The sequence below is a fragment of the Streptomyces sp. NPDC091371 genome, assembly GCF_040684275.1.
Lineage (GTDB): Bacteria > Actinomycetota > Actinomycetes > Streptomycetales > Streptomycetaceae > Streptomyces.
In genome coordinates this window covers 1-55,674 of the sequence record NZ_JBFBFP010000043.1, presented here as the reverse complement: position 1 = coordinate 55,674, position 55,674 = coordinate 1, and the positions used below count along the sequence as shown (strand labels likewise).

Here is a 55,674-nt window from a genome sequence, read left to right as displayed (position 1 = left end):
CCGGGCCGGGCTGCCGCTGGTGGTGGGCGACCTGCGGGCCCGCGGCCGGGTCGCGGAGATCGTCGAGGCGTACCGCGAGGAGTTCCGCCCCTCCGCGCGGGGCACGGAGCCCTACGTGGTGGTCTCCGGGACCGTCGCGGTCGCGGCCACCACCGAGGCGGCACGGCGCATCCTGATCCCGGAGGCCTGGTCCCTCGCTCACGCGCGCACCCGCGGCAGTTTCCCCCCGCTGCGGCCGGCCGAGGAGGTGGAGGCGATGGAGATGACCGCCAAGGAGCGGGAGCTGTACGAGGGCGCGCTGGCCGGGCACGTCCACGGCACCGAGGAGCAGGTCGCGGCGCAGCTGGCCGAGGTCGCGGAGCTGACCGGCGCGGACGAGCTGCTGGTCACCACGTCCACGTACGACCGGACGGCCCTGCTGGACTCCTTCTCGCGACTGGCCCGCGTGGCCGGGCTCTAGACTGGGACGAATGCACCAGTCGGACCAGTCCCCCGAGCCCTCTGCCCACCACGACCCCTTCGTACGGGTCCGAGGGGCCCGGGAACACAACCTGCGCGGGGTCGACGTGGACGTTCCCCGCGACGCGCTGACCGTGTTCACCGGGGTGTCCGGCTCCGGGAAGAGCTCGCTCGCCTTCGGCACGCTCTACGCCGAGGCCCAGCGCCGGTACTTCGAGTCGGTGGCGCCGTACGCCCGCCGGCTCATCCACCAGATCGGCGCGCCCAAGGTGGACTCGGTGACCGGGCTGCCGCCGGCCGTCTCGCTGGAACAGCGCCGCTCCTCCCCCGGCGCGCGCTCCTCGGTCGGTACGGTGACCCTGCTCTCCAACTCCCTGCGCATGCTGTACTCCCGGGCCGGAACCTACCCGCCGGGTGCGGAGCGGCTGGACTCCGACGCCTTCTCCCCCAACACCGCCGCCGGCGCCTGCCCTTCGTGCCACGGGATCGGCCGGATCCACCGCACCAGCGAGGAACTCCTCGCGCCCGACCCGGGGCTGTCGATCCGTCAGGGTGCCATCGCCGCCTGGCCCGGCGCCTGGCAGGGCAAGAACCTGCGGGACGTCCTGGAGGCGCTGGGACACGACGTGGACCGGCCCTGGCGGGAGCTGCCGGCGCGGGACCGCGAGTGGATCCTGTTCACCGAGGAGCAGCCGGTGGTCACGGTGCACCCGGTGCGGGAGGCCGAGCGGATCCAACGGCCCTACCAGGGCACGTACATGAGCGCCCACCGCTACGTCATGCGGACCTTCGCGGACAGCAAGAGCGCCACCCTGCGGGCCCGCGCCGAGAAGTTCCTCGCCGATTCCCCGTGCCCGGCCTGCGAGGGGCGGCGGCTGCGACCGGAGGCCCTGGCCGTGAGATTCGCACGGTACGGGATCGCGGAACTGGCGGCGATGCCGCTGTCCGAGCTGGACGCCGTACTGGCCTCAGCGCACGCTCCTGGGGAGGCGGCCCGGGTGCTCGCCGAGGACCTGCGCTCGCGGATCGGGCCGGTCGTCGAGCTGGGGCTCGGCTATCTGAGCCTGGACCGCACCGCGCCCACCCTGTCCGCGGGCGAGCTCCAGCGGCTGCGGCTGGCGACGCAGCTGCGGTCGGGGCTGTTCGGGGTGGTGTACGTACTGGACGAGCCGTCGGCGGGGCTGCACCCGGCCGACACCGAGGCGCTGCTCGGCGTACTGGACCGGCTGAAGGCGGCCGGGAACACGGTGTTCGTGGTGGAGCACCATCTGGACGTGGTCCGGCACGCGGACTGGCTGGTGGACGTGGGTCCGCTCGCCGGGGAGCACGGCGGGCAGGTGCTGTACAGCGGGCCGCCGCGGGCGCTGGCCGGGGTCGCGGAGTCGGCGACGGCACGGCACCTGTTCCCGGAGCGGGGGTCCGCGCCCGCGCGCACGGTGCGGGCGGCGAGCGGGGCGGTGCGGCTCAGCGGGGTCGACGCGCACAACCTGCGGAACGTGGACGCCGAGTTCCCGCTCGGGGTGTTCACGGCGGTGACCGGGGTGTCGGGGTCGGGGAAGTCCACGCTGGTGGGCCGGGCGCTGGCCCGGGAGGTCGGGGAGCGGCTGGCGGAGCCGGAGTTTCCGGTACGGCGACTGGTGGAGGTGGACCAGAAGCCCATCGGCCGGACCCCCCGCTCCAATCTGGCCACGTACACGGGCCTGTTCGATGTGGTGCGGCGGCTGTTCACGGCGACCCCGGAGGCGAAGGCGCGGGGCTGGAAGGCGGGCCGGTTCTCCTTCAACGTGGCGGGCGGCCGGTGCGAGACCTGTCAGGGCGAGGGCTTCGTCTCGGTGGAGCTGCTGTTCCTGCCGAGTACGTACGCCCCGTGCCCGCAGTGCGCGGGCGCCCGGTACAACGCCGAGACGCTGGAAGTCCGTTACGCGGGGCTCAACATCGCCGAGGTGCTCGGCCTGACGGTGGAGTCGGCGGCCGGGTTCTTCGCGGAGGTCCCGGCGGCGGCGCGGAGCCTGCGGGCGCTGGAGGACATCGGGCTCGGCTACCTGCGGCTGGGCCAGCCCGCGACGGAGCTGTCGGGCGGTGAGGCCCAGCGGATCAAGCTGGCCACGGAGCTCCAGAGGCTGCGCCGCGACCACACCCTGTACCTGCTGGACGAGCCGACGACGGGACTGCATCCGGCCGATGTACGGGTGCTGCTGCGGCAGTTGCACGGGCTGGTGGATGCCGGGCACTCGGTGGTGGTCGTGGAGCACGACATGGAGGTGGTGGCGGGCGCGGACTGGGTCATCGACCTGGGCCCGGGCGGCGGCACGGACGGCGGCCGGATCGTTGCCGCGGGCACCCCGTCGGAGGTGGCACGGGCGTCGGCCGGCCGCACGGCTCCGTACCTGGCCCGGGCTCTGGGTGCGTCGTCCACCGGCGGTTAGGCTGCCCGCATGTTCTGGAAGCGTCTTGGGGACTCCGCGGCGACGGAGGAACCGGTCTCGGCCGTCGAGCGTCCCGCACCGGTGGAGCGGCGTCCACCCGAGCCGTGGGATCCCGCCCTGCCGTGTGCTCGGCTGCCGGTGCACAACCGCGGGCAGAAACCGTTGGAGCTGTTCATCGAGCCGTACTGCTTCAGCGAGTGGCTGGAGCCGGACCAGCAGGTCACGGTCATCACCCTGGGGTCCACCGACGACCCGGACCGGCCGTGGTCGGGCACGCTCGCGCCGGACGAGCCGTTCCATGTCGACTACCACCCGGACCTGTTGGTGGTCTGGCCGAACGGCGGGACGTTCCTGATCGTGGACGCCGACGGGAACGAGATGGCCCGGTTCTGAGGGCTCAGGCGTCGCCCGGCAGCAGCTGCTGCGAGAGTTCGCGGAAGCTCCACTGCCCCTGTCGGCGGGTGAACATCCAGACGAGGTCGTAGCGGTCGGGCCAGGTCGCGGGGAGTCCGAGGACCCGGTCGGCGCCGAGCGCGCGCACCAGGCGGGGGACGCCGGTGTGCTCCCAGCAGACCAGTACGGGCATCGGGGCGGCCAGCGCGGCGTGTACGAGGGCCGGTTCGGCGCCGAGGGCGAACTCGGCGCGTACGGGGGTGCGCAGGGCGGTGGCCAGCGCGGTCACGGTCTGCCTGCACCGGGCCGGGGCGCCCGTCTTGCCGCCGGCCGCGAACACGGCGGCGGGGCGGGGCAGCGCGGAGCCGCGGGCGGGCGGGAAGAGGCGCGGGAGTGCCTCGGCCCGGCGCCAGCCGCGTCCGGCGAGCGAGCCGGGGTCGTCCTCGCCGTCCTCGTCCGAGCCGGTGTCACCGGCGTACGGCTTCTCCGCATGCCGGATCACCATGACCAGGGCGTCCTTCGGCCCGGCCTGCGGTCCGGGGGCCGGGCCCGCCGCGGGTTCCTCGGCGGAGCAGCCGGCCGCCGCCAGCGGGGCGAGGGCGGCGGCCAGTACGGCTCGGCGGCGCGGTCCGGACCCGGCGGGGGGATGGGGCATGGGTGCACTGTCCCCCACGGCCGGGACCGCGCCGGGGCGCGGCGCGGCGTACGGCCCGTACGAGCGCCCGGTCGGCGGATCGGGTCAGCCGGTCGGCCCAGGCCGGGGGAACCCGGGTCGGCGGCGACCCGGCCGGGGCCGGCCGGCGCCCGTACGGGGGTGTGTGGGAGCGGGGCGGGTCAGCCCTTGCGGACCGCGCGCAGCCATTCCTTGTTCATCGCGGCGATCGACGGCAGCGGGATGCCCTTCGGGCAGGCCGTGGCGCATTCGCCGGTGAGGGTGCAGCCGCCGAAGCCCTCGTCGTCCATGCGGGCCACCATGTCCAGGACCCGGGTCTCGCGTTCCGGCGAGCCTTGCGGGAGGACGTTGAGGTGGTTGACCTTGGCGGAGGTGAACAGCATCGCGGAGCCGTTGGGGCAGGCCGCCACGCACGCCCCGCAGCCGATGCACTCGGCGTGCTCGAAGGCGTAGTCGGCATCGGCCTTGGGGACGGCCGTGGCGTGTGCCTCGGGGGCGGCGCCCGTGGGGGCGGTGATGTAGCCGCCGGCCTGGATGATGCGGTCGAAGGCACCCCGGTCGACGACGAGGTCCTTCACCACCGGGAAGGCCGCGGCCCGCCAGGGCTCGACGTCGATGGTGTCGCCGTCGGCGAAGGACCTCATGTGCAGCTGGCAGGTGGTCGTGCGCTCCGGGCCGTGCGCGTCGCCGTTGATGACGAGGCTGCAGGCGCCGCAGATGCCCTCGCGGCAGTCGTGGTCGAAGGCGACCGGGTCCTCGCCGCGGAGGATGAGGTCCTCGTTGAGGGTGTCGAGCATTTCGAGGAAGGACATGTCCTTCGATATGCCGTCAACCTCGTAGGAGGCCATGGCGCCGGGGGCGTCGGCGTTCTGCTGGCGCCAGACGCGCAGGGTGAGCTTCATGCGTAGCTCCGCTGGGTGGGGTGGACGTACTCGAAGACGAGGTCTTCCTTGTGCAGGACGGGAGCGGCGCCGGTGGCCGTGAACTCCCAGGCGGCGGCGTAGGAGAACTCCTCGTCGCGGCGCTCGGCCTCGCCGTCCGGGGTCTGGGACTCCTCGCGGAAGTGGCCGCCGCAGGATTCGGCGCGGTGCAGGGCGTCGAGGCACATCAGCTCGGCGAGTTCGAGGTAGTCGACGATCCGGTTGGCCTTCTCCAGCGACTGGTTGAACTCCTCGCCGCTGCCCGGGACCTTGATGCGGCGCCAGAACTCCTCGCGGATCTGCGGGATCCGGTCGAGGGCCTTGCGCAGGCCCTCGTCGGTGCGGGCCATCCCGCAGTACTCCCACATGAGCTCGCCGATTTCGCGGTGGAAGGAATCGGGGGTGCGGTCGCCGTCGACGGCGAGGAGTCGCGCGAGGCGCTCACGGGTTTCCCGTACGACGGCCACGGCCTCGGGGTGGGTGTCGTCGGCGGCGTCCTGGTGGGGGTTGCGCGCCAGGTAGTCGTTGATCGTGGAGGGGAGCACGAAGTAGCCGTCGGCGAGGCCCTGCATCAGGGCGGAGGCGCCGAGGCGGTTGGCTCCGTGGTCGGAGAAGTTGGCCTCGCCGATGGCGAAGAGGCCGGGGACGGTGCTCTGGAGGTCGTAGTCGACCCACAGTCCGCCCATCGTGTAGTGCACGGCGGGGTAGATCCGCATGGGGACCTCGTACGGGTTCTCCGCGGTGATCCGCTCGTACATGTCGAAGAGGTTGCCGTACTTCTCGGCGACCTTGTCGCGGCCCATGCGGCGGATGGCGTCGGCGAAGTCGAGGTAGACGCCCTGGCCGCCGGGGCCGACGCCGCGGCCCTCGTCGCAGACGTTCTTGGCCGCGCGGGAGGCTATGTCGCGGGGCACGAGGTTGCCGAAGGAGGGATAGATCCGCTCCAGGTAGTAGTCGCGTTCCGCTTCGGGGATCTCGGCGGCGGGGCGGGTGTCGCCCTTGGCCTTGGGGACCCAGATGCGGCCGTCGTTGCGCAGGGACTCGCTCATCAGGGTGAGCTTGGACTGGTGGTCGCCGGTGCGCGGGATGCAGGTGGGGTGGATTTGAGTGAAGCAGGGGTTGGCGAAGTAGGCGCCGCGCCGGTGCGCCCGCCAGACGGCGGTCGCGTTGGAGTTCATGGCGTTGGTGGAGAGGTAGAAGACGTTGCCGTAGCCGCCGGTGGCGAGGACGACGGCGTCCGCGAAGTGGGTGGAGATCTCGCCGGTGATCAGGTCGCGGGCGACGATGCCGCGGGCCCGGCCGTCGATGGTGATCAGGTCGAGCATCTCGGTGCGGGCGTGCATCTCGACGTTGCCGGCGGCGATCTGCCGGGACAGCGCCTGGTAGGCGCCGAGCAGGAGCTGCTGGCCCGTCTGGCCGCGGGCGTAGAAGGTGCGGGAGACCTGGACGCCGCCGAAGGAGCGGGTGTCCAGGAGGCCGCCGTACTCGCGGGCGAAGGGCACGCCCTGGGCCACGCACTGGTCGATGATCTCGACGGAGATCTGGGCGAGGCGGTGGACGTTGGACTCGCGGGCGCGGAAGTCGCCGCCCTTGACGGTGTCGTAGAAGAGGCGGTGTACGGAGTCACCGTCGTTGCGGTAGTTCTTGGCGGCGTTGATGCCGCCCTGGGCGGCGATGGAGTGGGCGCGGCGCGGCGAGTCGGAGAAGCAGAACTGGACGACGTGGTAGCCCTGCTCGGCGAGAGTCGCGCCGGCGGCACCGCCCGCCAGGCCGGTGCCGACGACGATTACGGTGTGCTTGCGGCGGTTGGCCGGGTTGACCAGCTTGGCCTCGAAGCGGCGGCGGTCCCATCGTTCGGCGACGGGGCCCGCGGGGGCCTTGGTGTCGCGGACGGGTTCGCCGGTGGTGTGGTTGGCGTAGGCGCTCATGGTCAGTTCACCACTCCGGTCATGACGGCCACGGGTACGGAGACGAAGCCCGCGAAGAGGACGAGTGCGAGGGTGTTCGCGAGGAGCTTCAGCGTCCGGTCGCGGCGGGCGTTGCCGACGCCGAGGGTCTGGGCGGCGCTCCAGAAGCCGTGCCGGATGTGCAGGCCGAGGGCGGCCATCGCCACGAGGTAGATGGTGTTGCCGTACCAGGTGGAGAAGGTGGCGAGGACGTTCTCGTAGGGGTGGCCGGCCCAGGCGCGCTCGTTGACGGTGAGCGTGGTGAGGTCGAGCAGGTGCCAGACGATGAAGAGGGCGAGGATGATGCCGCCCCAGCGCATGGTGCGGGTGGCGTAGCTCGCGCGGCGGCGCTTGTGCGCGTACTTGACCGGGCGCGCCTTGATGTCGCGACGGCTGAGCTGGTACGCGGACACGGCGTGGGCGACGACGGCGGCGAGCAGCACCACGCGGACGATCCACAGGGCCCACTCGTGGTGCAGGAAGGGCTCGCCGAGGGTGCGCAGCCAGTGCGCGTAGCCGTTGAACTCGGCCGCCCCGAAGAAGATCTTGAGGTTGCCGAGCATGTGCACGACGAGGTAACCGAGCATGATCAGCCCGGAGACCGCCATGACGGTCTTCTTTCCGATGGTGGAGCCCCAGACGGTCGGCGCCATGGGGCCGCCTGTCCTGGTCCGCGTTGCCAGAGCCATGTCATCGAAGGTAGGGACCTAAGACCCGAAAGGTCCAAGACATGATGTCGGTCATCTTGATAGACATTGACTATGCAATTCCAGCAGCTCCTGTATTTCGTCGCCGTCGCCGAGACCCGCCACTTCACCCGGGCCGCCGAGCGGGTGCACGTGGCCCAGCCCTCGCTGTCGCAGCAGATCAAGGCGCTCGAACGGGAACTGGGGGCCGAACTCTTCAGCCGGGCGCGGGGCAACATCTCGCTCACCGACGCGGGTGAGGCGCTGCTGCCGCTGGCCCGGCGGATCCTGGCCGACGCGGACACCGCCCGGCAGGAGGTGCAGGAGCTGGCGCAGCTGCGGCGCGGGCGGATCAGGCTGGGGGCCACGCCGAGCCTGTGCACGGGCCTGCTCCCGAACGTGCTGCGCGCCTTCCATGCCGCCCATCCGGGGATCGAGCTGCTGATCGAGGAGAGCGGTTCGCTGGACCTCGTACGGGAACTCGCGCGCGGGGCCCTGGACCTGGCGCTGATCGCGCTCCCGCTGCCGCCTTCGGCCCCGGCGCTGACCACGGTGGAGCTGCTGACGGAGGACCTCGTGGTGGTCTCCTCGGCGGAGCTCCCGGCGCCCGGTGCGGGCCGTGAGCTGGCCATCGCGGACCTGCGCGACCAGCCGATGGTGATGTTCCGGCACGGCTACGACCTGCGGGAGCTGACCGTGACGGCCTGCCGCGCCGAGGGCTTCGAGCCCGTGTTCACCGTGGAGGGCGGCGAGATGGACGCCGTACTGGGCTTCGTGCGGGCGGGGCTCGGCATCGCGGTGGTACCGGCGATGGTGGTGGATCACGCCGGACCGGGGCTGCGCGCGACCCCGCTGGCCGGCTCCCCGCTGCGCCGGACCATCGCCCTGGCCCACCGCACCGACGTCGCTCCCCCGCGCGCGGCCCGCGAGCTCAGGCGCATGCTGCTGGACTGACCCGCGGCGCGGCGCGGGAAACGGTCAGGCCGTGCGTATCGGCAGGGCCTGGTCCAGCCCGCCCGCCAGCATCGCGAAGGCCCGGTCGGCATCGGCGGCGGCCGCCGGGTGGGCCTCGTCGGCGCTGCTCCCGGAGTCGATGCGGCGCCAGTTCTCCCGGCCCAGCTCGTGACGGACGGTCACCAGGTGCAGGGCCGCCAGCCGTGCGGTGAGGGGCGGGACGGATTCGGCCTCCAGCACGGCGGCGAGCATCTCGACCTCGCGCGCGCCGTAGTGGGCTATCCGGGCCTGCAGGCTCGCGGTCGAGTAGAGCAGCCGCTGGAAGGCGACGACATCGGGGTGGTCGCAGAGCCCGGTGATCGGGTCCCGCCGGTCGAGCGCCTCGATGAAGTGCGCCCGGACGGCGCCGACGGGCCCCTGACCGGCCGGCCGGTCGCGCACGACGCGCGCCGCCTCGTCCTGGTGGTCGGCGAACCGGTCCAGGACGAGGTCCTCCTTGCTCGGGAAGTACCGGAACAGCGTGGGCTTGGAGACCTCCGCGGCGGCGGCGACATCCGCCACCGAGACCTCGTCGAAGCCGTGCTCCAGGAAGAGTTCGAGCGCCGTGGCCGCCAGCTGGCGACGCGTGCGGAGCTTCTTGCTCTCCCGCAGTCCAGACGTGTTGTCCATGCGCCCAGCGTAGCATGAAATCTTGACCGGGTTATTTTTGAGATCGAGTAATTTTTGTAACCGGGTTGCTTTTTCTCTCGGAAGGCGCTCTCCTGGAGTCATCGACGACGAGAGGACCTCCGATGACCGACGTACTGATCGTGGGCTCCGGCCCCACCGGGCTCACCCTTGCCTGCGACCTGGCCCTGCGCGGCATTGCCGTCCGCGTGCTCGACGGACGGTCCGGCCCCCACCGCGAGTCCCGCGGCAAGGGCCTCGCACCGGAGAGCGTGGCGGCGCTCGCGCGGCTCGGCGCCGCAGAGCGGGTGACCGCCGTCGGCACGCGGGGCCTGATCCTGCGGAAGTACTTCGACGGCGACCACATCAGCGACACCCCGGCCGGCGACGGCATCCTCATCGGGCAGTGGCAGGTGGAAGAGGCCCTCCGCGAGCGGCTCGCCGGCCTCGGCGTCCGGGTCGAGTACGAAGCCCGGGTCACCGGGATCACCCAGGACGGCTCGGGGGTCACCGCCCGGCTCGGGGACGGCCGTTCGGTCCGCGCCGGGTACGCGGCCGGATGCGACGGCGGCCACAGTTCGGTCCGCAGCCTCCTCGGGATCACCTTCGAGGGGCACACGGAGGAGACGGAGACGATGGTCATCGGTGACGTGCGGGCGCCCGGACTGAGCCGGGCGTACTGGCACCAGTGGTTCACCTCGGACGGCGGCGGGATACTGCTCTGCCCGATACCGGGGACCGAGACCTTCCAGCTCCAGGCCTCACCGGAGCGCGCCGAGAGCGGCGAGCCGCTGCCGCCCTCCCTGGAGGGCTTCCAGCGGCTGTTCGACCGGCACGCCAGGGTCCCGGGGATCCGGCTGGCGGATCCCACCTGGCTCTCGGCCTGGCGGGTCAACGTCCGCATGGCCGGCAGGCTGCGGGAGGGCCGCGTCTTCCTCGCCGGGGACGCCGCGCACGTACACCCGATAGCCGGAGGCCTGGGCATGAACACCGGGATACAGGACGCGGCCGCCCTCGGCCGCACCCTGGCCGACGCCCTCACCGGACCCGCCGGGCCCGGCGTGCTCGACGGCTACGAGGCCGAACGGCTGCCGGCCGCCGCCCGCGTGCTCGCCGACACCACGGCACGGCACGAGCGGGTGCGGGCCGCGGTGCGCGAGCCCGGCCGCGGCACCGAGGCCGGGATGGCCTGACCTGGCGGCCCGGCCCGCGTCAGGAGGGCGACGGCACGGCGTCCGAGAGGGAGAGGGTGTGGATGCGGTCGGGGGCGCCGGGGCGGGCGTAGTACCAGCCCTGGGCGGTGTCGCAGCCGAGGGCGCGCAGCTGGGCGGCCTGGGCTCCGGTCTCCACGCCCTCGACGGTCACGGCGAGTTCGAGGCTGTGGGCGAGGGCGACGATCCCCTCCACGATCTTGACGTCGACCGGGTTGGCGGGGCTCTGCTGCATCCCCTTGGTGAACGACCGGTCCAGTTTCAGGACGCTGACGGGGAGGCGGCGCAGGTTGGCCAGGTTCGAATAGCCGGTGCCGAAGTCGTCGAGCGCGATGTCCACGCCCAGGGCGGCGAGCCGGCGCAGCGGTTCCAGGAGTTCGTCGTCGGCTCCTATCAGGGCCGATTCGGTCACCTCCAGGCACAGGGCACCCGGGGCGAGGCCGGACTTCTCCAAGACCGCCACGGTGTCGGCGACCAGCCCGGGGTGGTGCAGCTGAGTGGGGGAAAGGTTGACGTTGATCCGCAGGGACGCGCCGCCGTGCTGGCGCTGCCAGTTGCGGGCCTGGCGGACGGACTCCTCCAGGACCCAGCGGCCGAGCGGCACGATCAGCCCGGTCCGTTCGGCGAGCGGGATGAAGCGGTCCGGGCCCAGCACCCCGTGCTGCGGGTGCGACCAGCGCACCAGCGCCTCGGCTCCGTGCACGGTGCCGTCGTGCATGTGCACCAGCGGCTGGTACTCGATGAAGAACTCCCCGCGCTCCAGCGCCGCGGGCAGTGCGTTGGTCAGGCCGTGCCGGGTGATGGCGCGGGCGTCGGCCTCCGCGTCGGCGAACTCGAAGCGGTTGCCGCCGGCCGCCTTGGCCCGGTACATCGTGATGTCGGCGCTGCGCAGCACCTCCGCCGGGGTGCGTTCCTTCACGCTGCCCTCGACGACGCCGATGCTGCCGCGCACGGTCAGCTCGCGGCCCTCCAGCTGGATCGGCGTGGACAGGGCGGACAGGATCCGGACCGCGAGGTCGGTCACCTTCTGCTCGGTGTCGCCGCCGGTGGTCAGGGCGACGAACTCGTCGCCGCCGAGCCGTGCGACGACCTCGCCGGGGCCGGTCGCGCAGCTCTGCAGCCGGTCGGAGACCTCCACCAGCAGCCGGTCCCCCGCCGAGTGCCCGAGGCTGTCGTTGACCGCTTTGAAGCCGTCCAGGTCCAGGTAGCACAGGCCGAAGCGGTCTCCGCCGGAGCCGCTGAGCGCCTTCTCCAGCCGTTCGAAGAACAGGGTCCGGTTGGGCAGGCCGGTCAGGGCGTCGTGGGTGGCCTCGTAGCGCAGGCGCAGGTTCAACAGCCGGCGTTCGGTGGTGTCCTCCATCAGCGCCAGCTGGTACTGCGGCTCGCCGGCGGCGTCGCGCAGCAGCGACACCGTCAGGTTGGTCCACAGCACGGTGCCGTCGTGCCGGTAGTACGGCTTCTCGACGCGGAAGTTCTCGCGCTCGCCGCGCACCAGCTCGCCGTACATCCGCCAGACGTGCGGGGTGTCGTCGGGGTGGCCCCACTCGCTGACCTTGCGGCCCCGTACGTGCCCCTCCAGGCCGCCGAACATCTGCAGCAGCGCGTCGTTGACCTCGAGGATGTTCCCGTCGAGGTCGGCGATGCCGATACCGACGGCCGCGCCCTCGAAGACCGCCCGGAAGCGCTCCTCGCTGGCGTGCAGGGCCTGCTGCGCGTCGGTGCGCGCGGTCAGGGCGGAGCGGGCGATGGCCTCCTGCTCCTTGAGGGTGCGCTCGCGCAGGGCGCGGGCGTACCCCGCCGCGATGGCGTGCTGGAGCCGGGCGCAGCGGGCCCGGTACTCCTCGGTGGAGCCGCCGGGTCCGCCGGCCCCGCCGCAGTAGAGCACCAGGTAGGACTCGATGACGCCGAGGGTGCCGGCCAGGGCCTCCGGGTCGGTGCAGTGCACGGCGACGAGTTCGGCCCCCACCCGCTGGGCCGGGGAGGCGTCGAAGGGGCGGGCGTGCAGGGCCTCGGTGAGGGTGCGGGTGAGCGGCACGAGGTGCCGTTCGAACTCGGAGCGGGTCAGCGAGGTCGCGGTGACCGGGAAGATCGCCCGGCCCCAGATGGTCGCGAAGCGGGCGATCCGGTCCTCCAGGCCGCCTTTCGGAGCCGGTCCGGCGGCGGCCGAGCCGGGAGCGGCCGCGCCGGCGGCGGCCGGCGGAGGCTCGGCCGTCTCGGACGCGGGCGCCCCGGGCTCGGGGACCGGCACGCCCGACGCGTGTCCGTGTGCCGGCTGTCCGTGCGACGTCTGCGTGCCCGACGTCTGTACGGGGAGTCTCACGCCTTGCGCCCCACGCCGCCGTAGCCGGAGAAGGCGTACGGGTCCTCGGGCACCTCGCCCTCCGCGTCGCCCTCGGGACGGTCCGGCCGCCAGTCGGGCATGGAGACCAGGCCGGGCTCCACCATCTCGAACCCGTCGAAGAAGCCGCCGATCTGCTGCCCGCTACGCATGACGAGCGGGTTGCGGATGTCGCGGTAGACGCCGACGGCGCCGCCCGCCACCTGCTCCGCGACCGGTACGCCCTCGAAGGAGGCGTGCGTGAGGATCAGCAGGCTGCCGGGGGCGAGCGCCTCGCGCAGTTCGGCCACGGCGCCGTACGGGTCGTCCGAGTCCTCCAGGAAGTGCAGGACGGCGACGAGGAGCAGCGCCACGGGCCGGTCGAAGTCGAGCAGCCGGGCGACTTCGGGGGCGTTCAGGATGTCCTTCGGCTTGCGCAGATCCGCGGCGACGACACCGGTCTGCCCGTCCCCGTCGAGGACGGCCCGGCTGTGCGCGACGGCCACCGGGTCGTGGTCCACGTAGACCACGCGCGCCTCCGGGCTGGCGGCCCGGGCGATCTCGTGGACGTTGCCGAAGGTCGGGATGCCGGAGCCGATGTCGAGGAACTGGGTGACGCCCTCGGCGACCGCGTGGCGGACGGCGCGGCGCATGAATGCCCGGTTGGCCTGCATGATCTTGGGCAGGCCCGGCATGAATTCCATGGCGCGGCGGGCGGTCTCGCGGTCGACCTCGAAATTGTGGGAGCCGCCCAGGTAGTAATCGTAGATGCGGGACACGCTCGGCACCGATATGTCGATGCCTGGCGGGGCCCAGGCGGGGCGCTCCATCGGGGTCTCCAAGCCTTGTTCCGCAGCGGCCCCACCGGGGACCGGACTCTGTCCGAGCCGAATGTACTGATCATTAGCCAACAGGGCGAGCAAAAGCGGAAATTGGCGGTCCGTTGTTCGTCACACACCGAAGTCACGTGCCGGAGCGCGGCGTCACCAATGATCGTTACCGACAAATCCCTTATGGGAATTGACCGGAGCGCGGCCTGACCCGGTCGGTGATTGGCTCAAACCTCTTGGGTCGATGCTCCACCCGTTCAGGCGAACCAGCACCCGGGCCCGGCGTACCGGGCCGCGCTCGGGCCCATGATCCCCGGGTGAACAAAGCCTTAGCCAGGCGCCTGCTGACGGTCCCGGTACTGCTGTGGGCGGCGCTCTCCTGCGCCTCCTTCGCACCCGCCGTGGCCGATAGCTGCGCCTACGCGACGACCGGCAACGGCTCCGCCGCGGGCGTCACCACGGCGGTCGCGGTGGCCGGTGGCGGCGGCCGCGGAGGCGGCCCGGGTGGCGGACATCACGGCAACGGTCACGGCAAGGGGCACGAAAAGGGACGCGGCAAGGGACACGGCGGGGGCCACCACGGACACCCCTGCCCGCCGCCTCCCCCGCCCTGCCCGCCGAAGCCGACTCCTCCCCCGAAGCCGACTCCGACGCCGCCGAAACCCCCGCCCCCGAAACCGGTGCCGCCGCCCCCGCCCGAACCGGCCCCGCCGCCCGAGCCCGCACCCCCACCGCCGCCTCCGCCGCCTCGGCCCGCGGCCCCGAAGCCCGTACCCAAGAAGCCCGTCCGGACCAAGCCGGCCCCGCCGCCGCAGGCGGCCCCGGCGCCCTCGCCCGTCGTGGCGAAGGCGGTGGCCCGCCCGGCGTACCACGCTCCCGCCCGCAAAACGGAAGAGCACCACATCTCGCCGGTGACCTTCACCCTGATGACCGCGGCTCCCGCGGTGCTCGCGATCGTCGCGCTGCGCCCCCGGTAGCCCGTAGCCAAAGACCACTCGGGAGTCATCTTGTCGGAATGGCTCGTCCTGTCCATCGCGATGGCATCGGCCTGTGCCGTGGTGCTGTCCATCACCTTCTTCAACCACCGCAGGATCGGCGACGACGACGATCCGAACGAGACCCCGGACGTCATCGAGTACATGACGATGATGATCGGGGTGATCTACGCGATCGTCCTGGGCCTGGCGATCGCCGGCGTCTGGGAGGGCCGTGGGGCGGCCCAGGAGTACGTCCGCCAGGAGGCCCAGGCCCTGCACGAGATCAGCGTCCGCTCCGAGGTCTATCCGGCCGAGGTGCGCCAGAAGATCCGCTCCGACGTGGACGCGTACGTGACCTACGTGGTGGACACGGAGTGGAAGGCGATGGCCGACCGCGGCGAGATCACCGACCGCGGCGCGGAGTTGCTGGAACGTATCCGCCGGGACGTCACCGACTACGAGCCGCGCACCGACCACGAGGGGCAGGCGTACCAGCCCCTGGTCGACCAGGTCGCGGTGGCCGACGACGCCCGCAGCGCCCGGGGGGAGAGCGCCGGGGCAACCATGCCGGGGGTGGTGTGGTTCGGGCTGATCGCCGGGGCGCTGGTGACGGTGGGGCTGATCTTCACCCTGCAGATCCGGCGGTCGTTCCGCGAGCTGCTGCTGGCGGGCCTGTTCAGCGCCCTCATCGCCTTCCTGCTCTTCCTGATCTGGGACTTCGACGCGCCGTTCGGGCGGGGCATCGCGGCCACCGCGGAGCCCTTCCTCACCCAGTTCGGCCACCTGGAACTGGGCGGCTGAAGGCCCCTGCGGCGCCCTTCCGCCCACCCTCAAACCGGGGACGGGCCCACCGTCCCCGGTTCGGCGTAAGGGCATGCCCCATTCGCCCGTTCCTGATCGCGGGCCACCGTGCCCGGACCTAGCGTGGCGGACATCGAGGCGCACGACCCCCCACGTGCGGAAACCGTTCCGCGGCTGCTCCTCGGGGATCCGGAGAATCAACCATGGGTGCGATACGTACCTCCGCCACAGCCCTGCTGAGCGCCGGCGCCGCGGGCGCCGTACTCGCGCTCGGCGCCCTCGGCGCGCCCGCCGCCGGCGCGGCCGAGAGCCGCCAGACCACGTTCGGCTTCGCCATCACCCCGTCGACGGTCTCCCCCGGCGGCCAGGTGGTGCTCTCGGTCACCGGCTGCAACGCCGCCTACGCCACCGCCTCGTCCGGGGTCTTCGATACCGTGAGCATCGCCCGCGGCCAGACCGTACGGGTCACCGTGGACCGGGACGCCCGGCCCGGCGCCCTGTACTCCGTCTCCTTCACCTGCAACGGGGAGACGGGCTCGGCCGACCTCACGATCGCGGGCGGTTCGACCAGACCGACCACGAGTTCGACGAGGACCGCGACCAGCTCGCCCGGCGGGGTCGTAGGCGCCGTCCGCGGCGGTCTCGGCGGCAGTGCGGCCGGCATGGACGCCGCGGAGCTCGGTGCGGGAGCGGGCCTGCTGCTCGCCGCCGCGGGCGGTACGGCTTTCGCCCTGCGCCGCCGCCGCGGCTCCGGCCGCGGGCATTGACCGCCTCCCCGCCGCCGGTCGCCCTGGCCTGGACCCGGGGCGACCGGCGGCGGGGCGACCGGGGAGGTGGCCGGTCAGGCCCGGCTGCGGAGCGAGGGACGGCGGCGGCGCACCACGTGGGCGCCGGCGCCGAGGGCCGCGAGGCCGACGAGGCCCGCACCGATGGCGGTCTCGACGGTGGACGGACCGAGGGAGCCGCCGATGCCGCCCTGCGAGGGCCGCCCCTCCAGGATGTTGAAGCGGTGCGTGGCGACGAGGCTGCTGTCGTTGCACCTGACCGACAGCGTGTGGGGGCCCGGCGAGGCGTGGTTGAAGATCCGGACGGTGGCGAAGCCGATCGAGCCGGCCGACAGGCGGGCCTCGGGGAAGTTCCCGGGCGAGGTGACGACGCCGCCGCGTTCGCAACCCGAGGCGCTCACCTGCATCGTGGCGCCCTGGTGCACGGAGTACGGGTTGACCGAGATGTTGCTGGGGCCGCCGTTGCCACCCATCGGGGGGTTGGCAGAAGCGAACGGGGCACTGAGTCCGATCGCGGCGCAGGCTGCCGCCGTCACGGTGAGGGCGCGGAAAACACGCATGGTGGAACCTCCAGCGGGAAGCGCCCCGGAGCGTCGGCCCCGGATGATCGACGAGAACGCCTCCCTGATCGAACCCTCGGGGCGTCCCGCAATCTCCGCATTTCCGCCTTTGGGCCGCCCGGTTGAGCGACACGCCGAGGCGCGGACGCCGGATCTGACGGATCCGCAGGTCACGACCCGTCAGGCATTTATGTGACGATTACCTGGATGGGCGCACCCCTTCCGGCCCCTTCCGGGCCGCGCCACCCGTTCGCCCCTCCCCCCTCGCCGTCCCGCCGACGCACCCTTAGCGTGCGTGAAGTAGGGCGTACGAAGCAGGGCGTACAGGGGTGGGACAGGAACGCGGGTCGGGACCCCCGCGTCGGGAAGGGAGAACGATGGGCGAGGACGAGACCGGGCAGTCGCGCAAACGCTCACCGTGGGGCGTGCTCGCCCTGGTCATGCTCACCGGCCTCGCCATGGTGCGGAACGGTGTGGACATGGGCGACGGGCCGCCCCAGCCGACCGCGGCCTCGGCCGTCGCGGTGACGGCCGATCAGCTGCCGGCGAACCCGCCGACGCCGCCGGCGGACCTGGAGGTGCTGGAACACTCGTCGGTGCAGCGCATCCGGATCCCCACGATCAACGTGGACGCGCCGGTGATGACGGTCGGGCTGGACGCGGAGGGCTGGATCGACGCGCCGCCGCCGCAGGACCGCAATCTGGCCGGCTGGTACCTCAACGGCATCTCGCCGGGGCAGCGCGGCTCGGCGGTGGTCGTGGGGCACGTGGACAACGCGCAGGGCCCGGCGGTCTTCTACGGGCTGGGCTCGGTGAAGCCGGGCAACCACATCGAGGTGGAGCGGTACGACGGGCGCACGGCGGTGTTCGAGGTGTACGGGGTGGAGGTGTTCTCCAAGGACTCCTTCCCGGGAGCCCGGGTGTACGGGGACACCGGGCACCCGGAACTCCGGGTGATCACCTGCGGCGGCTCGTACTCCAAGGCGGGCGGCTACGACGGCAACGTCGTGGTCTTCGCCCGGATGGTGGAGGCCCGCTGACGTTCGGCCTCTACGGCATGTCGACGTGGTCGGCGGCGGAGTAGATCCACGGGGTGGCGTCCGTGCCGTTGTGGGCCAGCCACCAGATGCCGTCCGCGCGGGGCGGTGTGGTGGTCGCGATGACCCCGCCGCTGCCGGTGGTCAGGTTCGCGATGTACTCGTACCGGCTGCTGCCGTCGGCGTTGTAGACCAGTTGGACCGGCAGCCCGGCGGGCGCGCCGGTGTAGCCCCCGTTGTCCCAGTCGGCGAGGGTCAGTCGGCCGACGATGCCCAGCGGGTGGCCGGGGCGCGGGGGTTCGGGGAAGGCGTCGGCGGTGAACTGGGCCTTCCGCTGGATCCTGATCCGGTCGAGGTCGTAGGCGGTGGTGAGGCCCTCGCTGGTCGGGATGTCGAAGTCGTTGCTGGTGACCAGGGCCCACATCCGGTAGAGCCCGGCGTGGGCGTTGGTGAGGCTCCACGGGTCGGTCCGGACGGTGAAGGTGAACCGGCAGGTGGAGCGGAGCGGGTTCGTGCTGTGCGGTGTGCAGAGGGTGGTGCCGGGGTCTGAGCGCAGGTCCCGGCCGTCCGGACCGCCCAGGATCACCTCGGCGCCCGTGCGGCTGATGCCGGAGTCGTCCTCGGCTTCGAAGGAGACGAAGAAGGTCCGGCTGGTGGCCGGGCCGAGGACGAGGTCCGAGGCGTGGATGGTGCCGCTCAGGATCCGGGGCGGGTTGGCGGTGCCGGCCCGCGCGGTGGCGGCCGGCCCGAGGAGGAGGGCCAGGGTGGCGAGGACGGTGGCTGCGGCGAGGGGCTTGCGCATGGGGCGCTCCTGACGGTTCCGGGTGCGGCGTTCCGGGGCGCCGCCCACCGTAGGAGCGCGGGCGGGGACGGGACAGGGGCGGTACCGGCGCCGGTGCGAACCCATGACGTACGGCGCGGGACCGTTACACCGCGGTCCTGCTCGCCCGCGCTCAGCGGGGCGGCAGCGTCGGGAGGGTCATGCGGTAGCCGCGGGCGAGGAGTTGGGGGAGGTAGGAGTGGAGCGCCTGGACGCTCTGCGAGCGGTTGCCGCCCGCGTCGTGGGAGAGCACGATCACGCCGGGCGCGGCGCCTCCGAGAACGCGGGAGACGATGGTGGTGGTCCCGGGTTCCTTCCAGTCCAGGGTGTCCACGGTCCAGGCGAGGGGCTCCATGCCCAGTTCGGCGCCGATCTCGAAGGCGGCCCGGTTCCAGGCCCCGTAGGGCGCCCTGAACCACAGGGGCGGTTCGCCGACGACCTGTTGGACGACATCGCTCGTGCGGGCGATCTCGGAGGCGAGCGCGGGCCGGCTGAGTTTGGGGATGAGCGGGTGGGTCCAGGTGTGGTTGCCGATGACGTGCCCCTCGGACACCATCCGGCGCAGCAGGTCCCGGTGTTCGGTGGCCATCTCCCCGCAGACGAAGAACATGGCGCGGACGCCGTACCGGGCGAGGGTGTCGAGAATGGCCGGGGTGTAGCGGGGGTCGGGGCCGTCGTCGAAGGTGAGCACCATGCCGCTCGACGTGGCCGCGCCGGCCGGGAGTTCGAGGATGGGCCGGGTGCGTACGGCGGGCTTGGCGGCGGGCGGGCGGGCGGGGACCTCGGCGGTCATGGGGCGCAGCCGGTAGGACTTCTCGGCCAGCTCCTGGCTCCGCATCCCGGGCGCCCCCGCCGCGGGGTGGGGTCCCGGGCCCGCAAGGGGTCCGCTGCCGCCGGTTCCCGCGCCGGGGGCGTCGCCCTCACCGCCTCCGCCGAGCAGTCCGGAGGCAGCGGCGACTCCCAGGAAGACGGCGGTGCGCAGGAGCGCGCGACGCCCTACTGTCGGCTCGTCATTTTTCATTATTACTACGTATCAACGACATCGCCGCAGATGTCGAGAGGCGCGGACGCGCCCCGTTCCCCTCACCCGTTCAGCGCACGGTCAGCCGCGTCGCACCAGCGGGAACGGCAGCGTCTCGCGGATCGTGAGGCCCGTCAGGAACATGACGAGGCGGTCCACTCCGATGCCCAGTCCGCCCGTCGGCGGCATCGCGTACTCCAGTGCGTCCAGGAAGTCGTTGTCGAGTTCCATGGCCTCCGGGTCGCCGCCGGCCGCCAGCAGGGACTGCGCGGTGAGCCGGCGCCGCTGTTCGACGGGATCGGTCAGCTCGGAGTAGGCGGTGCCGAGTTCGGTGCCGAAGGCGACGAGGTCCCAGCGTTCGGCGAGCCTGGGGTCCTTGCGGTGCTGGCGGGTGAGCGGGGAGACGTCCGTCGGGAAGTCCTTGTAGAAGGTGGGCAGCTTGGTGCGCTCCTCGACGAGGCGCTCGTACATCTCCAGGACCACGTCCCCGCGGGTGTCCTCGGGTGCGTGCGGCACGGACGCCCGGTCGCAGAGCCTGCGCAGGACGTGTTCCTCGGTGTCGGCGTCGACCTCCTCGCCGAGGGCTTCGCTGATGGCCCCGTACATGGTCTTGACCGGCCAGGTTCCCGAGATGTCGTGGACGACGAGCTTTCCGTCGGGGCCCGCCTTGTGGGCGATCGGGGAACCGAAGGCGGCGGTGGCGGCGCCCTGGATGAGTTCGCGGGTGAGGTCGAGCATCACGTCGTAGTCGGCGAAGGCCTGGTAGGCCTCCAGCATCGTGAACTCGGGGTTGTGCTTGTAGGAGACGCCCTCGTTGCGGAAGGTGCGGCCCATCTCGAAGACCTTCTCCATGCCGCCGACGCAGAGCCGCTTGAGGTACAGCTCGGGGGCGATGCGCAGGTACAGGTCGAGGTCGTAGGCGTTGATGTGGGTGCGGAAGGGCCGGGCGTTGGCGCCGCCGTGGATCTGCTGGAGCATCGGTGTCTCGACCTCCAGGTAGCCGCGGTCGAGCAGGCCTTGGCGCAGCGCCTGGACCGCGCTGGAGCGGGCGCGCACGACCTCCCGCGCCTCGGGGCTGGCGACGAGGTCGAGGTAGCGGCGCCGGACGCGGGCCTCCGGGTCGGCGAGGCCCTTGCGCTTGTCGGGCAGGGGGCGCAGGCACTTGCCGGTCAGCTGCCAGGACTCGATGAGGAGGGACAGCTCGCCGGTCTTGCTGGCGCCGACCTCGCCGGTCGCGACGACGTGGTCGCCGAAGTCGACCTGGGAGGTGAAGGAGTCCAGGACGCCGGCCCCCGTCTCGTCGCGGGTGAACATCAACTGGACGTCCCCGGACCAGTCGCGCAGTACGGCGAAGACCACGCCTCCGAGGTCGCGTACGACCATCACGCGCCCTGCAAGGGTGACCTGTTCGCCGGAGCGGGTGCCGGGCGGATGTCCGGGGTGCGCGGCCTTGAGCTGGGCCACGGTGTGCGTGCGGGGCCGGATGCTCACGGGGTAGGGGTCGGTGCCCGCCTCCCGGATGCGGTCCAGTTTGGCGTGCCGGACGCGGACCTGCTCGGGCAGCCGCTCGGTGGGCGCGGCGATCCCGTCCTCCTCCCCCAGCGCGTCCAGGCCGAGGGAGTCGATGGAGGGCAGCCCCTCGGTGGTGGCGGGGGCGGTGAGGCCCCTGGGGCGGCCGTTTCCCCACAGGGTGCGCATGCTGGGTACGGAGACGAAGCCCTCGGCGATGCCGGATGCGAGGCTCACCCGGGCGAGCGAGCCGGCGTCCTGGTAGCAGAGGAACCGCGGGTACCACTCGGGACCGTACTTGACGTTCGAGCGGTACAGCGCCTCCAGCTGCCACCAGCGGGAGAAGAAGAGCAGCAGCCTGCGCCACAGCTTGAGGACGGGGCCTGCGCCGATCCGGCCGCCCTCTTCGAAGGCGGAGCGGAAGACCGCGAAGTTGAGGGAGATCCTGCGCACGCCGAGTCCGGGTGCGGCGGCGCACAGCTGGGCGACCATGAACTCCATGACCCCGTTGGGGGCGGCCCGGTCGCGGCGCATCAGGTCGAGGGAGATGCCGTCCTTGCCCCAGGGGACGAAGGAGAGCAGGGCGATCAGCTCCCCCTTGTCGTCGAAGGCCTCCACCAGCAGGCAGTCCCCGTCGGCCCGGTCCCCGAGCCGGTCCAGGGCCATGGAGAAGCCGCGTTCGGTCTCGGTGTCCCGCCACCGGTCGGCCCGGTCGACGATGGTCTGCATCTCGTCCTCGGAGAGGGCGGAGTGGCGGCGGATGAGGGTGGTGGCGCCGGTGCGCTTGACGCGGTTGACGGCCTGGCGGGTGACGCGCATGTCGCGGCCGTCGAGGTCGAACTGGGCGACGTGCAGGATGGCCTCGTCGCCGAGCTGGAGGGCGCTGAGCCCGGAGCGGGCGTAGGCGGTGGCGCCTTCCTCGGAGGCGCCCATGACGGCGGGCTGCCAGCCGTAGCGGCGGGCGACGGTCAGCCAGGCGTCGATGGCCGGGGTCCAGGCGGCGGGGTCGCCGACGGGGTCGCCGCTGCCGAGGCAGACCCCGGCCTCGACGCGGTAGGTGACGGCGGCCTTGCCGTTGGGGGCGAAGACGACGGCCTTGTCGCGCCGGGTGGCGAAGTAGCCGAGGGAGTCGTTGCGTCCGTACGCGCCCAGCAGTGCGCGGATGCGGGGCTCCTCGTCGCCGTGCAGGGCGGCGGTCAGGCGCTGGGAGCGGAAGAGGGTGGCGGCTGCGTTCAGCAGGGCGACGGCGCCGAAGAGGCCGAGCAGGAAGTACAGCGGGCGGGGCGGGCGGCCGTCGAACTGGCGGGCGGAGAAGAGGCCGCCGAAGACCTGCTTGGCGGCCCAGTCCAGCCACTGGCCCCGGGGCAGGCTGCCGGGGAAGATCGCGACGAGCGCCCAGCCGACGAGGACGGCGGCAAGCAGGCCGACCCCGAGGACGACCATGGCGTGCCAGAGGGCGCCGGGGCGGGAGGCGGCGTAGAACTCCTGGCGGGCGGCGATGAGCAGGCCCATGGCGGCCACGGCCAGGGCCATGGAGGGGACGCCGATCCAGTAGTCGCCCTCGGCCATGCTCAGCACGTCGGCGAGCATCAGCAGGGCCAAATAGGTGACGACGATCCACCAGGCGACCTTCTTGCGGGTGCCGAGGGCCGCGGCGAGGAGGAAGAGGAACACGGCGTAGGCGAGGTTCGCGCTGACCGGGACGACGATGAGGTCGAGGAAGCGCACGACGTGCCGCAGGAGCCGCCGCAGCGTCGGGGAGAGCGAGAGCAGCGCGCACAGCAGGCCGAGCGTTCCGAAGAACGCGCCGAACGCGTCGGGCACCCGGTTCAGGAAGCGGTTCCGGGTCCCGCGCGTCTCCTCCACGGTGGCAGTCATGGTTCGCACTGTAGGGAGGGCGGCGGCCGTCCGCGCGCCGAGCGGGACGGCCGGTCGCGGCCGTCCCGCAGGGCCCGGGGCCCGCAGGGGCTACTTGGACAGGGTGAGGCCGTCTTTCGCCGCGCCGCGGCTCAGGACGGCTTCGGTGATGGCCTCCTTCGCGGTCGCGTACTCCTCCTCGCCCGAGTTCTGCGCGAGGTTGACGACCCGGCCCGTGGACAGGTCCATCATCTGCGGGACGAACTCGGCCTTGGTGACCTGCCAGCGCTGCCCTGCGGCGGCCGGCGGGGCGAAGGTGAAGCGTCCGATCGAGCCGTAGTTGCCGCGCATGTCCCGCGCGCCCGTGTAGTTGAACATCTCGCCCGCGACCTGGTCGCCCATCCCGTAGATGATCCAGGTGCCGTTGACCTTCTCGTAGGGCTGCGGGATGTGCGCGTGCGTGCCGAGGATCAGGTCGATGTCGGGGCGGCCGCCGGTCTGCGAGGCGGTCAGGGCCTTGCCGAGCGAGAGCTGGGTCTCGTCCGGTTCGGTCTGCCACTCGGTGCCCCAGTGCACACTCACCAGCACCACGTCCGCGCCCGCCTTCCGGGCGGCCCGCGCATCCGCGATGATCTTGTCCTGCTTCATCAGGTTCACCGCCCACGGCTGTCCCTCCGGCATCGGGTAGCCGTTGGTGTCGTAGGTGTACGCGAGGTGCGCGACCTTTGCCGAGCCCGCCGTGTACATCGTCACCGCCGACGCCTCCGCCGCGGTACGTGCCGAACCCGCGTGCTTCAGGCCGACCTTGTCGAAGCGGTCCAGGGTGCGGCGCAGCCCGCCGGCGCCGTCGTCGAGGGTGTGGTTGGAGGCGGTGGAGCAGCCGTCGTAGCCGGTCTCCTTCAGCCCGTCGGCGACCTCGGGCGGGGATTTGAAGGCGGGGTAGCCGGAGAAGGGGCCGCCCTCCTCGCCGTAGATGGTCTCCATGTGGCAGAGGGCGAGGTCGGCCGTCGACACCACGGACTTGACGCCGGAGAACATCGGCCTGAAGTCGTACCCGTCGCCGGGAGCGTCGTTCGCCGCGCGCTGGATGACCGAGGTGTGCGGCAGTACGTCGCCGCTCGCGACGAGGGTGAAACCCTTGGCGGCGGGGGATCCCGCAGCGGTGGTGGGCGTCGGAGCCCCGGTGCCGGCGAGGCGGGCCGGCGCGGATCCCCCGGTGGCCGAGCAGCCCGCGGCGGCCGCGGCCGACACCAGGAGCGCGGAGAGGAGGGCGGCGGTTCGCCGGGTGCGCTTGGTCATCTATCCCAGCTCCCATTAGTACGACTATCTGATATCGGATCACCTGCAATCCACATAACGGGACGCCGCAAGTCAAGGAACGGATCCGTCCGTCTGCCGCGCGCTCACCCCGATGGCCGATCGCGGACCCGATGCCGTTCGCCGCGCCGTTCGACCGTTCGCCGACCGGCACTGCCGCCCGGCGGCCGACCCGGGTGCTTGGGCGCACCACCTGGACGGGACGGTTCCGAGGCGGCCCGGCGCAGGTCAGGGTGAACGGGTCGCCCCCGGTCGGCCCCGCACACACCCCCGGAAGGAGCCCCTCGTGCCGCTCTCCCCCACCCTCCGGCGCACGGACCCCGAAGCGCTGGCCGAACTCCAGCGCGACCACGGGCGGGCCCTGTTCGGTTTCCTGCTCGGCCTCACCGCCGGTGACGCCCAGCGCGCGGAGGACCTCGTACAGGAGACCCTCGTACGGGCCTGGCAGCACCCGGAGGTCCTGTCGAGCGGACACGAATCGATGCGGCCCTGGCTGTTCACGGTCGCCCGGCGGCTCGCGATCGACGCGCGCCGGGCCCGGCTCTCCCGGCCTCAGGAGGTGGATCCGGAAGGGCTGGAGCAGGCGCCCGCCCCCGAGGACGCGGTGGCCGGCTCGGTCACGGCCATCGACGTCCGCCGGGCCGTCGGCTCGCTGGGCCAGGAGCACCGCGAGGTGCTCATGCAGGTGTACTTCCAGGACCGCTCGGTGGCCGAGGCCGCCGCCGAGCTCGGGATCCCGGCCGGAACCGTGAAGTCCCGTACGTACTACGCTCTGCGCGCCCTCCGGAAGGGCCTCCAGGGATACGGGTACGGACTCGGCGCCTGAGGGCGCGGCCGGGGCCTCCCCGGAGGGCGAAAGGGTCGGGGAACGCCTCGAACGCACGCGGACCGGACAGGAATTGCATCGAATTCGGCATCAGAGCGTGCAAGTTGAGTAAACATCCCCCGCTCCACGAGCCGCCGGGTGAAGGCTCGGGGCTGACGGCGGGACGCTCGACGCGCGGGAGAAGGTGGAACGGTGCAGCCCGAGGGTACGAACGGCACCAGTGACGGCGGGCTCGCGGTGCCCATGGCTTGGCTCTACGCCGAGTACATCGCGGACGAACTGCTGCGCACGGGCCGGCTGATCCCGGTCAGCACGCTGGAGTTCCGGGCCGGCCGCGACACGCTCGCGCTGACGATCTACCTCTCGGACGCCGCCGGCGAGCTCTCCGGGATCCGGGTCGTCTCCCAGCTCGACGAGTGGATGTGCCTGACGGCGTACGGTCACCCCTGGCGCGACTGGGTGCACACCCGCTTCCTCGCGCTGGGCGAGGAGGCCAGGGAGCGGGGCCGCGGCGAGGACCCGGACCTCGAGCTGGCCCGGGTGGCCTGGCGCTGGCTCGACGGCACCGAACTCTTCGCCACCAACCTCGACCCCGGCCGGCACGGCTACGCCGACACCCCCGCGGGACTGGACGAGAACGCCCGGGTGTGGACCCCTGCCTGGCAACTCGGGCTGCCGCTGGGTCACTTGGCGATGCACCTGTTCTGATCCGCGGACTCCACCGCCGCCGCCCCGGCAACGCCCCGGGCCGCCGCGCGCCGTGAGACGACGACCGCCCGCACGGTGGCCGCGGCGCCGATCAGGAGGACCGCGGCGAACGCGGCGAGGGTCGCGGCGTCCGGGTGGGCCGGCGACTGGCCGCGGCCTGCCTGCCAGGTGACGACCGCGACGAGCCCGGTGTAGCCGATGGCGACGGCGCCCACGAGGCGGGCGCGGGCCCGCTCGTCGCGCAGCCAGGCGTGGCGGGCCGAGAGAGCGATCAGCGCGACGGTGAGCACGAGCAGGACCTGGATCCCGTGCAGGGCGAAGAAGTGCGGGACCCGGAAGTCGCCCCCGGTGACGCTCCAGTTGGTGAGCGGCATGCCGTGTCCGTCGGGGTCGCCGATGCCGTGGCCCTGGTACATCGGGATCTCCTTGCCGTTGGCGTCGACGACGGTGCGCTCGTGGATCCTGGTCACCATCCAGTAGACGGGGATGAGCATGCCGGCGGTGGCGAGGCCGAGTCCGGCGCGGATCGCCCGGTTCAGGTCCTTGCCGCCCGTCCGCTGGATCAACACGATGACGCCGACGATCAGTTGCGCGATGACGATCACCATGACGCCGAGGGTGAGGACCGGCACCAGGGCCAGGGTGACCGGGTCGCCCCGGTCGGCGTTGAAGTGGCTGACCGTGCCGCGCGCGGCCTGGACGGTGATGGCGCCGACTTCGGCGGTCGTGGCCGCCGCGAAGACGGTGCCGGCCCACCAGGCGAGGCGCCTGCCCCTGTCCAGCTTGGCCAGCAGCCAGGCCAGCGTGGCGGTGTAGAGGCAGAAGGCGAAGCCGAACTTCATCGGCTTGGCCCACACCGACTCGCCCTGCAGGGTCCGGCCGTCCACGGACATGCCGACGCCGCACAGGACGACGAGGCCCGCCAGGAGTGCGGCGCAGATCAGCAGCTGGCGATGCCAGGTGCCCGAGGGGCTTCGGCGGGCGGCGGGTGCGAGTGCGGGTACGGATTCGGCTTCAGGCAGCACGGTCACGAAGGCTCCTTTTACGGCGTTCAAGTCCATCGACTTGCACACCGTAAAAGAGCAGCCGCGCGCCGCGCAACCCCTTCCGTGCCCTCTGTTGAACACCGTGCAAATGCTTGGCTACCCTGACCCCATGCCGCGTGAGACCTTGAACCGTGACCAGATCGTCCGGGCCGCCATCGACCTCCTCGACAGCGAGGGCATCGACGGCCTGAGCATGCGTCGGCTCGGAGAGCGGATGGGTTCGGCGGCGACCGCGATGTACTGGCACGTCGGCAGCAAGGAGAGCCTCGTCGTCCTCGCGGCCGACGAGGTGTGGAGCGAGCTGAGCTTCCCCGACCCCGCCGAGACCGGCTGGCGGGCGGCGGCCCGTGCGCTGGTGCACGACACGTACGCACTGGGCAGGCGCCACCCGTGGCTCGTCCCCGCCATCAGCACGCACTTCGTCTACGGCCCCGGGATGGCCGGCTTCCAGGAGCACTCGTACGCGATCTACGAGGCGGCGGGGTTCACCGGCCGGGAGCTCGACTGGGCCGTGAACGCCTCCTTCACGTTCGTCGCCGGCACCCTGCTCGCCGACGCCTCCCAGGCGACGATCGCCGAGGCCCAGGTCCCGCGGGGCAAGGGCGACGAGGGCCCGCCGCAGAGCGTCGAGGAGTGGGCGGGGGACATCGCGTCGCGCTACCCGCGCCTACGCGCCCGCATCGCCGAGCAGCAGGGCGCCGACCCCGCCGCGCTGGCCGCCGAGAAGTTCGAGTTCGGCGTGGAGGCCGTCCTCGACGGGCTGGAGGCCCGCCTCTAGTGCTGTGGCCGGAAAGGTTTGCCGGGTCGCGGTGTCCGGTGCGGTGCATCGCAAGGCGGAGGGCCGCGGCTCGTACTGGACGTACTTGCGCGGTCCGACAACGCAGCGAGGTGCCGTGCCGGGCGCCGTGACCCGGTGAACCTTGCCGGTCACAGCACTAGAGGCCCTCCGAGGTGCGTTCGGCCGGATCCATCACCAGCCCGGTGAAATCCGCCTCGTTGCGCTCCGCCCGGGTGACGTACCAGCGGGCGACGAGCCACATGACCGGGTACACCAGCACGCCGAGCGCCACCCAGACCGGGGTCCGCGACCCCCCGCGCGGCAGGACGAACACCAGCGGCAGCGCACCGACCAGCAGCCCGAGCGCGGCCAGCGTGCCCAGCCCGGCCCGCAACTGGCTGCGCATCAGGGCGCGCACGTAGGTGGCGCCGAGGGTGGTCTGCTCGGAGATCTCCGAGCGCGCCGGGGCATGCGCGGCCGGCCGGCGGCGATGCCCCCGGGGCACCCCGGTGACGACCTCGCGCCGGGGCGGCGACGGCTGCTCCTCGGGCATGGTGCCGGAGTCTACGCAGCGGCGGGCTATTTGAGGAGCCGCGAGAGCCGCCGGTCGGCCAGCGGTTTGCCGCCCGTCTGGCAGGTGGGGCAGTACTCCAGCGAGGAATCGGCGAAGGACACCGAACGGATGGTGTCCCCGCACACCGGACAGGCCTCCCCGGCCCGGCCGTGCACCCGGAGCCCGCTCTTCTTCTCCGCCTTCAGCTCCCCGGCCGCCAGCCCGCGCGCCCGCGCGACGGCCTCCCGCAGGGTGTCCCGCACCGCCCCGTACAGCTCCGTCACCTGCTCCTCCCCGAAGGAGGAGGCCAGTTTGAACGGCGACACCCGCGCCCGGTGCAGGATCTCGTCGCTGTAGGCGTTCCCGATGCCCGCGATGACGCCCTGATCCCTCAGCACGCCCTTGATCTGCCGCCGCTCCCCCTCCAGCAGCGCGGCGAAGGCCGCCCGGTCGAACCCCTCGGCGAGCGGGTCGGGCCCGAGCCGGGCGATCCCGGGCACCTCCTGCGGGTCGCGCACCACGTACACGGCGAGCCGCTTCTGCGTCCCCGCCTCCGTCAGGTCGAAGCCGCCGCCGCCCTCCAGTACGACGCGCAGCGCGAGCGGCCCCTTGCCGGGGCGCGGCGGCTGCGCGGGCAGGGTGTCCTGCCAGCGCAGCCAGCCCGCCCGGGCGAGGTGGGTGACCAGGTGGAGCTCCCCGATCCGCACGGCCAGGAACTTGCCGTACCGGGCTGTGGTCCCGGCCGGGTGCCCTTCGAGGGCGGTCAGCGGCGGGTCGTATGTCTTGAGCACGCTCACGGCGAGCGGGAGGACGCGCTCGACCACCCGCCCGGTGAGGTGCGCGTCGAGGTACTCCCGCAGGGCCTCGACCTCGGGCAGTTCCGGCATGGCTCCAGCCTGCCGGTGCCCGTGGCGAAGCGCGAGCCGGGTGGGCGGGTGCGGCTCGAAGACTCGGGGCTCCGCCCCGTACCCCGCTCCTCAAACGCCGGAGGGGCTGGATCATGCCCGGCTACCCCACGACGAACTCGCACCACACGCACTTCCCGCTCCCCCTCGCTTCCACCCCCCACACGTCCGCCAGCCGGTCCACCAGCATCAGCCCCCGCCCCGACACCCCCGCCTCCCCCGCCTCCCGGCGTCTCGGCAGGGCGCTGGAGCGGTCCTCCACCTCCACGCGGAGGCGGCGCTGGGGGCCCTGGAGGACCCGGAGGGTCACGATGGCCGGGCCGTCCGTGTGCATCAGGGCGTTCACGATCAGCTCGTCCGCGACGAGCTCGATCTCGTCGGCCCGTTCCCGCGCGCCCCACGCCCGCACCGCCGCGCCGATCATGTGCCGTGCGGCGACCAGCGCCTCCGGGTCCCCCGGGGCCACGTGTTGCTGCAGGCGGCCCCCCGCGCCGGCAGTGGTCACCGGTTGGCGGCGCAGCAAGAGCAGCGCCATGTCGTCGTCGCCGCCCCGTTCGTCGACGACCCCGCACAGTTGGTCGGCCAGCTGCTGGAGGTCGCCCGGGCCGCCGCGGACCAGCGAGGTCAGCAGCCGGATCCCGTCGTCGAGGTCGGCGCCGGGCTGCTCCACGAGGCCGTCCGTGCACAGCAGGATCGTTTCCCCCGGGTCCAGTTCCACCGTGGTGACCGGGTATTCGAGCCGGCCGAACTCCGCCGAGAGGCCCAGCGGCATGCCGCCGCTCACCGGGAGGCGCCGGCAGTCCCCGTCCAGGGTGCGCAGCAGGGGGTCGATGTGGCCGGCCCGGACGATCTGCAGGACGCCCGTCGACAGGTCGGCCTCCACGTACGTGCAGGTCGCGAAGCGGTCCGTGTCCAGCTCGTGCAGGAAGACGGAGGCCCGCGCCATGACCGTGCCGGGCGAGTGCCCCTCCGCGGCGTACGCGCGCAGCACGATCCGGAGCTGGCCCATGACCGCCGCCGCGTGCGTGTCGTGGCCCTGGACGTCGCCGATGACCGCGCCGACGCGGCCGCCCGGCAGCGGGATGACGTCGTACCAGTCACCGCCGATGTCCTGGCCCATCCGGGCGGAGCGGTAGCGGACCGCGATCTCGCCGCCCGGCACCGCCGGGATCCGGCGGGGCAGCATCGCCTGCTGGAGGCCCTCCGCCAGGTCGTGTTCCTGCTCCAGCAGCATGGCCCGCTGCAGGCTCTGCGCGATGCTGCTGCCCAGGGCGACCAGCAGGTTGCGCTCGTCCTGGGTGAAGCCGTTCTTGTCCTGGTAGAGGAGGCCGATCGCGCCGATGGGCCGGGCCTGGGCGATCAGCGGCAGGTAGGCGGCCGCCGAGATGTCCATGGACGAGATCTTGGCCCAGAGCCCGGGGTAGTCCGCGGCGAATTCTCCGGCCGAGTCGAGGAAGCGCGGCTGGAGCGAGCGGACGACCTCGCTCATCGGGTACTGCTCGTCGATGCGGGTGTAACGCGTGCCGGGGACGAAGCTGCCTTCGGGGCCTTCCGCGACGAGGTGGATCCGGCCGGCCTCGACGAGGCCCATCACCATGCCCATCGAGCCGAGGCGCTCCAGTCCGTGCGCGTCGCTGAGCGCGTCGATGACGTCCTGGACCGTACGGGCGTGGGCCAGGGCGGCGGTGGTGGACTCCACCACCGAGGTCTGGCGGCGGCGCTCCTCGTCGAGGCCGAGCCGCTCCGCCGAGTGGCTGAGCTCCTCGGTGGCGTCCCGGACGATGCCGATGATCCGGTACGGGCGCCCGTCCGGGCCGCGCATGACGCGGCCCTGGGTGTGCGTCCAGCGCAGCCGCCCGTCGTGGCAGCGGATGCGGAAGTACGCGCCGTAGCTGTCCTGGCCGCTCTTGAGGGCGGAGGAGACCAGGGCGTCGAGCCTGGTCCCCTCGGCGGGCGGGACGCGCGGGGAGAGGGACTCGGGCCGACCGTCGTACTCGTCCGGGGTGGTGTCGAAGACGTCGAGGGCGGCTTCGTCCATGTGCATGAGACCGGTGACCAGGTCCCAGTCGAAACTGCCCATGCGGTTCAGCGAGAGCGACCGGTCCGGGTGTGCGGGCCAGTCGTCCGGCAGCGATACGGTGGTCGGCACCGATCCACCATGACACAGGCGCCGGTCAGGCGCTCTCCAGCGCGTACCCGTCGTCCGACGGGGCGGGCGTGAGGTTCGGGTCCCCGTACGGATCGGTGTACGGGTCCGCGTGGGGCTCGGCGAACGGGTCGTACGGGTCGGCCGGCCCCGGCGTCGCGCCGTCGGGCTCCAGGGGGAGGCCGGGTTCGGTCGGGAACTGCGGCGGCAGGTCGGACGGGATGTCCGCGGGCGCGTCGGACGACGGCGGCGGCGCCGGCTGCTCCTGCTGCGGGGCGGACGGATTCGACGGTACGGACGGGCTCGGCGGGCAGTCCGTCGCCTTGGGCGCCGGCGAGGCGGGCGGCGTGCCGGGCGGGGAGGTCCGGGCCAGGCTGTTGTTCTCGGGGCGCGCGCAGGGGTCGGCCGGGTCGGTGCCCGGCGGTGTGGTCCCGGGCGTGGTGGAGGGGCCGGTCGGGATGCCGTCGGCCGGGTCGTAGGGGGGCACCACCTGAGGGGTGCGGTCCTGGGCCCCGTCGTCGCCGTGCTTGCGTTCGAGCCAGGTGTTGTCGGCGATGTTGACGATCACCAGGTTGTTGATGACGTGGACGGTGGGTTCGATGACGACGACCTGGTTGGGCTGGTAGCCGTTCCACGGCTCGCCCTTGTTCACCGGGGAGCCCTTCGCGGCGCGCGGGGAGCCGAGCGGGTTCCCGCATCCGCAGCGGACCCGGGGCATCCCGTGTTCGTCGACGAGCACGGCCGTGCCGGCCTGCAGTACGGACTGGAAGCTGTCGGCGCGGCCGTCGCGGAAGCCGTGGTTGGTGACGCGGGTGTCGGCGCGGAGCACGACGGGGGTGAGGCCGCGCAGGAACTCCGGGATGCTCGCCTGTTCGATGTCGGAGGCCTGGGCGAAGGCGCGGGCCTTGGCGTTGTCCTCGGTCAGGTAGCGGACCTGCTGTTCCACGTCGCAGCTGCCGAGCCGCTGGGTTCCCCCGTAGAGGCCGGGGGTGGCGGCGTTCACGGTGCGGATGCCGCGTCCCGTCGGATTGGGCAGCGGGGGCTGCACGGGGGCGGACTCGGCCGTGGCCGAGGAGGCGGTGAAGGGGTCGGGGCCGGCCGAGGCCACGGGCTGGAGGTAGACCTCCTGGCTCTCGGGTCCGGCGTTCGCCGGGGGTTTCTCGGAACCGCCGCAGCCGGCCGCGAACAGGCCGAGGGCGGCGAACAGGGCGGCGCCGGCCGATGCGTGACGGCGCGGCGCCTGACGAGGTGTCGGAGGTGTCGGTCCGTGCACGTGGATCTCCCTTTTCGCCCCGGTTGCTCACTCCTTGTCTGACGCATGCCCGGGAGTGTCGCAACCGGAGCGACCGAAAGAGCCGCTTGAACATGTTCAACCAACCTCGTAAGGTCATCCCCGTGAGTTGAACGCGTTCAAAGCGTTCGGCCGCGCATATGGGGGGAGTCCAGGGTGGCGGTGCTCGTGAACGTGATCGTCACCCTGGGCATGCTCTACGTGGTCCCCGCCGGCCTGCGCCTGATCGACCCGGCCGGACTGGGCCGGGCCGCCCGGCTCTGGCCCCTGCCGGCCGCCGCCGGGGCGCTCTGCCTCTGGCTGCCGCGCGGGGTGCCCGCCACCGCGCTCGCCGCACTCTACGCCGCCGCCTGCCTGGCCCTCGCGGCGCGGGCCCCGGCCCACCTGCCGCGCGGCCGCGCCCTGACCCGCCTCCGCTTCCCGGAGGGGGCCCCCGGCCCCGCCGGGATCGCCGTGGCCACCGCGCTGGTCTCGCCCTCGATCGCGGGAACCGCCCTGGTCGCCGAACGCACCGGGTACCGGCTCTTCGGCTTCGACCTCGACATCCTGGCGCTGACCGTGCCGCACTTCCACTTCGCCGGCTTCACGGCCGCGCTGGTCGCCGGGCTGGTGTGCCGGGCGGCGACACCCGGCCCCTGGGCGCGGGGGGCGTCGTACAGCGTCCCCGCGGGCACCCTGCTGGTGCTGCTCGGCTACTTCGTCGACGACTGGGCCGAACTGGTGGGCGCCGTGGTCCTGACCGGCGGGATGTGGGCCGTGGCCCTGCTGACCTGGCGGGAGATCCGGCCGGGGACCGGGGACCGCGGCACGCGGGCGCTGCTCGCCACCTCGGCGGCGGTGCTGCTGGCGACCATGCTGCTGGCCCTGTGGTGGGCGGTCGGCGAGGCCAGTGACATCGTGCACCCCACCCTGACCTGGATGGCCGCCACCCACGGCCTCGGGAACGCCCTCGGATTCGCCCTGTGCTCGGTGCTGGCCTGGCGCCGACTGACCGTAGACCGTGAGGAGACCTCGCCATGACCCGCCTCATCAGCGCCGGCCGCGACACCTTCAGCTACCCCGACCGGGGCGCGACGGCCCGGCTGCCGCTCCCCGCCGGATACAACCACCTGCGCCACCGCGCCCGCGTCGGCCACGGCCGGGCCGCCTTCGAGGCCGCCGGGATCGCGGTGACCACCTTCCACGCCCACCGGACCTCGGGCATGCTCGTGCGGGCCGCGGACGGCCCCGTCCGCCCCGGCGGCCGGGTGGTCGTGGGGATCGGCTTCGGGCCGCTGCGGATCGACGCCCCGTGCGAGGTGGTCTGGACGGCGTACGAGCCCGCCCGCGTGGGATTCGCGTACGGGACCCTGAGCGGCCACCCCGAGTGCGGGGAGGAGTCCTTCGTGGTGGAGATCGACCCCGACGGCACCGTGTGGTTCACGGTGACGGCCTTCAGCCGCCCGAACAGCTGGTACACCCGGCTCGCGGGCCCGGTGATCCCCTTCCTCCAGCTCCGTTACGCCCGCCGGCTCGGCCGCCACGTGCGCAGGCTGGCCGCCGCCGCCTGACCCGTCCGATACTGGAGGCGATGGACTGGTTCACGACGCCCGGCTACTGGCTGACCCGGCTGGTCTTCCAGCGGGCCCTGGCCGGCGTGTACCTCTTCGCCTTCCTCGGGGCCGCCCTTCAGTTCCGGGCCCTGATCGGGGCGAACGGCATGCTGCCCGTGCCGCGCTACGTGCGGTACGTGCCCTTCCGGCGTGCGCCGAGCCTCTTCCAACTGCGCTACTCGGACCGTCTCTTCGCCGGGTGCGCCTGGACCGGGGCGGCTCTGGCCGCCGCCCTCGCGGCGGGGGCCGGGGACGAGGTGCCGCTGGGCGCGGCCATGGGGATGTGGGCGGTGCTGTGGCTGCTGTACCTCTCCATCGTGAACGTGGGGCAGACCTGGTACTCCTTCGGCTGGGAGTCGCTGCTGCTGGAGGTGGGCTTCCTCGCCGTCTTCCTCGGCAACGCGCGCGCCGGGCCGCCGGTGCTGGTGCTGTGGCTGCTGCGCTGGGTGGTCTTCCGCGTGGAGTTCGGGGCCGGGCTGATCAAGATGCGCGGGGACGCCTGCTGGCGCAAGCTCACCTGCCTGTACTTCCACCACGAGACGCAGCCGATGCCCGGGCCGCTGAGCTGGTTCTTCCACCATCTGCCAGCGCCCCTCCACCGGGTGGAGTGCGCCGCGAACCACGTGACCCAACTGGTGGTCCCGGTTCTCCTCTTCACCCCGCAGCCGGTGGCCTCCTACGCCGCCGGGATCATCATCGCGACGCAGCTGTGGCTCGTGCTGTCGGGGAACTTCGCCTGGCTGAACTGGATCACGATCACGGTGGCACTGGCGGCCGTGGACTTCTCCGGGATCGCGGGCGCTCCCCCGGCGGCCGCCTCGCGGGAGGCACCGCTCTGGTACGTGGTGGTGGTGTGCGCGGTGGCCGCCCTCGTACTGTTCCTCAGCCGCCACCCGGTGCTCAACATGATCTCGCGCCGGCAGGTGATGAACCGCTCCTTCGACTCCCTGCACCTGGTCAACACGTACGGGGCCTTCGGCTCGGTCGGCCGGGTCCGGATGGAGGTGGCGGTCGAGGGCACGGCCGAGGGGAGCCCCGACCGGGCGCCGCCCGACGAGGACGCGTGGCGGGAGTACGGCTTCAAGGGGAAGCCGGGCGAACCGCACCGGCTGCCGCGCCAGTTCGCCCCGTACCACCTGCGCCTGGACTGGCTGATGTGGTTCGCGGCGATCTCCCCCGGTTATGCGCGGGACTGGTTCGGGCCGTTCGTGGAGCGGCTGCTCGTGGGCGACCGGGACACCCTGCGGCTGCTGCGCCACAACCCCTTCCCCGACGCCCCGCCGGTCTACGTCCGGGCCCGGCTGTACCGCTACCGGTACACGACCTGGCGGGAGCTGCGCGAGACGGGCGACTGGTGGCACCGCACGCTGGTGCGCGAGTACCTGCCGCCGACCCGTCTCGCGGAGGCCGCCTGGTCGGAGCCGCGGTAGCTCAGGATCCCAGCAGCGCCGCCTCCTGCTCCGCCGATATGCCCTTCCGCGGGCGGTCGGGCCGGTGCGGGGCGACCCCGCCGAGCGCCTGGAGCCAGGCCCAGGTGTCGGCCACGGTCTCCTCCACGGGGCGGCAGACGAGGCCCGCCTCCAGGGCCTTGGTCACGTCCCCGCCGAACATGTAGGCGTGCAGTTCGGTCTCGGGGAGGTAGATCGGCAGCTCGGTCCAGGGCTCGACGCCCGCCTTCTCGATGACCTCGTCCGGGGTCCAGCGCGGTTCGGCCCCGGCGCCGGTGGCGGCGACGCAGGCTTCCAGGAAGCTGCCCATGGTGGCGTGGCCGACCGGGGAGACCAGGTTGTAGGCGCCGCCGCGCCCGGCGGCGCCCGCGTCGAGGGACCAGCGCGCGAGATCGCGCACGTCGATGTACTGGAGCGGCAGGCCGGGGCGCCCGGGGGCGACGAAGGGGCCGCCGCGGGCGATGCGGTTCAGCCACCAGGGCAGCCGGCCGACGTTCTCCCACGGCCCGATGATCAGCCCGGCGCGCACGAGCAGGGCGCGGTCGCCGAAGGCGTCCAGGGCGGCGAGCTCACCACCCCGCTTGTCCTCCGCGTAGGCGGTGGCCTCCGCGTCGGGCGAGCCCTCGACCAGCGGGCCGTCCTCGTCGAGACCGGCCGGGGCGGGGTAGGCGTACACCGAGCGGCTCGATATGTACACGTACCCGCCGGCCCGGCCGCGCAGCAGGCGGGCACTGTCGCGCACGGCGGTGGGGGCGCCGCTCCAGGTGTCGACGACGAGGTCCCACTCCCCCTCGGCGAGGGCGTCCAGGCCGCCGGGGGCGGTGCGGTCCCCGTGCACGGCGGTGGTGCCCGGCGGGGGCGCGTGGTGTCCGCGGTGGAAGACGGTCACCTCCCAGCCCCGGGCGAGGGCGTCCTCACTGATCGCGCGTCCGACGAATTCCGTGCCACCCAGCATCAGCAGTTTCATACGGGCAGCCTGCCCGGGCGGGGGGCGTGGCGGAACCTGTGATCGCTCTCGGCGATGACGCTCACGGCGTACGGCTTCACGGAACTTCTCGGCGCGCCCGGACGGTCGGGGAAGGCTCGGGAGGCTCCGGGCAAGGGCAGCGCCCCCGGTGCGGCTGGGCACGGGGGCGCTTGGTACCGCTTCGCGTCAGTCGATGCCGGGCAGGATGTGCGATTCCGCCAGGTCGTCCTCGTACCCCGCCAGTCGGATCGGGGCGGATCGTGCCCACACTTCGAGGCTTCCGAGCTCGTCGGCCCTCGGCTTGCGCCGCGAGGCCGGCCGCTCCAGCAACTCCGGTTCGGGCTTCGTCTTTTCAGTCACCGCGCACTCCTTTGTGTCGCGTAACCCGGCAGGCGTACCGCGCGCCGGGCAGGGAGGGAAAGGGTTCCGGACGCGGTGGCGCCTTAGTGGAGCGCGGCCCGGATGGGGGCCGTCTTGATGCCCCAGAGTACACATATGAGCGGACCCCCGCTCGATGGAAAGGCAAAATCCGCTCCGTCCACCCAGTTTCGCCGCGAGTTCAGCAAGTCGTAGGACGGCGGGTCCGCGACGGATGGTCTGCTCGGTGCCGGGTGTACGCGGTGCGACGGAAGGAAGTGGCGGTGGCCGGGTCCGGGGTGTCGAGAGCCGAAGTCCCTTGCCTCACAAGCGTGCAGGAGCTCATGGATCTTCTGCACGCGTGCCGCGGCGGGCGCGGGCTGGAGACCGCCGCCCTGCTGCGCCGCTCGCATCCCTTCGACAAGGAACTCCAGGTCGCGGGCTTGGTGCACGAGCTCGGCGCGCTGCTCTGTCCGGGTGACCGCACGTTTCGCGCCGACCTCGCGGCGGCCGCGGTCCGACCGCTCCTCGGCGAACGGGTGGCGATGCTCGTCGCCCTCTCCGGGCGCGACGGGGGCCGGGAGGCTCCGGAGCCGGAAGGGGCCGGCGAGGCGGGCGAGGCAGCGGCGACCTTGCGCCACGCACGGGAGGCGGCCGCCGCGGCCGGCCTCGACGCGGGCGTACTGGAGGACTGGCAGCCCGTACTGGAACTGGTCGCGGCCGGGGCCTACCGGCCCGTGCACCCCGTACGCCCCGCCCGCCCCGCCCGGCCGGCACCGCAGGCACCGCCCGGGAACGGCAACGACCCCCTCGGTTCGCCGAGGGGGTCGATCGCGGGGATCCAGTAGGGCCCGGAGGGGGCCGACTACCAGTTCGCGGGGGCGTAGTCCTTGAGGAAGACGCCGTACAGGTCCTCGCCGGCCTCGCCGCGGACGACGGGGTCGTAGACGCGGGCGGCGCCGTCGACCAGGTCGAGGGGGGCGTGGAAGCCCTCCTCGGCGAGGCGCAGCTTGTCGAAGTGCGGGCGCTCGTCGGTGATCCAGCCGGTGTCGACCGAGGTCATCAGGATGCGGTCGGTCTGGAACATCTCCTGGCCGCTGGTCCGCGTCACCATGTTCATCGCGGCCTTGGCGGCATTGGTGTTCGGGTGCCCCGCGCCCTTGTAGCCGCGGCTGAAGACGCCCTCCATCGCCGAGACGTTCACGACGTACGCACGCCCGCTGGCCGCCTTCCGGGCGGCCTCGGCCATCGACGGGCGGAGCGCACTGATCAGGATGAACGGCGACGTGTAGTTGCACAGCTGGGTCTCGAGCAGCTCCACCGGGGAGATCTGGTCGATGGTCTGCACCCAGGTGTTGCTGTCGACGACGTCGGGCAGCAGGCCGCCCGCGTCGATGGCGGTACCGGCGAGGTGCCGCTCCAGGCTGGCGTTCCCCGCGACCAGGGCGAGGTCGGCGACCTTCTGCGCCTCGAGCCCGCTCACGCCGACGGGCAGCGCGGCCAGGCCGTCGACCGCGCCGGAGTTGAAGGCGCCGATCACGTGGTGGGCGGGGAGCTCGCCGGCCGGCAGCGGGGCGCTCTCCCCTTCGACCAGCGCGGCGTACGCGGTGGGCAGGCGGCGCACGGTCTGCGTGGCGTTGTTGATCAGGATGTCGAGCGGGCCGGCCGCGGCCACCTGGTCGGCGAGCGCCACGGCCTGGGCCGGGTCGCGCAGGTCGATGCCGACGACCTCCAGACGGTGCATCCAGTCGGCCGAGTCGTCCATCGCCTTGAAGCGGCGGATGGCGTCCTTGGGGAAGCGCGTGGTGATCGTGGTGTGGGCGCCGTCGCGCAGCAGCCGCAGCGCGATGTACATGCCGATCTTGGCCCGGCCGCCGGTGAGCAGCGCGCGCTTGCCGGCGAGGTCGGCGCGGGCCTCGCGCCTGGCCCGGTTCTCGGTGGCGCAGTCCGGGCAGAGCTGGTGGTAGAAGTAGTCGACCTCGACGTACCGCGTCTTGCAGACGTAGCAGGAGCGCGGGCGCTGGAGTATCCCGGCGATCCGGCCGGCCTCCGTGACGGAGGAGGGCAGGATGCCCTCGGTCTCGTCGTCGATGCGCTCGGCGGAGCCGGTCGCGGTCGCCTCGGTGACGGCCTTGTCGTTGGCGGTCTTGGCGGCGCGGCGCTCCTGGCGGCGGCGCTGCTTGACCGTCCGGTAGATGCCGGCGGTGGCGCGGCGTACGGTGATGGCGTCCGGGTGGTCGACGTCGATCTTGTCGAGCTCGTCGAGCACGCTGAGGCAGACGGCGAGGCGCTCGGGGTCGATGCCGGGCCCGTAGGCCTGCCCGTACTCGTTGGTTTCGTCGGTCACCGTCATGGCCGCTGCCCGTTCCTTGATCATTCGTCCGCATCCGCCTGCTGCGGAAGTCCCCAAAAGGGAAACTGTACGGATCCCACCCGGCCGGAACCAAACCCGTCTCCGGGCGGCTCACGCACCGCAAGGCACCCGTCACCCCGCGCACCGGATCCGGGCACCCGCCGCGCCCCCCGGAGGGCCGGATCGCGTACTCCCGTACTACGTCCGGAGTATGACTCGTGACCCCCTGTGGGGGGAGGAATAGCCCAGTTGGGTGGGGCATTGTGGAGTTCATGAGTGCACTGGCGCTGTCGGTCCTGCTGTGCTTCGTGTCCGCGGTCGCGTACGCGGGTGGCGCGATCGTCCAGGAACGGGTCGCGGTGAGCACGCCGGACCGGCCGTACGCGCCGCTGCGCCGCGGCGGCTGGTGGGTGGCGATCGGGCTCAACGGCCTCGGTGCCCTGCTGCACGTGGTGGCCCTCGCCTACGGTCCGCTCAGCCTCGTCCAGCCGCTGGGCGCGCTCACGATCGTCTTCGCCCTGCCCATGGCGGCCTTCTTCGTCGGCCGCCGGGCCGGCGCGGCGGCCTGGCGCGGGGCCATGCTGGCCACCCTGGGTCTGGCCGGGCTGCTGGCCCTGACGGGCGGCGACGGGCGCGATGACGGGTCGCCGGCGGACTTCGAGCGGAGCGCGCTGCTCGTGGTGACCGGGGCGGGCGTGGCGGTGCTGTTCCTGGCGGCCCACCGGGTGCACCGGGCGGTGCTGCGCGCGGTGCTGCTGGCCGCGGCGGCCGGCACCTCCTTCGGGATGGCCTCGGTGTTCACCAAGTCGGTGGCCGAATCCTTCGAGCGGGACGGGCTGGGCGCGGTGGCCGCCCTGGGCCCGCTGTGGCCGGACCTCGCGGCGATCGCGGTCCTGGCCGTCGGCGGCCTGCTGCTGTCGCAGGCCGCCTACCGGGGCGCCGGGCTGACCGCGCCGCTGGCCACGGTGACCGTGGTCAATCCGGTGGTCGCGGCGACGGTCGGGATCGCGCTCTTCGGCGAGGGCTTCCGGTTCGGGGCCCTGGGCACGACCGCGGCGCTGGTCAGCGCCGTGGTCGCGGCGGGCGGGCTGATCCTGCTGACCGCCGTGCCCCCGCACGTGCGGGGCTCAGATGTCGACTCCGTGAGAGCGGAGGTACTTGAGCGGGTCGATGTCGGAGCCGTAGCCCGGTCCCGTGCGCATCTCGAAGTGCAGGTGCGGTCCGGTGGTGTTGCCGGTCGAACCGGAGCGGCCGATCCGCTGGCCGCCGGAGACCTGCTGGCCGGCCTTGACGCCGAGCGCGGAAAGGTGGGCGTACTGGGAGTACCGGCCGTCGGTGTGCCGGATGACGACCTGGTACCCATACGCCCCGGCCCAGCCGGCGGAGACGACCTGGCCGGGTCCGACGGACTTGACGGCCGTGCCGGTCGCCACCGGGAAGTCGACGCCCGTGTGGTAGCCGCTGGACCAGGAGGAACCGGACACGCGGTAGCGGGTGCCGATGGAGGCGTCGACGGGGGCGGAGAATCCGCCGGCGGCAGGCTGCTGCTGCGCTGATTCCGGCTTCTCGGCGGGCTTTTCGGCCGGCTTCTCGGCGGGCTTTTCTGCGGGCTTCTCTGCGGGTTTCGGTGCGGGCGCCTCGGCGGGCTTGGCGGCCGCCGGCTCGACCGGCTTCACCGGTTCCGCGGTGCGCGGCGGCTTCTCGGGGCTCTGCGCGGGAGGCGGTGCCGGCGCGGCCGGTGCGGTGGTGACGCGCAGGGTCAGGCGCTGTCCCGGGAAGATCAGGTCCGGGTTGCCGCCCACGGTGGCCCGGTTGGTCTCGTACAGCGCCTGCCAGCCGCCCTCGACGTGCTGTTCGGTGGCGATCGCGGAGAGCGAGTCGCCGGGCGCGACGACGTACGGGTTCTGCAGGACCGAAGTCCCGGTGGGACGGGGCGTGGTGCCCTGCGCCGAGGCCGCGTCGGCCGGCCGGCTCTGCTGCGGCTGCGTCTGCGGCTGCTGGGGCTTGGCCTGGGGCGTGACCGCGGGGGCCTGGCCGCCTCGGGAGAGCCCGGCCTTCTTGCCGCAGTTCGGCCAGGCCTGCGGCCCCTGCCCCTTCAGCACCTTCTCCGCGACCGCGATCTGCTGGCCCTTGGTGGCCAGGTCGGCGCGGGCCGCGTAGGCGGTGCCGCCGAAGGCGCGCCAGGTGCTCTGGCTGAACTGGAGGCCGCCGTAGTAGCCGTTGCCGGTGTTGATGTGCCAGTTGTTCGTCGACTCGCAGGCGGCGACCTTGTTCCAGGTGTCCACGGAGGCGGCGTGCGCGGATCCGGCGCCGATGAAGGGGAGCGCGAGCCCGGCTCCACCCGCGGTGACGACGAGCGAGGCCCGGTTGATGCTGCTCGGCTGATACCGGCGGTGCCGGCCCCGTACACCCATGGGAGCCCCCATCGAAGACATCAGGAACCCACAACCTAACGATCCGACCAGGGCATGACAAGGGGCGCAACGGGGCGCCTTCCAGCGGCACTTGACACACCCTCGATCGCCAAGACATTCACAGGCGGCCGCGCCGGGGTAGCGTCGGCATGCGGCGCGCACCCACGCGCGCCGCACCACAGCCACAGCACACTCGAAGCACACCCCGAAGCACGCAGGAGCGCAACGATGAGCACCAGCACAGCCCAGATCGGCGTCACCGGGCTCGCGGTCATGGGCAGCAACCTCGCCCGCAACTTCGCCCGCAACGGTTTCACCGTGGCCGTCCACAACCGCACGGCCGCCAAGACCCGGGCCCTGGTGGAGGAGTTCGGGCACGAGGGCAGGTTCGTGGCGGCGGAGTCGGCGAAGGAGTTCGTCGACGCGCTGGAGCGCCCCCGCCGCCTCGTCATCATGGTGAAGGCCGGCGAGCCGACCGATGCCGTGATCCGCGAATTCGCCCCGCTCCTTGAGGAGGGCGACGTCATCATCGACGGCGGCAACGCCCACTTCGAGGACACCCGGCGCCGCGAGAAGGAGCTGCGCGAGCAGGGCATCCACTTCGTGGGGGTGGGCATCTCGGGCGGCGAGGAGGGCGCGCTGCTCGGCCCGAGCATCATGCCCGGAGGCTCGGAGGAGTCGTACGCCTCCCTCGGCCCGCTGCTGGAGAAGATCTCCGCGAAGGCCGCCGACGGCACGCCCTGCACCTCGCACATGGGGCCCGACGGCGCCGGACACTTCGTGAAGATGGTCCACAACGGCATCGAGTACGCCGACATGCAGCTGATCGCCGAGGCCTACCACCTGCTGCGCGAGGTGGCCGGCTACTCCCCCGCGAAGATCGCGGAGACCTTCCGCGAGTGGAACCGCGGACGCCTGGACTCGTACCTGATCGAGATCACGGCGGAGGTGCTCGCGCACACGGACGCCGCGACCGGCCGTCCGTTCGTGGACGTCGTGGCCGATGCCGCCGAGCAGAAGGGCACCGGCCGCTGGACCGTGCAGATCGCCCTGGACCTGGGCGTTCCGGTGTCGGGCATCGCGGAGGCCGTCTTCGCCCGCTCCGTTTCGGGCCACGCGGACCTGCGCGCGGCCTCGCAAGGGCTGCCGGGCCCAGTCGCCGCCCCGCTGTCCCCGGAGGCCGCGGACGCGTTCGCCGCCCAGGTGGAGCAGGCCCTGTACGCCTCGAAGATCGTCTCGTACACCCAGGGCTTCCACCAGATCCGGGCCGGCAGCGAGGAGTACGGCTGGGGCGTGGACCTGGGCGCGGTGGCTTCCCTGTGGCGCGGCGGCTGCATCATCCGGGCCGCCTTCCTGGACCGGATCCGGGCGGCGTACGACGCGCGGCCGAAGCTGCCGAGCCTGCTGGCGGACTCCGGGTTCGCGGGTGAGATCGGCGCGGCCCAGCAGGACTGGCGGGCCGTTCTGGTGGCGGCGGTGAACCACGGCATCCCGGTGCCCGCCTTCTCCGCCTCGCTGGCGTACTACGACGCGCTGCGCGCGGAGCGGCTCCCCGCCGCCCTCACGCAGGGGCAGCGCGACTTCTTCGGGGCGCACACCTACCGGCGAACCGACCGCGCGGGCTCGTTCCACACGCTCTGGAGCGGCGACCGCTCCGAGGTCCAGACGAGCTGAGGCCGCTCAGCTCCAGGGCCCGGGCTGCGGTACCGGCGCGGGCCCTGGCGGCGGAGGCACCGGGTCCGGCTCCGGGAAGGGGCTGGGCACGGGCGGCTCCGGGCGCGGGATCGGCTCGGGGTCCGGGAACGGATTCGGATCCGGGGTGGGCTCGGGCTCGGGGACCGGTGGCTGCGTCTCTTCGAGTTTTCGCACCATATGTTCCATTTTCCCGCGATGGCGCCGGAAACGCCCCTACGCCGCTCCGAACTCCCCCAGCCCCGCGGCCAGGCCCGGGGCCGGGCTGGACAGGACCGGGATCCGCGTCGTGACGAGCTCCGTGGCCCCGGTCATGGAGACCTGGGCCAGCACGATGACGTCCGCGTCGGTGACGGCGTCGACTGCCGCCGCCACCAGGTCGAGGGAGCCGGCCCGGTCCCCCGCCGCGAACCGCTCCCAGGCCCCGTCGACCAGGTGCGTGACGATCGACAGCGGCCGCTCGCCGGCCTCCTCGGCCAGCAGCTCCACGGTCGGCGCGAGGGTCGACTCCACGGTGGCCAGTACGACGATCCGCGCGCCGGTGCGCACCGCGGCGGCCGCCATCGGCCGGTCCACGCGGAGCACCGGGGCGCCGAGCGCCGGGGCCAGGGCCTCCGCGACAGCCCCGATCGTCGAGCAGGTGACCAGTACGGGCCCCGGCCCGGCCTCGGCGAGCACCTCCAGCAGAGCCGGAGCCACCGCTTCCGGCCCTTCGACGCGGGCCCGGGCCAGCAGCTCCGGAACCACCAGGTGGCGCAGGACGGCCCCCGGGTGGTTCCGGTCCCGCAGCGCGTCGAAGACCGGCACGTGCGCGGCCGAGGTGTGCAGCAGGACCAGTCCGGCGCCCGTCACCAGAGGTCGGAGTCCGCGTCGAGCTGCGCCTTGGCGGCCGCCACGACCCCGGCCGACGCCTCGGGCGCCTCATCGGGGTGTTTGGCGGCCCAGCTCGCCGCATACGGGCAGAGCGGAACCACGGGCACCCCTTCGGCGGCGGCGATCCCGTAGAAGGTCTTCACCAGCTGCCCGGCGATGCCCCGGCCCTCGTGGCCCGGCTCGACGACGGTGTGCACGGCCGCCAGGGCGTGGGGCTCCTCGGCGAGAACGAAGTAGGCGATCAGCCCGGCGACCGCCCCGTCCTCGACCGCCAGCAGCCGTCCGGCCTCCCGCTCGTCCTTGAACTCGATCGCCACGGTCCCGCTCCCCTCAGACAGCCACCGCGTGGGGGCTGCGCTCCTGATCCGTCCCCGGCACCGGGGCGGAGGGATCCGCACCCAGCTCGATGATCCGATTGTCGGCGTCGACGTGCACGACGCGCGGCTTGAGCGCCCGCGCCTCCGCGTCCTCGACCTGCGCGTAGCTGATGAGGATGACCAGGTCCCCGGGGTGCACGAGGTGCGCGGCGGCCCCGTTGATCCCGATGACCCCGGACCCGCGCTCCCCCTCGATGACGTACGTCTCCAGCCGCGCACCATTGGTGATGTCGACGATGTGTACGAGCTCTCCGGGCAGCAGGTCCGCCGCGTCGAGCAGATCGGCGTCGACGGTCACGGAGCCGACGTAGTGCAGGTCGGCCTGGGTGACGGTGGCCCGGTGGATCTTGGACTTGAACATGGTACGAAACATGAAGAAGCTCCCGAAATGTCTGCTCCCTGCCTGCTTCCCGCAGGTCAAGGGCGGTCTCCGGAGCCTACAGCGATTCACATATCTGGTCAGCTGCCCCCAGGTGTTGCAGACCTCACGCTGACCCGCTGCTGACTCCTCTGACACATCGCCAGGTGCGGTCGGGGGTCGCAGCCTTCTGTGACCCGGGCCCTGAGGCGCCGGGTACGCGGCGTCCCGAGCCACGGCCGGCGGTGGGGCGGCGGCTGGCTACAGTGACGCCCCACTCGACACAGCAGCTCTCGGAGGCCGTCCCATGTCGTCACGCACCCCGTCCGGCCCGCTCGCACGCCCCGGCGCCTCCGCTTCGGACGCCGACGCTCTCTGGAGGGTGATCAACGGGATGTACGAGGCATACATGGCCGGGGACCGGACGGCCGTCGACGCGCGGCTCGACCCGGAGGCGACGGTCTGGGATTCCGCAGCCGATCCGCTGCTCCTCGGCAGGGCGGACCTGGAGCGGCTGCGCAACGAGCGGCCGGAGCCCGGAAGCGGTCCGGTGGAGACCGGCCTCGTCGCCTACGACCCGGTCGTCGACGTGTTCGGCGATACGGCCGTCCTGCGCTACTGGCTGCGCGTCGACTTCGCCCCGGGACCGGACGGAGCCGCCACACGTCCCGAGCTGGTGCGCAACACGGCGGTGCTGCGCAGGGACGCCGACGGCGGCTGGCTCATCGTGCATCTCCATGAAGACGTCCTGCAGCCGGGCGGGGTACCCGCAGTCGACGTCTGACGCCGCCTGTGCGGCGCGCCTGACCGACCCCCTCCATCCGTGCACGCCGCACACTCGCGTCCCGGGCCGCCCTGGTTAACGTCCGTCCATTCTCCGGACAGCAGGGAGGCAGAAATGACGTACAGGGTGGCCATGGACATCGGTGGCACCTTCACGGATGTCGTCGCGTACGACGAGACGCGCGGCACGTACATCGCGGCGAAAGCCCCGACGACGCCAGGTGATCTGGCCGAGGGGGTCTTCGCCGCGCTCGGGAGGGTGGTGGACGATCCCGCCGCGATCTCGTTCTTCGTGCACGGCACCACTCAGGGGCTGAACGCGCTGCTGGAACGCAAGGGCGCCCGCGTCCTGCTCCTCATGTCCGCGGGCATGCGCGACATCTACCACATAGCGCGCGGCAACCGGGACCGCATGTTCGACCTGCACTACCGCAAACCCGTGCCCCTGGTGGAGCGGCGGGCCACCGCTGAGGCCGGCGGACGGCTCGACTGGCGCGGTGAGGAGCTGTGTCCGCTGGACGAGGACGCGGTACGGGCGACAGCACGGCGGATCCGCGCCGAGGGCTACACCGCGGTCGCGGTCTCCTTCCTGTTCAGCTACGTCAACCCCGCTCACGAGGTGCGGGCCGGCGAGATCCTCGCCGAGGAGCTGAAGGACGAGGACGTCATGATCGTCCTCTCTCACCAGGTGGCCAGTGAATGGCGTGAGTACGAGCGCACCTCGTCCGCCGTCCTGGACGCGTACACGGGGCCCGTCGTGCGCCGCTACCTCGGGCGGATCGAGGAGCGGTTCACCGAGCGTGGGCTGGGGGTGCCCGTCCAGGTGATGCAGTCGTCGGGTGGAGTGGTCAACGCCGACTTCGCGCGCCGCAACCCACTGCAGACCCTTCTGTCAGGACCGGTCGGGGGCACCATGGGAGGCGTGGCCGCGGCGGCGCTCCTCGGCCGGCCGAACGCCATCTGTGTCGACATGGGGGGTACGTCGTTCGACGTGTCGCTGGTGCTCGACGGGCGGCCCGACATCTCCAACGAGGGCTCGGCGGACGGCTTTCCGGTGCTCATGCCGCTGGTCAACCTGCACACCATCGGCGCGGGAGGCGGCTCGATCGCGTACATGGAGGCGGGCGGGCTGCGGGTGGGGCCCGAGTCGGCCGGAGCGGTTCCGGGACCGGCCTGCTACGGGCGGGGCGGCACCCGCGCCACGGTGACGGACGCCAACGCCGTACTGGGCCGGGTGGATCCGGAGTGGTTCGCGGGCGGGCACATGACGCTCGACGTCGAGGCGGCCCACCGAGCCGTCGGTGAGCTGGCCGGACAGCTGGGCATCGAACCCGTGGAGTTGGCAGGCGGGATCTGCGAGGTCGCCAACGCGAAGATGGCCCAGGCCATTCGCACGCTGACGGTCGAGCACGGCCTGGAGCCCGGGGAGTTCGCACTCCTCGCGTTCGGCGGCGCGGGACCCATGCACGCCGTGGAGATCGCTCGTGAACTGGGCGTCGAAGAGGTGGTCGTCCCCCGCTTCCCGGGCGCCTTCTCCGCCTGGGGCATGCTCGGCACCGAGGTGCGTCGCGACCTCACCCGCCAGTTCTTCACCCCGGGTGACGTCCTCGACGGCGCCGCGATGGCGCAAGCCCTCGGCGAGTTGCAGGCGCAGGCCCTGGCCGCGCTGGCCGAGCAGGGTGTGCCCGCCGGGCGCAGCCGGGTCGAGCACGCCGCCGACATGCGGTACGAAGGCCAGGACTACACCCTGACCGTTCCGCTCGACGCCGCCGAGGAACCCCTGCACGAGGACTTCCTCGCGCGCGCCGCGGCCAGGTTCGCCGCGCTGCACGAGCGCCGCTACGGGCACGCGACCCCCGATGCCCCGGTCGAGTTCGTCACGCTGCGGACGACAGGTCTCGGCTCCCTGCCCGAGACCGAGCCCACCGTGTACGGGCCGCAGGACGGCCAAGACCCCTGGGTCGGCCGCACCAAGCCCGTCGTGTTCGGCGGCCGGGCGTACGAGACGCCCGTGCTCCGCCGGGAACACCTCGCGGCGGGCGATCAGTTCGCCGGTCCCGCAGTCATCGTCGAAGCCACCTCCACCACGGTCGTCCCACCGGACGCGACCGTCGCCGTCGATCCGCACGGCTTTCTCGTCGTCAAGCTCGGAGGCAACGCGTGAACGCCCCTACCCCCGTGATCGATCCGGTCACCACCGAGATCATCCGCTGCGCCCTGCTCCAGGCCGCCGAGGACATGAACACGACCCTGATCAGGTCGGCCTACACACCCACGATCTACGAGGCCAAGGACTGCGCGGTCGCGCTCCTCGACCGGGATCACCACGTGCTGGGCCAGTCGTCCGGACTGCCGATCTTCCTCGGCAACCTGGAGGAGTGCACGCGCGCGACGGAGCGCATGTACGGCCGGGAGGTGTGGCAGGAGGGCGATGTCTGGGTGCTCAACGACTCCTACATCGGCGGCACCCACCTCAACGACGTCACCGTCTACGCGCCCATCCACGTCGGCGGCGAGCTGGTCGGCTTCGCGGCGTCCCGGGCGCACTGGATCGACATGGGGTCGAAGGACCCCGGCGGGTCCATGGACTCCACGACGATCTACCAAGAGGGCCTGCGCATGGGGCCGTTGAAGATCTACGAGCGTGGCGAGCCCTGCGTGCTGACGCAGGATCTGATCGCCCGGCAGGTCCGCTTCCCGCAGCCCACGCTCGGCGACATGCGCGCCCAGGTCGCCTGCGCGCTCACCGGCGGCCGACGCCTGGGGGAGATCGTGGAGCGCTGGGGCACGGACACCCTGCTGGCAGCGCGTGACGCGATCTTCGAGCAGACCGAGCGCCTGGAGCGCGAGCAGATCGCCGCGATCCCGGACGGCGTGTACGAGGCCACGGGGCAGCTCGACAACGACGGCATCGACCTCGGCACGCCCCTGCACGTCACCGTCCGGGTCACCGTGGACGGCGACCGCATGACCATGGACGTCACCGACTGCGCCGACCAGGCCACCGGGCCGGTCAACTGCGGCGCCGCACAGACCGTCGCCGCCTGCCGGGTCGGTTACAAGCTGCTGGTCAGCGGCGAGGTCCCGCTGAACGGCGGCTCGTTCAAGCCGCTCGACGTCCTTACCCGGCCGGGTTCGATGCTCGCCGCGGTGGAGCCGGCGGCGTGCCAGTACTACTACTCGCACCTGGGCCTCGTCATCGACCTGGTGGTCAGGGCCCTCGCACCCGCGCTGCCGGAGAAGGCGGCGGCGGCCTCGTACGGCGACTCGATGATCGTGCAGTTCACCGGGGTCGACCCGCGCACCGACAAGCTGTTCGTCTCCCAGGAGGCCACCGTCGGCGGCTGGGGCGCCTGGCAGACCGGCGACGGCGAGACGTGCCTGATCAACAACGTCAACGGCTCCCTGCGCGACATGCCGGTCGAGGTTCTGGAGACACTCTTCCCGGTGCGGGTGGAGGAGTACGCCGTCCGCGTCGACTCGGCGGGAGCGGGCCGCACCCGTGGTGGCAACGGCGTCGTACGCCAGTACCGGTTCACCGCGGACCAGGACCTGTCGCTGTGGTGGGAACGGTCGGTGACCCCGGCATGGGGCCTCTTCGGCGGCGAGGCGGGCGCCCCGCCCAGGGTCACGCTCAACCCCGGCCGGGGCGACGAGCGTTCCCTGCTGAAGACCAATGCCCTCCCGGTTCGGGAAGGCGATGTGCTGCGCTGCGAGAGCGGCGGGGGCGGCGGCTTCGGTCCGGCGTCGGAGCGCACGGTCGAAGCGGTCGCCGATGACATCCGTCAGGGGCTGCTCAGCGCGGCACGGGCAGAGGCCGACTACCTGTCAGCTCGTTGACGGTCCGCCAGAAGGATCGTCGAGCAGAACGCGGCAGGCCAAGTGCAGGGCCAGCCGCAGGCTCGGGTCCTCGGGGTCGCAGCCGAGGGCCCGCAGCCGCTCCACGCGGGCGGTGACCGTATTGCGGTGCACCCCCAGCCTGGCCGCGGCCGCCGACGGGGTGGCGACGTCGAGGACCACGGCGAGGGTGCGCAGCAGACTGCCGTCCCTGTCGGCCTCCAGCAGCGCGGCGAGCAGTGACTCGGCCGGGCCGCGCAGCACGTCACGCGGCACAGCGGCCAGGAGCTGCTCCGGGCCCGTCCGGTCGGCCCGCACGACCGTGCCGGGTCGCGTGACGCTCACGGCGGCCACCGCGTCGGCGAACACCGGCCCGAGGCCCGCGAGGTCCGTGGCCGGACCGGCCACCGCCCCGGCCAGCGGCACCAGCAGGGACGGATGGACCAGCGCGGCCCGCAACTTGTCGCCGGCACGGGCGAGGGGATCCCGCGCCGGCGGCAGGTCATCCTGCTGCTCCCAGGCCACCCAGCACCCTTCGTAGGCCACGAGCGGCCCGCCCGGGCCCGTCCGGCTCCACCAGGAGGCCAGCAGCGCGCCGCCGCGGTCCTGTTCTGCGGGCCGTACGACATACACCACGAAGGGACCGCGCACGGGCCAGCCCAGCGCCACGGCCTGCATGAGCAGCGGGTCGCGCTCTTCGGCCAGGCCCGGCTCCTGCTCCTGGGCCGAGTGCCGGCCCTGATCCTGGCCTTGCTCATGGTCCTGTGGCGTCGGCGCGGCCCCGCCCCGGTCCACGAGCTCCACAAGGAGTCCCGACGCGTGCAGGCCCAGGCGCTCCGAGGTCAGGCGCTCCCGCGCCGCCCACGCCGTCAGCGGAGCGACGGCCAGCCCCAGAACCTCTCGGACCGTCGACTCCCAGCCCGCGACGCGGGACCGGGAAGACGCGGCCAGCACGGCGAGCGGACCGCCTTCCGGGTCGGGTACCTCCACCCGCACGCGCACCGCGCCGGCAGGCGCGTCGAGCGCGGCGGACCGGCCCGCGATCACCTCGCCGGACGGAGCGACGAGCGCGACATCGGTCGACGGCAGCACTGCGTGCAGGGCCGAGACGATGCGCACCGGGCGCGGTCCGGCCGCGGTGATGCGCCGGGCCGCCGTCGCCAGCAGTGCCGTGCGGCCCGCCTCGGGCTGGGCCACGGCCGAGGCGATCCGCACGGCGGCGTCCAGGGCACTGCCCGCCACCACGAGCAACGGCACACCGAGCCGCTCGGCCAGATCCGCAGCGGATTCCGCATTGCCCGCGCCCCGAGCGACGACCACGCAGGCCGCGGCGTGCTCCCACGCTTTGCGCAGGGCCATCTCGATGGTCCACGCCGCCGACGCGGCGAGGCCGGTCAGGACGACGGCGGTGTGCGGCTGCAGCTCGTCCAGCGCGTCGAGGTGGTCGGCGATGCGTACGGCCCGCACGTCGACCGCGCGATCGGCCGGCCCGTACACGGTGACACCGGCGAGCGGCCCGTGCTGGACGAGCTCGGCGAGGGTCAGGTAGCGGTCCGCGGCAACCGGTTCCCTCACCATGGGCCACCTCCGTTCCGCTCCATCAGCGCCGGTACGCCCATCCGGGCCAAGGCCCGGCCTTCACGCGTGTGCCAGGGCGGCGCCGCCTCGATGACGACCACCTCGACCTCTGTTCCGGGGACCGCACGCTCGACGTCCACGACGCTTCCGTCCGCGGCGGACAGGATGAGGATCTGGTCGGGAGCCGCGGCCACGACGGCGCCGTCACCGAGGGCCAGGAGCACCTCGTTGTGGGCCTCCAGCCGGAACCGGCGACGCAGCCCCTCGGCCTCGGAGATCACCACACTGGTCGGCCGGGAGGGCAGTGCGGCGGCGTCCAGGAAGCCGCGGGCCGCGCCGGATCCCTCGTCGTGCACGGTGTCCGGAGCCTGCTCCACGGCGGTGATCCGGCCTCGGCACAGCCTCTTCGGCCGCCACGGTGCGAACCGCTCACGCTCGGTCGCCGAGCCCGCCGCGAGGGCACGGCTGACGGTGGACGGCACCAGGCAGCCGGCCAGGGCGGTGCCGTCCATGGGGTAGGCGGCGGCAACGGCCCAGCCGCCGACGGCCAGCACCAGAGGGCGTACCAGTTCCTCCACGCGGCTCCCCGCCGACTCGATCGTGATCACGTCCCCGTCGCAGGTGGCGAGGGCGAGCGGGGCCGGGGCCACCCCCGCGAGGGTGAAGACGGTCTGCTCCAGCAGGGGCAGGACGCGTCCGCAGCCGTCCCCGTCGACAAGTGGGAGCCGACACCGGGCGGCCGTCGCCAGGGCGATCAGGGCATTCTCGGCGGCGGTGTTGAGGGCCACGACCGCCTCCACGGGACGCCCGACGACGCGTTCAACCGCGGCGACGGCCTTGAGCGGCTCCACGCCCGTGGGGAGGTGCTCGGCGAGGGCTGCCGAGGCGCCGACCAGCGTCACGCAGACGCACAGACCGACCCCGCCGAGCCGCTCGGGCGGCAGCAGTGGCACCGGACCGTGTGCGGCGAGTTCGGCGCCCGCCCAGTCCAGGGCGACTCGGTAGGCGGATTCCTCCGTGCCTGCGGCGAGCACCCGTGCCCCCACCGCCAGCCGCCCCAGATCAGTGCTGGTCAGTATCGGCAGCGAGGGAGCCTCTGGCCGGGCGACGTTCATGCGGGCACTCCCGCTGCCGGCTGCCCCACCGCGTGCACCGTCACGCGGTGCACTCCGGCCGGCAGATAGGCGACCGGCGCGTGGCTGACGCTCTCGATGCGGGCCGAGGCGGGAGCCGCGCCCGCAGCCACCACGCGGGACAGGGCACGGTCGCATGCCGTGGCGAGCATCAGTTCGAACTCCGCACGTCCGGCCGCCGTGACGAGCCGCTCGGACGCGATGCGGCACACCGAGGTGGCGGCGAACCGGGCGGCGTCGGTCAGCCGAGCGCGTACGTCGGCTACGGCAGGCGGGGCCCCCATGTCACCCGCTCCCCCGCCGGTATGCAGGAGTACGGCACCCGCGACGCGCTCCAGCTGCCGCGCGGCGATGCGGGCGATGACGTTCGGGTCGGCCGGCAGCGTGTCACGGACACTCGGCCCCACCTCATGGATCACCGGGGACCCGAGGTGCACGGGAACGCCCAGCGGGCCTCGCCCCGGCCGCACGGAGCGCTCCGGGTCGCCGTCGTTGAGGGTGAGACAGCGGACTGAGCGGGCGCCGGCGTCGACCACGACCGCGTCGGCGACGCCCGCGCGGGCCGCGGCCCCACGGGCGGCGCAGGTCGTGGCGGGAGCGGTGGCGATCACCGGATGGCGCCGGAAGTATTCGGCGGAGATCAGACCCCCGTCGTCCCTGGCGAAGTACAAGGGCGCCGTCAGCCCGGCCGAGCGCAGCGCCCGGGTGGCCTCGACGGCCAGCTCCGTAGCCCAGCCGCCGAGTGCCGCGTTGACGACCGTGGCGTTCTCGCGTTCCCGCAGGCCCACGGAGCCGATCTCGTGCGAGAGGCTGATGGCCGCGCCCGGCACGGTGTCAGCGAGGGCGGCCGCGGCGTCCAGCTCGGGCCCTGGCTCCGCGGGCGCCCCGGCCGCGCAGACGGCGAAAGCCGAGATCTCCGCTTCCCGGGCGCGCCGTGCGAAGGCGGCGACAGCGTCTCTGTCCAGGGGCGCCGGCGGCCGTCCGGTCAGCGTGGCGCCCCCGGGGACTTGGGCGGTCAGCGCGTCAACGGCGGCCCGTGCCGACGCTGGCCAGTCGGCGAGCGGGGCGAGGGCCGGGTGACTGGTGGGCGCGATGCGCAACAGGGCGACCCGCTGCGGACGGGGGGACCGCCGGGCGAGATCGGTGACGAGGACGACCGACTCCGCCGCCGGGGCGAGGGGGCCCAGCTCCGCGAGGACGCCCCGTACCGACTCCGCCACCCCGGGCCTGCTGTCCACGACAGCCTCCGCCACGGTCCGCCCGTCGCGGTCGACGAGAACCGCCACGCAGGTGGCCCGCCCCAGGTCGATGGCAAGTCTCACGCCACCATCCTTCCACCGACGTCCAGGGCCCACCGATCCGCGCAGCGGGCCCGGGACGTCTCGCACTACTCCAGGTCCTTGCCCTCGGTCTCCGGCAGCGGCATCGCGCACAGCAGGGCCACGGCCAGGAAGGCCATGATGAACAGGATCGTCGACGAGTAGCCCGTTGCCCGGCCGAGGAGGTAGCCGACCACGGACGGGGCGAGCGAGGTGGCGCCCAGCTGCGCGGCCGTGGCCCACGCGTATCCCGTCGCTCGCAGCGACGTCGGGTAGAACTCGCCGTTCCAGGTGTTCCACACGCCCCATGCCCCCAGGCAGAAGAAGGACAGGGCGAAGTTGGCGACGTACATCTCGGTGAGGGTGTCCGCGTAGGCGAAGGCCACGCCGGAGAGGGCAGCCAGCGCGACGTACGGCAGGAAGACCTTCCTGCGTCCGAACCGGCCCGTCAGCAGCGACGCCGACACATAGCCGGGGATCATGCACACCGCACTCAGGGCGACGAAACCGAGGCTGGCGGACATGCTCAGCCCCTTGTCCTGCAGAAGGGTGGGCAGCCAGGTCTGCAGGCCCCAGTAGCCCCAGTTGAAGCTGAAGTTCACGACGAGCATCAGGAGCGTCAGGCGCAGCAGCCGACCGCGGAAGAGGTCGGTCGTCCGCCCCGAACGCCGCTGCCCGCCCGAGTCGTCACCGCCGGAGGCGAAGACCGTCCCCTCGGGCACGTCGGCTCCCAGCCGGCGCAGCACGGCGGCTGCCTCGGCATGGCGGCCGCGTTCCGCCAGCCAGTACGGGGACTCGGGCACCCAGGCGCGGATCGCGATGACCCAGACCCCGGCGAGTCCGCTCGCGAGGGCGACCACGTGCCAGCCCAGCCCGCCGAGGAGCTGCGTGGCCCCCACGGCAAGCAGCACACCGACGGGCCATCCGATGGACAGATAGACGGCGGCCCGGCCCCGCAGCCGGGACGGGAGCAGCTCCAGGAAATAGGGAAACGTGACGGTGTAGATGCCCGCGAGGGCGAGGCCCGATAGGAACCTCGTCACCATGAGCACGGTGAAGCTCGGCGAGAGCCCGCTGGCCAGGGCGAAAACGCCGTATGCGGCCAGCGACCACAGGCACACGCCGCGGCGGCCGATCCGGTCGGAGACGGGTCCCCAGACCAGACAGCCGGGGATCATCCCCAGCGCCACCGCCGACAGGGCCCAGCCGATCCGGCCCTCGCCGATACCAAAGGCGGTACCGAGGTCCCCGGAGACGTAGACCAGGGCCAGCTGTTCCCACGACTCGATGACGAACGCCATGAAGAGCGCGAACGCCGCGAGGAGGTGCGCGCGCCGGAGCGGCATGTCCTCGAACCAATGCCCGACCGGAAGCGGCTGCGCCGCCCCCGCCTGCTCCACTGCCCCTGGTCTCGCCTCGTGCACGGCACTCATCGACTGCCCTCCATGCCTCATCATCGGCCCTGTCCCTCCTGACTGAGGGGTGGCGGCACTCTAGGAAGCAGCCGGGAGGCGGCCATGTGCACCGCGCACAGGCGAGCCGCATGCGACCGGGCCGAATGCCCAGGACCGACCCGATCACGACGATCCCTGCCTTCGGGTGATCGCCGGAGCCGCGGGGCCTCCACGCGTCGTGCCCGGCGCACCGCTCGCCGCGCTCCGCTGTGCATGTGGCACAGCGGAGCAGCCCATGGCATGGGACATCGTGTGCGGCCGAAGCGGCGCTCACAGGGAAGCGGCGTGCTCATGAAGGATGGAAGGATCTCCATGACCCACTCGCACACGCGCGTCTCGGACGAGATGCAGAAGAATGCTCTCCCTCCGGTTCCGAAGAGCGGTGTGCCCTCATCCGGGGAGCCGGTCCGGCAGCGGAAGAACGACCTGTACCCGGACGTCTCCGACGAGCTGGCCGAGAGCATGAAGTCCGGCTGGGCCGACACGGAGCTCCAGGACCTGGAGCCCGTCGCGCAGGCCGCGCACACCGCCGCCCGCCGCGCCGCGCTCTCCGCGCGCTTCCCCGGCGAGCGCCTGGTGATCCCCGCGGGCAACCTGAAGACCCGCTCGAACGACACCGAGTACAGCTTCCGCGCCTCGACCGAGTACGCGTACCTCACCGGCGACCAGACCGAGAACGGCGTCCTGGTCCTGGAGCCCACCGGGGAGACCGGGCACACCG

Annotated in this window: 49 protein-coding genes and 1 pseudogene (1 of these 50 only partly in view); 22 read left to right on the top strand and 28 right to left on the bottom strand. The window is 72.8% G+C overall.

Annotated features, from left to right (window positions below):
- The 3 genes in view from AB0O21_RS32415 to AB0O21_RS32405 are tightly spaced (at most 10 nt apart) and all read left to right on the top strand, a layout consistent with a single transcriptional unit that may run on beyond the window.
- Positions 1-460, top strand: the 3' end of a protein-coding gene (locus tag AB0O21_RS32415) for an MsnO8 family LLM class oxidoreductase (RefSeq protein WP_365176823.1). Its footprint begins 530 nt before the window's first position; 460 of the gene's 990 nt are visible here — the last part of the coding sequence; its start codon lies off the left edge, out of view; the stop codon is at positions 458-460.
- Between the two features lie 10 nt (positions 461-470).
- Complete coding sequence (locus tag AB0O21_RS32410) at positions 471-2,885, top strand: excinuclease ABC subunit UvrA (protein ID WP_365176820.1); 2,415 nt, start codon at positions 471-473, stop codon at positions 2,883-2,885.
- 9 nt (positions 2,886-2,894) lie between these two features.
- Positions 2,895-3,278 carry a hypothetical protein gene (locus tag AB0O21_RS32405; protein WP_365176818.1) on the top strand — a complete coding sequence of 128 codons (384 nt, stop codon included), beginning with the start codon at positions 2,895-2,897 and terminating at the stop codon, positions 3,276-3,278.
- 4 nt (positions 3,279-3,282) lie between these two features.
- Here AB0O21_RS32405 and AB0O21_RS32400 read toward each other — a convergent pair whose 3' ends face one another.
- The 4 genes from AB0O21_RS32400 to AB0O21_RS32385 form a co-directional block, all read right to left on the bottom strand.
- Entirely contained in the window at positions 3,283-3,933 is a 651-nt protein-coding gene (locus tag AB0O21_RS32400; RefSeq protein ID WP_365176815.1) for a hypothetical protein, read from the bottom strand.
- Between the two features lie 179 nt (positions 3,934-4,112).
- Positions 4,113-4,853 carry a succinate dehydrogenase/fumarate reductase iron-sulfur subunit gene (locus tag AB0O21_RS32395; RefSeq protein WP_365176812.1) on the bottom strand — a complete coding sequence of 247 codons (741 nt, stop codon included), beginning with the start codon at positions 4,851-4,853 and terminating at the stop codon, positions 4,113-4,115.
- A complete protein-coding gene (locus tag AB0O21_RS32390; RefSeq protein WP_365176809.1) occupies positions 4,850-6,799 on the bottom strand; it encodes a fumarate reductase/succinate dehydrogenase flavoprotein subunit in 1,950 nt (649 codons plus the stop codon). Before AB0O21_RS32390 ends, AB0O21_RS32395 begins: the two co-directional genes overlap by 4 nt.
- Positions 6,800-6,801: 2 nt before the next feature.
- Positions 6,802-7,506, bottom strand: coding sequence for a succinate dehydrogenase (locus AB0O21_RS32385; protein ID WP_365176806.1), 705 nt, complete (start codon positions 7,504-7,506; stop codon positions 6,802-6,804).
- Positions 7,507-7,578: 72 nt separating this feature from the next.
- On the opposite strand from AB0O21_RS32385, the gene AB0O21_RS32380 reads away from it, so the two are divergent.
- Complete coding sequence (locus AB0O21_RS32380; RefSeq protein WP_365176803.1) at positions 7,579-8,457, top strand: LysR substrate-binding domain-containing protein; 879 nt, start codon at positions 7,579-7,581, stop codon at positions 8,455-8,457.
- Positions 8,458-8,481: 24 nt separating this feature from the next.
- Here AB0O21_RS32380 and AB0O21_RS32375 read toward each other — a convergent pair whose 3' ends face one another.
- The gene (locus tag AB0O21_RS32375) at positions 8,482-9,126 is read right to left on the bottom strand and encodes a TetR family transcriptional regulator (protein WP_365176800.1); all 645 of its coding nucleotides are present in this window, start codon (positions 9,124-9,126) and stop codon (positions 8,482-8,484) included.
- 122 nt (positions 9,127-9,248) lie between these two features.
- Here AB0O21_RS32375 and AB0O21_RS32370 point away from each other — a divergent pair, with 122 nt between their 5' ends.
- Positions 9,249-10,316, top strand: coding sequence for an FAD-dependent monooxygenase (locus AB0O21_RS32370; RefSeq protein WP_365176797.1), 1,068 nt, complete (start codon positions 9,249-9,251; stop codon positions 10,314-10,316).
- A gap of 19 nt (positions 10,317-10,335) precedes the next feature.
- Here AB0O21_RS32370 and AB0O21_RS32365 read toward each other — a convergent pair whose 3' ends face one another.
- Both AB0O21_RS32365 and AB0O21_RS32360 read right to left on the bottom strand, forming a co-directional pair.
- A complete protein-coding gene (locus AB0O21_RS32365; protein WP_365176872.1) occupies positions 10,336-12,468 on the bottom strand; it encodes an EAL domain-containing protein in 2,133 nt (710 codons plus the stop codon).
- A 182-nt stretch (positions 12,469-12,650) separates the two neighbouring features.
- Positions 12,651-13,481 carry an SAM-dependent methyltransferase gene (locus AB0O21_RS32360; protein WP_365176794.1) on the bottom strand — a complete coding sequence of 277 codons (831 nt, stop codon included), beginning with the start codon at positions 13,479-13,481 and terminating at the stop codon, positions 12,651-12,653.
- Between the two features lie 317 nt (positions 13,482-13,798).
- Between AB0O21_RS32360 and AB0O21_RS32355 the strand changes: the two genes are divergently transcribed.
- The 3 genes from AB0O21_RS32355 (at position 13,799) to AB0O21_RS32345 (ending at position 16,026) form a co-directional block, all read left to right on the top strand.
- Positions 13,799-14,458, top strand: a complete 660-nt coding sequence (locus tag AB0O21_RS32355; protein WP_365176791.1) for a hypothetical protein — start codon at positions 13,799-13,801, stop codon at positions 14,456-14,458.
- 30 nt (positions 14,459-14,488) lie between these two features.
- On the top strand, positions 14,489-15,259 hold the full coding sequence (locus tag AB0O21_RS32350) for a hypothetical protein (RefSeq protein WP_365176788.1): 771 nt from the start codon (positions 14,489-14,491) through the stop codon (positions 15,257-15,259).
- A 203-nt stretch (positions 15,260-15,462) separates the two neighbouring features.
- The gene (locus AB0O21_RS32345; RefSeq protein WP_365176785.1) at positions 15,463-16,026 is read left to right on the top strand and encodes a hypothetical protein; all 564 of its coding nucleotides are present in this window, start codon (positions 15,463-15,465) and stop codon (positions 16,024-16,026) included.
- 74 nt (positions 16,027-16,100) lie between these two features.
- Here the strand turns inward: AB0O21_RS32345 and AB0O21_RS32340 are convergent, their stop codons facing one another.
- Positions 16,101-16,604, bottom strand: a complete 504-nt coding sequence (locus tag AB0O21_RS32340) for a hypothetical protein (RefSeq protein ID WP_365176782.1) — start codon at positions 16,602-16,604, stop codon at positions 16,101-16,103.
- Positions 16,605-16,981: 377 nt separating this feature from the next.
- Between AB0O21_RS32340 and AB0O21_RS32335 the strand changes: the two genes are divergently transcribed.
- Complete coding sequence (locus AB0O21_RS32335) at positions 16,982-17,644, top strand: class F sortase (protein ID WP_365176779.1); 663 nt, start codon at positions 16,982-16,984, stop codon at positions 17,642-17,644.
- A 10-nt stretch (positions 17,645-17,654) separates the two neighbouring features.
- On the opposite strand, the gene AB0O21_RS32330 is transcribed toward AB0O21_RS32335, so the two are convergent.
- The 4 genes from AB0O21_RS32330 to AB0O21_RS32315 form a co-directional block, all read right to left on the bottom strand.
- On the bottom strand, positions 17,655-18,443 hold the full coding sequence (locus AB0O21_RS32330; protein ID WP_365176776.1) for a hypothetical protein: 789 nt from the start codon (positions 18,441-18,443) through the stop codon (positions 17,655-17,657).
- Between the two features lie 151 nt (positions 18,444-18,594).
- Positions 18,595-19,482 carry a polysaccharide deacetylase family protein gene (locus AB0O21_RS32325; RefSeq protein WP_365176773.1) on the bottom strand — a complete coding sequence of 296 codons (888 nt, stop codon included), beginning with the start codon at positions 19,480-19,482 and terminating at the stop codon, positions 18,595-18,597.
- Positions 19,483-19,563: 81 nt separating this feature from the next.
- Positions 19,564-22,869, bottom strand: coding sequence for a bifunctional lysylphosphatidylglycerol synthetase/lysine--tRNA ligase LysX (gene lysX / locus AB0O21_RS32320; RefSeq protein ID WP_365176770.1), 3,306 nt, complete (start codon positions 22,867-22,869; stop codon positions 19,564-19,566).
- A gap of 90 nt (positions 22,870-22,959) precedes the next feature.
- Positions 22,960-24,147, bottom strand: coding sequence for a CapA family protein (locus AB0O21_RS32315; RefSeq protein WP_365176767.1), 1,188 nt, complete (start codon positions 24,145-24,147; stop codon positions 22,960-22,962).
- A gap of 304 nt (positions 24,148-24,451) precedes the next feature.
- Here AB0O21_RS32315 and AB0O21_RS32310 point away from each other — a divergent pair, with 304 nt between their 5' ends.
- Together AB0O21_RS32310 and AB0O21_RS32305 are read left to right on the top strand one after the other, a co-directional pair.
- Positions 24,452-24,991: a sigma-70 family RNA polymerase sigma factor gene (locus tag AB0O21_RS32310; RefSeq protein WP_365176764.1), complete on the top strand. Its 540-nt coding sequence runs from the start codon at positions 24,452-24,454 to the stop codon at positions 24,989-24,991.
- Between the two features lie 243 nt (positions 24,992-25,234).
- The gene (locus AB0O21_RS32305; RefSeq protein ID WP_365176869.1) at positions 25,235-25,699 is read left to right on the top strand and encodes a hypothetical protein; all 465 of its coding nucleotides are present in this window, start codon (positions 25,235-25,237) and stop codon (positions 25,697-25,699) included.
- On the opposite strand, the gene AB0O21_RS32300 is transcribed toward AB0O21_RS32305, so the two are convergent.
- Positions 25,675-26,730, bottom strand: coding sequence for a hypothetical protein (locus AB0O21_RS32300; protein WP_365176761.1), 1,056 nt, complete (start codon positions 26,728-26,730; stop codon positions 25,675-25,677). The two genes, AB0O21_RS32305 and AB0O21_RS32300, sit on opposite strands and share 25 nt — an antisense overlap.
- A 124-nt stretch (positions 26,731-26,854) precedes the next feature.
- On the opposite strand from AB0O21_RS32300, the gene AB0O21_RS32295 reads away from it, so the two are divergent.
- Positions 26,855-27,523 carry a TetR/AcrR family transcriptional regulator C-terminal domain-containing protein gene (locus AB0O21_RS32295; protein WP_365176758.1) on the top strand — a complete coding sequence of 223 codons (669 nt, stop codon included), beginning with the start codon at positions 26,855-26,857 and terminating at the stop codon, positions 27,521-27,523.
- Positions 27,524-27,680: 157 nt separating this feature from the next.
- Here the strand turns inward: AB0O21_RS32295 and AB0O21_RS32290 are convergent, their stop codons facing one another.
- The 4 genes from AB0O21_RS32290 to AB0O21_RS32275 form a co-directional block, all read right to left on the bottom strand.
- A complete protein-coding gene (locus tag AB0O21_RS32290) occupies positions 27,681-28,076 on the bottom strand; it encodes a hypothetical protein (protein ID WP_365176756.1) in 396 nt (131 codons plus the stop codon).
- Positions 28,077-28,102: 26 nt separating this feature from the next.
- Positions 28,103-28,963 (bottom strand): DNA-formamidopyrimidine glycosylase family protein, encoded by an 861-nt coding sequence (locus AB0O21_RS32285; protein ID WP_365176753.1) that lies wholly within the window; start codon positions 28,961-28,963, stop codon positions 28,103-28,105.
- A 121-nt stretch (positions 28,964-29,084) separates the two neighbouring features.
- The gene (locus tag AB0O21_RS32280; RefSeq protein ID WP_365176866.1) at positions 29,085-31,148 is read right to left on the bottom strand and encodes a SpoIIE family protein phosphatase; all 2,064 of its coding nucleotides are present in this window, start codon (positions 31,146-31,148) and stop codon (positions 29,085-29,087) included.
- 7 nt (positions 31,149-31,155) lie between these two features.
- Complete coding sequence (locus AB0O21_RS32275) at positions 31,156-32,400, bottom strand: DUF6777 domain-containing protein (RefSeq protein WP_365176750.1); 1,245 nt, start codon at positions 32,398-32,400, stop codon at positions 31,156-31,158.
- 174 nt (positions 32,401-32,574) lie between these two features.
- Here AB0O21_RS32275 and AB0O21_RS32270 point away from each other — a divergent pair, with 174 nt between their 5' ends.
- From AB0O21_RS32270 to AB0O21_RS32260, 3 genes are read left to right on the top strand one after another with little or no spacing between them, the layout of a single operon-like run.
- Positions 32,575-33,438, top strand: a complete 864-nt coding sequence (locus tag AB0O21_RS32270; protein ID WP_365176747.1) for a YndJ family protein — start codon at positions 32,575-32,577, stop codon at positions 33,436-33,438.
- Positions 33,435-33,968, top strand: a complete 534-nt coding sequence (locus AB0O21_RS32265) for a DUF1990 domain-containing protein (protein WP_365176744.1) — start codon at positions 33,435-33,437, stop codon at positions 33,966-33,968. Before AB0O21_RS32270 ends, AB0O21_RS32265 begins: the two co-directional genes overlap by 4 nt.
- Positions 33,969-33,988: 20 nt before the next feature.
- Positions 33,989-35,440 carry a lipase maturation factor family protein gene (locus tag AB0O21_RS32260; protein WP_365176741.1) on the top strand — a complete coding sequence of 484 codons (1,452 nt, stop codon included), beginning with the start codon at positions 33,989-33,991 and terminating at the stop codon, positions 35,438-35,440.
- Between the two features lies 1 nt (position 35,441).
- Here AB0O21_RS32260 and AB0O21_RS32255 read toward each other — a convergent pair whose 3' ends face one another.
- Positions 35,442-36,425, bottom strand: coding sequence for an NAD-dependent epimerase/dehydratase family protein (locus AB0O21_RS32255; protein ID WP_365176738.1), 984 nt, complete (start codon positions 36,423-36,425; stop codon positions 35,442-35,444).
- Between the two features lie 186 nt (positions 36,426-36,611).
- Complete coding sequence (locus AB0O21_RS32250) at positions 36,612-36,785, bottom strand: hypothetical protein (protein ID WP_365176735.1); 174 nt, start codon at positions 36,783-36,785, stop codon at positions 36,612-36,614.
- Between the two features lie 341 nt (positions 36,786-37,126).
- Here AB0O21_RS32250 and AB0O21_RS32245 point away from each other — a divergent pair, with 341 nt between their 5' ends.
- A complete protein-coding gene (locus AB0O21_RS32245; protein ID WP_365176732.1) occupies positions 37,127-37,630 on the top strand; it encodes a hypothetical protein in 504 nt (167 codons plus the stop codon).
- A 17-nt stretch (positions 37,631-37,647) separates the two neighbouring features.
- On the opposite strand, the gene AB0O21_RS32240 is transcribed toward AB0O21_RS32245, so the two are convergent.
- Positions 37,648-39,135 (bottom strand): SDR family NAD(P)-dependent oxidoreductase, encoded by a 1,488-nt coding sequence (locus AB0O21_RS32240; RefSeq protein WP_365176729.1) that lies wholly within the window; start codon positions 39,133-39,135, stop codon positions 37,648-37,650.
- A gap of 272 nt (positions 39,136-39,407) precedes the next feature.
- On the opposite strand from AB0O21_RS32240, the pseudogene AB0O21_RS32235 reads away from it, so the two are divergent.
- Positions 39,408-40,238, top strand: a pseudogene (locus tag AB0O21_RS32235) (DMT family transporter); the annotation flags it as partial.
- A 24-nt stretch (positions 40,239-40,262) separates the two neighbouring features.
- Here AB0O21_RS32235 and AB0O21_RS32230 read toward each other — a convergent pair.
- On the bottom strand, positions 40,263-41,549 hold the full coding sequence (locus AB0O21_RS32230) for a transglycosylase family protein (protein WP_365176726.1): 1,287 nt from the start codon (positions 41,547-41,549) through the stop codon (positions 40,263-40,265).
- A 228-nt stretch (positions 41,550-41,777) separates the two neighbouring features.
- Between AB0O21_RS32230 and gndA the strand changes: the two genes are divergently transcribed.
- Positions 41,778-43,223, top strand: coding sequence for an NADP-dependent phosphogluconate dehydrogenase (gndA, locus tag AB0O21_RS32225; RefSeq protein ID WP_365176723.1), 1,446 nt, complete (start codon positions 41,778-41,780; stop codon positions 43,221-43,223).
- Positions 43,224-43,457: 234 nt separating this feature from the next.
- Here the strand turns inward: gndA and AB0O21_RS32220 are convergent, their stop codons facing one another.
- The 3 genes from AB0O21_RS32220 to panD are packed head-to-tail and all read right to left on the bottom strand — an operon-like array spanning position 43,458 to position 44,864.
- Complete coding sequence (locus AB0O21_RS32220) at positions 43,458-44,096, bottom strand: aspartate/glutamate racemase family protein (RefSeq protein WP_365176864.1); 639 nt, start codon at positions 44,094-44,096, stop codon at positions 43,458-43,460.
- A complete protein-coding gene (locus AB0O21_RS32215; protein WP_365176861.1) occupies positions 44,090-44,452 on the bottom strand; it encodes a GNAT family N-acetyltransferase in 363 nt (120 codons plus the stop codon). The genes AB0O21_RS32220 and AB0O21_RS32215 overlap by 7 nt, the downstream gene beginning before the upstream one ends.
- Positions 44,445-44,864 carry an aspartate 1-decarboxylase gene (gene panD, locus AB0O21_RS32210; RefSeq protein WP_112447214.1) on the bottom strand — a complete coding sequence of 140 codons (420 nt, stop codon included), beginning with the start codon at positions 44,862-44,864 and terminating at the stop codon, positions 44,445-44,447. The genes AB0O21_RS32215 and panD overlap by 8 nt, the downstream gene beginning before the upstream one ends.
- Before the next feature lie 292 nt (positions 44,865-45,156).
- Between panD and AB0O21_RS32205 the strand changes: the two genes are divergently transcribed.
- The 3 genes from AB0O21_RS32205 (at position 45,157) to AB0O21_RS32195 (ending at position 49,472) form a co-directional block, all read left to right on the top strand.
- Positions 45,157-45,633, top strand: coding sequence for a DUF4440 domain-containing protein (locus AB0O21_RS32205; RefSeq protein ID WP_365176719.1), 477 nt, complete (start codon positions 45,157-45,159; stop codon positions 45,631-45,633).
- Between the two features lie 114 nt (positions 45,634-45,747).
- Positions 45,748-47,796, top strand: a complete 2,049-nt coding sequence (locus tag AB0O21_RS32200; RefSeq protein WP_365176716.1) for a hydantoinase/oxoprolinase family protein — start codon at positions 45,748-45,750, stop codon at positions 47,794-47,796.
- On the top strand, positions 47,793-49,472 hold the full coding sequence (locus AB0O21_RS32195; RefSeq protein WP_331911617.1) for a hydantoinase B/oxoprolinase family protein: 1,680 nt from the start codon (positions 47,793-47,795) through the stop codon (positions 49,470-49,472). Before AB0O21_RS32200 ends, AB0O21_RS32195 begins: the two co-directional genes overlap by 4 nt.
- On the opposite strand, the gene AB0O21_RS32190 is transcribed toward AB0O21_RS32195, so the two are convergent.
- The 4 genes from AB0O21_RS32190 to AB0O21_RS32175 all read right to left on the bottom strand — a co-directional run bounded on the left by AB0O21_RS32190 (position 49,461) and on the right by AB0O21_RS32175 (position 54,932).
- Positions 49,461-51,047 (bottom strand): helix-turn-helix domain-containing protein, encoded by a 1,587-nt coding sequence (locus AB0O21_RS32190; protein ID WP_365176713.1) that lies wholly within the window; start codon positions 51,045-51,047, stop codon positions 49,461-49,463. The two genes, AB0O21_RS32195 and AB0O21_RS32190, sit on opposite strands and share 12 nt — an antisense overlap.
- Complete coding sequence (locus AB0O21_RS32185; RefSeq protein ID WP_365176710.1) at positions 51,041-52,162, bottom strand: DUF917 domain-containing protein; 1,122 nt, start codon at positions 52,160-52,162, stop codon at positions 51,041-51,043. Before AB0O21_RS32185 ends, AB0O21_RS32190 begins: the two co-directional genes overlap by 7 nt.
- Positions 52,159-53,502 (bottom strand): hydantoinase/oxoprolinase family protein, encoded by a 1,344-nt coding sequence (locus AB0O21_RS32180; protein WP_365176707.1) that lies wholly within the window; start codon positions 53,500-53,502, stop codon positions 52,159-52,161. The genes AB0O21_RS32185 and AB0O21_RS32180 overlap by 4 nt, the downstream gene beginning before the upstream one ends.
- A gap of 65 nt (positions 53,503-53,567) precedes the next feature.
- Positions 53,568-54,932 carry an MFS transporter gene (locus tag AB0O21_RS32175; RefSeq protein WP_234439532.1) on the bottom strand — a complete coding sequence of 455 codons (1,365 nt, stop codon included), beginning with the start codon at positions 54,930-54,932 and terminating at the stop codon, positions 53,568-53,570.
- A gap of 366 nt (positions 54,933-55,298) precedes the next feature.
- Between AB0O21_RS32175 and AB0O21_RS32170 the strand changes: the two genes are divergently transcribed.
- Positions 55,299-55,674, top strand: a 376-nt coding sequence (locus tag AB0O21_RS32170; RefSeq protein ID WP_365176858.1) for an aminopeptidase P N-terminal domain-containing protein, incomplete at its 3' end; no start/stop codon positions are given.

What these genes read in the sequence shown, in the direction of transcription:
- AB0O21_RS32375 (WP_365176800.1), bottom strand. Translation starts at nt 9,126, where the DNA reads ATGGACAACACGTCTGGACTGCGGGAGAGCAAGAAGCTCCGCACGCGT.
- AB0O21_RS32385 (WP_365176806.1), bottom strand. Translation starts at nt 7,506, where the DNA reads ATGGCTCTGGCAACGCGGACCAGGACAGGCGGCCCCATGGCGCCGACC.
- AB0O21_RS32285 (WP_365176753.1), bottom strand. Translation starts at nt 28,963, where the DNA reads ATGCCGGAACTGCCCGAGGTCGAGGCCCTGCGGGAGTACCTCGACGCG.
- AB0O21_RS32345 (WP_365176785.1), top strand. Translation starts at nt 15,463, where the DNA reads ATGGGTGCGATACGTACCTCCGCCACAGCCCTGCTGAGCGCCGGCGCC.
- AB0O21_RS32185 (WP_365176710.1), bottom strand. Translation starts at nt 52,162, where the DNA reads ATGAACGTCGCCCGGCCAGAGGCTCCCTCGCTGCCGATACTGACCAGC.
- AB0O21_RS32230 (WP_365176726.1), bottom strand. Translation starts at nt 41,549, where the DNA reads ATGGGTGTACGGGGCCGGCACCGCCGGTATCAGCCGAGCAGCATCAAC.
- AB0O21_RS32405 (WP_365176818.1), top strand. Translation starts at nt 2,895, where the DNA reads ATGTTCTGGAAGCGTCTTGGGGACTCCGCGGCGACGGAGGAACCGGTC.
- AB0O21_RS32290 (WP_365176756.1), bottom strand. Translation starts at nt 28,076, where the DNA reads ATGCCCGAGGAGCAGCCGTCGCCGCCCCGGCGCGAGGTCGTCACCGGG.
- AB0O21_RS32255 (WP_365176738.1), bottom strand. Translation starts at nt 36,425, where the DNA reads ATGAAACTGCTGATGCTGGGTGGCACGGAATTCGTCGGACGCGCGATC.
- AB0O21_RS32360 (WP_365176794.1), bottom strand. Translation starts at nt 13,481, where the DNA reads ATGGAGCGCCCCGCCTGGGCCCCGCCAGGCATCGACATATCGGTGCCG.
- AB0O21_RS32190 (WP_365176713.1), bottom strand. Translation starts at nt 51,047, where the DNA reads ATGGTGAGGGAACCGGTTGCCGCGGACCGCTACCTGACCCTCGCCGAG.
- AB0O21_RS32200 (WP_365176716.1), top strand. Translation starts at nt 45,748, where the DNA reads ATGACGTACAGGGTGGCCATGGACATCGGTGGCACCTTCACGGATGTC.
- gndA (WP_365176723.1), top strand. Translation starts at nt 41,778, where the DNA reads ATGAGCACCAGCACAGCCCAGATCGGCGTCACCGGGCTCGCGGTCATG.
- AB0O21_RS32335 (WP_365176779.1), top strand. Translation starts at nt 16,982, where the DNA reads ATGGGCGAGGACGAGACCGGGCAGTCGCGCAAACGCTCACCGTGGGGC.
- AB0O21_RS32330 (WP_365176776.1), bottom strand. Translation starts at nt 18,443, where the DNA reads ATGCGCAAGCCCCTCGCCGCAGCCACCGTCCTCGCCACCCTGGCCCTC.
- AB0O21_RS32295 (WP_365176758.1), top strand. Translation starts at nt 26,855, where the DNA reads ATGCCGCGTGAGACCTTGAACCGTGACCAGATCGTCCGGGCCGCCATC.
- AB0O21_RS32175 (WP_234439532.1), bottom strand. Translation starts at nt 54,932, where the DNA reads ATGAGTGCCGTGCACGAGGCGAGACCAGGGGCAGTGGAGCAGGCGGGG.
- AB0O21_RS32380 (WP_365176803.1), top strand. Translation starts at nt 7,579, where the DNA reads ATGCAATTCCAGCAGCTCCTGTATTTCGTCGCCGTCGCCGAGACCCGC.
- AB0O21_RS32315 (WP_365176767.1), bottom strand. Translation starts at nt 24,147, where the DNA reads ATGACCAAGCGCACCCGGCGAACCGCCGCCCTCCTCTCCGCGCTCCTG.
- AB0O21_RS32305 (WP_365176869.1), top strand. Translation starts at nt 25,235, where the DNA reads ATGGCTTGGCTCTACGCCGAGTACATCGCGGACGAACTGCTGCGCACG.
- AB0O21_RS32205 (WP_365176719.1), top strand. Translation starts at nt 45,157, where the DNA reads ATGTCGTCACGCACCCCGTCCGGCCCGCTCGCACGCCCCGGCGCCTCC.
- AB0O21_RS32340 (WP_365176782.1), bottom strand. Translation starts at nt 16,604, where the DNA reads ATGCGTGTTTTCCGCGCCCTCACCGTGACGGCGGCAGCCTGCGCCGCG.
- AB0O21_RS32245 (WP_365176732.1), top strand. Translation starts at nt 37,127, where the DNA reads ATGGATCTTCTGCACGCGTGCCGCGGCGGGCGCGGGCTGGAGACCGCC.
- AB0O21_RS32240 (WP_365176729.1), bottom strand. Translation starts at nt 39,135, where the DNA reads ATGACGGTGACCGACGAAACCAACGAGTACGGGCAGGCCTACGGGCCC.
- AB0O21_RS32400 (WP_365176815.1), bottom strand. Translation starts at nt 3,933, where the DNA reads ATGCCCCATCCCCCCGCCGGGTCCGGACCGCGCCGCCGAGCCGTACTG.
- AB0O21_RS32325 (WP_365176773.1), bottom strand. Translation starts at nt 19,482, where the DNA reads ATGAAAAATGACGAGCCGACAGTAGGGCGTCGCGCGCTCCTGCGCACC.
- AB0O21_RS32260 (WP_365176741.1), top strand. Translation starts at nt 33,989, where the DNA reads ATGGACTGGTTCACGACGCCCGGCTACTGGCTGACCCGGCTGGTCTTC.
- panD (WP_112447214.1), bottom strand. Translation starts at nt 44,864, where the DNA reads ATGTTTCGTACCATGTTCAAGTCCAAGATCCACCGGGCCACCGTCACC.
- AB0O21_RS32265 (WP_365176744.1), top strand. Translation starts at nt 33,435, where the DNA reads ATGACCCGCCTCATCAGCGCCGGCCGCGACACCTTCAGCTACCCCGAC.
- AB0O21_RS32390 (WP_365176809.1), bottom strand. Translation starts at nt 6,799, where the DNA reads ATGAGCGCCTACGCCAACCACACCACCGGCGAACCCGTCCGCGACACC.
- AB0O21_RS32395 (WP_365176812.1), bottom strand. Translation starts at nt 4,853, where the DNA reads ATGAAGCTCACCCTGCGCGTCTGGCGCCAGCAGAACGCCGACGCCCCC.
- lysX (WP_365176770.1), bottom strand. Translation starts at nt 22,869, where the DNA reads ATGACTGCCACCGTGGAGGAGACGCGCGGGACCCGGAACCGCTTCCTG.
- AB0O21_RS32410 (WP_365176820.1), top strand. Translation starts at nt 471, where the DNA reads ATGCACCAGTCGGACCAGTCCCCCGAGCCCTCTGCCCACCACGACCCC.
- AB0O21_RS32370 (WP_365176797.1), top strand. Translation starts at nt 9,249, where the DNA reads ATGACCGACGTACTGATCGTGGGCTCCGGCCCCACCGGGCTCACCCTT.